This is a genomic window from Kitasatospora sp. NPDC127116 (assembly GCF_042677365.1).
GTDB classification, from domain to species: Bacteria; Actinomycetota; Actinomycetes; order Streptomycetales; family Streptomycetaceae; genus Kitasatospora; species Kitasatospora lactacystinica.
Genome location: NZ_JBHXTL010000087.1, coordinates 1 through 44,415, shown reverse-complemented (window position 1 = coordinate 44,415; position 44,415 = coordinate 1). Strand labels below are relative to the sequence as shown.

The 44,415-nt window shown below is 75.3% G+C and carries 42 protein-coding genes, 2 tRNA genes and 1 riboswitch; of the genes, 19 read left to right on the top strand and 25 right to left on the bottom strand.

Annotated elements, in window-relative coordinates; translation table 11 throughout:
- Nucleotides 1-83: 83 nt before the first annotated feature.
- From ACFVHV_RS29415 to ACFVHV_RS29390, 6 genes are all read left to right on the top strand, one after another.
- Nucleotides 84-884 carry a VOC family protein gene (locus ACFVHV_RS29415; protein WP_359897932.1) on the top strand — a complete coding sequence of 267 codons (801 nt, stop codon included), beginning with the start codon at nt 84-86 and terminating at the stop codon, nt 882-884.
- 104 nt (nt 885-988) lie between these two features.
- Nucleotides 989-1,738 (top strand): HAD family hydrolase, encoded by a 750-nt coding sequence (locus tag ACFVHV_RS29410; protein ID WP_380354894.1) that lies wholly within the window; start codon nt 989-991, stop codon nt 1,736-1,738.
- Between the two features lie 150 nt (nt 1,739-1,888).
- Nucleotides 1,889-4,294, top strand: a complete 2,406-nt coding sequence (locus ACFVHV_RS29405) for a glycosyl hydrolase family 65 protein (protein ID WP_359897930.1) — start codon at nt 1,889-1,891, stop codon at nt 4,292-4,294.
- A 118-nt stretch (nt 4,295-4,412) separates the two neighbouring features.
- Nucleotides 4,413-6,125 (top strand): pyruvate dehydrogenase, encoded by a 1,713-nt coding sequence (locus ACFVHV_RS29400; protein ID WP_380354903.1) that lies wholly within the window; start codon nt 4,413-4,415, stop codon nt 6,123-6,125.
- Between the two features lie 83 nt (nt 6,126-6,208).
- Complete coding sequence (locus ACFVHV_RS29395) at nt 6,209-6,844, top strand: XRE family transcriptional regulator (RefSeq protein ID WP_359897928.1); 636 nt, start codon at nt 6,209-6,211, stop codon at nt 6,842-6,844.
- Nucleotides 6,845-6,876: 32 nt separating this feature from the next.
- The gene (locus ACFVHV_RS29390; protein ID WP_359897927.1) at nt 6,877-7,065 is read left to right on the top strand and encodes a DUF6126 family protein; all 189 of its coding nucleotides are present in this window, start codon (nt 6,877-6,879) and stop codon (nt 7,063-7,065) included.
- A 136-nt stretch (nt 7,066-7,201) separates the two neighbouring features.
- On the opposite strand, the gene ACFVHV_RS29385 is transcribed toward ACFVHV_RS29390, so the two are convergent.
- Nucleotides 7,202-8,644 carry a PLP-dependent aminotransferase family protein gene (locus tag ACFVHV_RS29385; RefSeq protein WP_380354890.1) on the bottom strand — a complete coding sequence of 481 codons (1,443 nt, stop codon included), beginning with the start codon at nt 8,642-8,644 and terminating at the stop codon, nt 7,202-7,204.
- 236 nt (nt 8,645-8,880) lie between these two features.
- Between ACFVHV_RS29385 and ACFVHV_RS29380 the strand changes: the two genes are divergently transcribed.
- Entirely contained in the window at nt 8,881-9,756 is an 876-nt protein-coding gene (locus ACFVHV_RS29380) for a sigma-70 family RNA polymerase sigma factor (RefSeq protein WP_380354900.1), read from the top strand.
- A 45-nt stretch (nt 9,757-9,801) separates the two neighbouring features.
- On the opposite strand, the gene ACFVHV_RS29375 is transcribed toward ACFVHV_RS29380, so the two are convergent.
- Nucleotides 9,802-10,566, bottom strand: a complete 765-nt coding sequence (locus tag ACFVHV_RS29375; RefSeq protein ID WP_359897925.1) for a glucose 1-dehydrogenase — start codon at nt 10,564-10,566, stop codon at nt 9,802-9,804.
- A gap of 69 nt (nt 10,567-10,635) precedes the next feature.
- Between ACFVHV_RS29375 and ACFVHV_RS29370 the strand changes: the two genes are divergently transcribed.
- Nucleotides 10,636-11,346, top strand: a complete 711-nt coding sequence (locus tag ACFVHV_RS29370) for an alpha/beta hydrolase (RefSeq protein ID WP_359897923.1) — start codon at nt 10,636-10,638, stop codon at nt 11,344-11,346.
- Here ACFVHV_RS29370 and ACFVHV_RS29365 read toward each other — a convergent pair.
- The 3 genes from ACFVHV_RS29365 to ACFVHV_RS29355 form a co-directional block, all read right to left on the bottom strand.
- Nucleotides 11,331-12,254 (bottom strand): undecaprenyl-diphosphate phosphatase, encoded by a 924-nt coding sequence (locus tag ACFVHV_RS29365; RefSeq protein WP_380354887.1) that lies wholly within the window; start codon nt 12,252-12,254, stop codon nt 11,331-11,333. The two genes, ACFVHV_RS29370 and ACFVHV_RS29365, sit on opposite strands and share 16 nt — an antisense overlap.
- Nucleotides 12,255-12,352: 98 nt before the next feature.
- The gene (locus ACFVHV_RS29360) at nt 12,353-12,571 is read right to left on the bottom strand and encodes a hypothetical protein (protein ID WP_380354884.1); all 219 of its coding nucleotides are present in this window, start codon (nt 12,569-12,571) and stop codon (nt 12,353-12,355) included.
- A gap of 120 nt (nt 12,572-12,691) precedes the next feature.
- Entirely contained in the window at nt 12,692-13,474 is a 783-nt protein-coding gene (locus ACFVHV_RS29355; protein ID WP_380354882.1) for an NRDE family protein, read from the bottom strand.
- Nucleotides 13,475-13,662: 188 nt separating this feature from the next.
- On the opposite strand from ACFVHV_RS29355, the gene ACFVHV_RS29350 reads away from it, so the two are divergent.
- Together ACFVHV_RS29350 and ACFVHV_RS29345 are read left to right on the top strand one after the other, a co-directional pair.
- Nucleotides 13,663-14,163, top strand: coding sequence for a carboxymuconolactone decarboxylase family protein (locus tag ACFVHV_RS29350; RefSeq protein ID WP_380354880.1), 501 nt, complete (start codon nt 13,663-13,665; stop codon nt 14,161-14,163).
- Nucleotides 14,160-14,984 (top strand): isocitrate lyase/phosphoenolpyruvate mutase family protein, encoded by an 825-nt coding sequence (locus ACFVHV_RS29345; RefSeq protein WP_380354877.1) that lies wholly within the window; start codon nt 14,160-14,162, stop codon nt 14,982-14,984. Before ACFVHV_RS29350 ends, ACFVHV_RS29345 begins: the two co-directional genes overlap by 4 nt.
- A 176-nt stretch (nt 14,985-15,160) precedes the next feature.
- Here ACFVHV_RS29345 and ACFVHV_RS29340 read toward each other — a convergent pair whose 3' ends face one another.
- From ACFVHV_RS29340 to ACFVHV_RS29295, 10 genes are all read right to left on the bottom strand, one after another.
- The gene (locus ACFVHV_RS29340) at nt 15,161-15,421 is read right to left on the bottom strand and encodes a hypothetical protein (RefSeq protein WP_359897917.1); all 261 of its coding nucleotides are present in this window, start codon (nt 15,419-15,421) and stop codon (nt 15,161-15,163) included.
- Between the two features lie 43 nt (nt 15,422-15,464).
- Nucleotides 15,465-16,700 carry a cytochrome P450 gene (locus ACFVHV_RS29335; RefSeq protein WP_359897916.1) on the bottom strand — a complete coding sequence of 412 codons (1,236 nt, stop codon included), beginning with the start codon at nt 16,698-16,700 and terminating at the stop codon, nt 15,465-15,467.
- A 1,309-nt stretch (nt 16,701-18,009) separates the two neighbouring features.
- The gene (locus ACFVHV_RS29330) at nt 18,010-18,663 is read right to left on the bottom strand and encodes an ATP/GTP-binding protein (protein WP_380354874.1); all 654 of its coding nucleotides are present in this window, start codon (nt 18,661-18,663) and stop codon (nt 18,010-18,012) included.
- Nucleotides 18,641-18,988, bottom strand: a complete 348-nt coding sequence (locus ACFVHV_RS29325) for a DUF742 domain-containing protein (RefSeq protein WP_359897915.1) — start codon at nt 18,986-18,988, stop codon at nt 18,641-18,643. The genes ACFVHV_RS29330 and ACFVHV_RS29325 overlap by 23 nt, the downstream gene beginning before the upstream one ends.
- The gene (locus ACFVHV_RS29320) at nt 18,985-19,398 is read right to left on the bottom strand and encodes a roadblock/LC7 domain-containing protein (RefSeq protein WP_359897914.1); all 414 of its coding nucleotides are present in this window, start codon (nt 19,396-19,398) and stop codon (nt 18,985-18,987) included. Before ACFVHV_RS29320 ends, ACFVHV_RS29325 begins: the two co-directional genes overlap by 4 nt.
- Nucleotides 19,382-20,647 carry an ATP-binding protein gene (locus ACFVHV_RS29315; RefSeq protein ID WP_359898088.1) on the bottom strand — a complete coding sequence of 422 codons (1,266 nt, stop codon included), beginning with the start codon at nt 20,645-20,647 and terminating at the stop codon, nt 19,382-19,384. The genes ACFVHV_RS29320 and ACFVHV_RS29315 overlap by 17 nt, the downstream gene beginning before the upstream one ends.
- A gap of 232 nt (nt 20,648-20,879) precedes the next feature.
- Nucleotides 20,880-23,099 carry a SpoIIE family protein phosphatase gene (locus ACFVHV_RS29310; RefSeq protein WP_359897912.1) on the bottom strand — a complete coding sequence of 740 codons (2,220 nt, stop codon included), beginning with the start codon at nt 23,097-23,099 and terminating at the stop codon, nt 20,880-20,882.
- A 125-nt stretch (nt 23,100-23,224) separates the two neighbouring features.
- Nucleotides 23,225-23,791, bottom strand: coding sequence for a WHG domain-containing protein (locus tag ACFVHV_RS29305; protein ID WP_359897910.1), 567 nt, complete (start codon nt 23,789-23,791; stop codon nt 23,225-23,227).
- An 80-nt stretch (nt 23,792-23,871) separates the two neighbouring features.
- Complete coding sequence (locus ACFVHV_RS29300) at nt 23,872-24,699, bottom strand: alpha/beta fold hydrolase (RefSeq protein ID WP_380354869.1); 828 nt, start codon at nt 24,697-24,699, stop codon at nt 23,872-23,874.
- 141 nt (nt 24,700-24,840) lie between these two features.
- Nucleotides 24,841-25,131 (bottom strand): YiaA/YiaB family inner membrane protein, encoded by a 291-nt coding sequence (locus ACFVHV_RS29295; protein ID WP_359897908.1) that lies wholly within the window; start codon nt 25,129-25,131, stop codon nt 24,841-24,843.
- Between the two features lie 209 nt (nt 25,132-25,340).
- A riboswitch (cyclic di-AMP (ydaO/yuaA leader) is annotated at nt 25,341-25,499 on the top strand.
- Between the two features lie 12 nt (nt 25,500-25,511).
- Between ACFVHV_RS29295 and ACFVHV_RS29290 the strand changes: the two genes are divergently transcribed.
- Nucleotides 25,512-26,360 (top strand): M23 family metallopeptidase, encoded by an 849-nt coding sequence (locus tag ACFVHV_RS29290; protein WP_359897907.1) that lies wholly within the window; start codon nt 25,512-25,514, stop codon nt 26,358-26,360.
- Nucleotides 26,361-26,483: 123 nt separating this feature from the next.
- Here the strand turns inward: ACFVHV_RS29290 and ACFVHV_RS29285 are convergent, their stop codons facing one another.
- Nucleotides 26,484-27,359: a hypothetical protein gene (locus ACFVHV_RS29285; RefSeq protein ID WP_359913968.1), complete on the bottom strand. Its 876-nt coding sequence runs from the start codon at nt 27,357-27,359 to the stop codon at nt 26,484-26,486.
- Nucleotides 27,360-27,401: 42 nt separating this feature from the next.
- Between ACFVHV_RS29285 and ACFVHV_RS29280 the strand changes: the two genes are divergently transcribed.
- The 4 genes from ACFVHV_RS29280 (at nt 27,402) to ACFVHV_RS29265 (ending at nt 30,263) form a co-directional block, all read left to right on the top strand.
- Nucleotides 27,402-27,992, top strand: a complete 591-nt coding sequence (locus ACFVHV_RS29280) for a GNAT family N-acetyltransferase (RefSeq protein WP_380354866.1) — start codon at nt 27,402-27,404, stop codon at nt 27,990-27,992.
- A gap of 188 nt (nt 27,993-28,180) precedes the next feature.
- Nucleotides 28,181-28,921, top strand: coding sequence for a sensor domain-containing protein (locus tag ACFVHV_RS29275; protein WP_359913974.1), 741 nt, complete (start codon nt 28,181-28,183; stop codon nt 28,919-28,921).
- Nucleotides 28,922-29,015: 94 nt separating this feature from the next.
- Nucleotides 29,016-29,765 carry a hypothetical protein gene (locus ACFVHV_RS29270; RefSeq protein WP_380354863.1) on the top strand — a complete coding sequence of 250 codons (750 nt, stop codon included), beginning with the start codon at nt 29,016-29,018 and terminating at the stop codon, nt 29,763-29,765.
- A gap of 36 nt (nt 29,766-29,801) precedes the next feature.
- Nucleotides 29,802-30,263 carry a GNAT family N-acetyltransferase gene (locus ACFVHV_RS29265; RefSeq protein ID WP_380354860.1) on the top strand — a complete coding sequence of 154 codons (462 nt, stop codon included), beginning with the start codon at nt 29,802-29,804 and terminating at the stop codon, nt 30,261-30,263.
- On the opposite strand, the gene ACFVHV_RS29260 is transcribed toward ACFVHV_RS29265, so the two are convergent.
- From ACFVHV_RS29260 to ACFVHV_RS29225, 8 genes are all read right to left on the bottom strand, one after another.
- A complete protein-coding gene (locus ACFVHV_RS29260) occupies nt 30,253-31,431 on the bottom strand; it encodes a hypothetical protein (RefSeq protein WP_380354857.1) in 1,179 nt (392 codons plus the stop codon). The genes ACFVHV_RS29265 and ACFVHV_RS29260 overlap by 11 nt on opposite strands.
- Before the next feature lie 463 nt (nt 31,432-31,894).
- The gene (locus tag ACFVHV_RS29255) at nt 31,895-32,683 is read right to left on the bottom strand and encodes a hypothetical protein (protein ID WP_359913985.1); all 789 of its coding nucleotides are present in this window, start codon (nt 32,681-32,683) and stop codon (nt 31,895-31,897) included.
- A 192-nt stretch (nt 32,684-32,875) separates the two neighbouring features.
- Nucleotides 32,876-32,949 (bottom strand) — tRNA-Met (locus ACFVHV_RS29250).
- 50 nt (nt 32,950-32,999) lie between these two features.
- A complete protein-coding gene (locus ACFVHV_RS29245) occupies nt 33,000-34,331 on the bottom strand; it encodes a PrsW family intramembrane metalloprotease (protein WP_359913988.1) in 1,332 nt (443 codons plus the stop codon).
- A 115-nt stretch (nt 34,332-34,446) separates the two neighbouring features.
- Nucleotides 34,447-35,232, bottom strand: coding sequence for a tRNA (guanosine(46)-N7)-methyltransferase TrmB (gene trmB, locus ACFVHV_RS29240; RefSeq protein ID WP_380354897.1), 786 nt, complete (start codon nt 35,230-35,232; stop codon nt 34,447-34,449).
- A 304-nt stretch (nt 35,233-35,536) separates the two neighbouring features.
- Entirely contained in the window at nt 35,537-37,114 is a 1,578-nt protein-coding gene (locus ACFVHV_RS29235) for a TROVE domain-containing protein (protein ID WP_380354853.1), read from the bottom strand.
- Nucleotides 37,115-37,411: 297 nt separating this feature from the next.
- A tRNA-OTHER gene (locus ACFVHV_RS29230) sits at nt 37,412-37,536 on the bottom strand.
- Nucleotides 37,537-37,568: 32 nt separating this feature from the next.
- Nucleotides 37,569-38,996 carry an MFS transporter gene (locus ACFVHV_RS29225; RefSeq protein WP_359913997.1) on the bottom strand — a complete coding sequence of 476 codons (1,428 nt, stop codon included), beginning with the start codon at nt 38,994-38,996 and terminating at the stop codon, nt 37,569-37,571.
- Between the two features lie 820 nt (nt 38,997-39,816).
- On the opposite strand from ACFVHV_RS29225, the gene ACFVHV_RS29220 reads away from it, so the two are divergent.
- The 3 genes from ACFVHV_RS29220 to ACFVHV_RS29210 all read left to right on the top strand — a co-directional run bounded on the left by ACFVHV_RS29220 (nt 39,817) and on the right by ACFVHV_RS29210 (nt 43,464).
- Nucleotides 39,817-41,952, top strand: coding sequence for an asparagine synthase-related protein (locus ACFVHV_RS29220; RefSeq protein ID WP_380354850.1), 2,136 nt, complete (start codon nt 39,817-39,819; stop codon nt 41,950-41,952).
- A gap of 187 nt (nt 41,953-42,139) precedes the next feature.
- Nucleotides 42,140-42,661: a universal stress protein gene (locus ACFVHV_RS29215; RefSeq protein ID WP_380354847.1), complete on the top strand. Its 522-nt coding sequence runs from the start codon at nt 42,140-42,142 to the stop codon at nt 42,659-42,661.
- Nucleotides 42,662-42,759: 98 nt separating this feature from the next.
- Complete coding sequence (locus tag ACFVHV_RS29210) at nt 42,760-43,464, top strand: DsbA family oxidoreductase (RefSeq protein ID WP_359914006.1); 705 nt, start codon at nt 42,760-42,762, stop codon at nt 43,462-43,464.
- A 154-nt stretch (nt 43,465-43,618) separates the two neighbouring features.
- On the opposite strand, the gene ACFVHV_RS29205 is transcribed toward ACFVHV_RS29210, so the two are convergent.
- Nucleotides 43,619-44,182: an NPCBM/NEW2 domain-containing protein gene (locus ACFVHV_RS29205; protein WP_359914009.1), complete on the bottom strand. Its 564-nt coding sequence runs from the start codon at nt 44,180-44,182 to the stop codon at nt 43,619-43,621.
- A 10-nt stretch (nt 44,183-44,192) separates the two neighbouring features.
- On the opposite strand from ACFVHV_RS29205, the gene ACFVHV_RS29200 reads away from it, so the two are divergent.
- Nucleotides 44,193-44,415, top strand: a 223-nt coding sequence (locus ACFVHV_RS29200; protein WP_380354843.1) for a hypothetical protein, incomplete at its 3' end; no start/stop codon positions are given.

The window sequence follows — 44,415 nt, the reverse complement described above, 5'->3', positions numbered from 1 at the left end:
ACCCCAGCCCGGCCCGGCCCGGACGACGGCCCGACCGTCCCGACCACCACAGCCGGCCACCACCGCCTCCGGGAGGCCCAGCAATGCCCGTAGTCACCGATCCGTACACGCCCGGCACCCCGTGCTGGGTCGACCTGATGGCGAGCGACCAGCAGGCCGCGCTCGACTTCTACCGCGACCTGTTCGGCTGGCAGGGCGAGGTCGGCCCGGCCGAATTCGGCGGCTACGCCGTGTGCCTGCTCAACGGCCGGCCGGTCGCCGGGATCATGGCGCAGATGGCGCCCGAGGGGCAGCCGGTGCCGCCCGTCGCCTGGACCACCTACCTCGCCTCGGACGACGCCGACGCGGCCCGGACCTCCATCACGGAGGCCGGCGGCACCGTCCTGTACGACCCGATGGACGTCGGCACGATCGGGCGGATGCTGGTCGCCGCCGACCCGACCGGCGCGGTGTTCGGGGTCTGGCAGGCGATGGACTTCATCGGCGCCGGCGTGGTCAACGAGCCCGGCGCGCTGGTCTGGAACGAGCTCAACACCGCCGACACCGGGACGGCCGGCAGCTTCTACCAGCCGGCCCTCGGGCTGCGCCCGGCCACCATCCAGGGCATGGACGGCTACTTCTCGCTCAACGTCGGCGACCGCACGGTGGGCGGCATGCAGGCGATCCCCGGCTACCTGGCGCCCGGCACGCCCTCGCACTGGATGACCTACTTCTCGGTGGACAGCGCCGACTCCACGGTGGACGCCCTGGTCAAGGCCGGCGGCTCGGTGATCCAGCCGGCCTTCGACATGCAGTCCGGCCGGATGGCGGTGGTCCAGGACCCGCAGGGCGCGGTCTTCGCGGTCGTCGAGCCGCCCGAGGCGCAGATGCCCGACTCGCCGTAACCCCGTCCGGTCCCGTCCCGGCCGGGCCTCCGGAAGCCGCCCTTCCCGCGACGCGCCGCCGGGAAATGGGCGGCTTCCCCCCGTTCCCGGGTAAGACTGCACCCATGCTGGGGCTACCGGACGACATCCGTGCTTTCCTCTTCGACCTCGACGGGGTGCTCACCCAGACCGCGAAGGTGCACGCCGCGGCCTGGAAGGACACCTTCGACGCCTTCCTGCGCGCCGAAGCCGCCCGCACCGGCGGGCAGTTCGTCCCCTTCGACGCCGTCACCGACTACGACACCTACGTGGACGGGCGCCCGCGCCTGGACGGCACCCGCGCGTTCCTGCTCGGCCGGGGCATCGAACTGCCCGAGGGCACCCCGGAGGACCCGCCCAACTCCCGTACCGTGCAAGGGATCAGCCGGGCCAAGAACGACACCGTGCTGCGGCTGATCCGTGAGCGGGGCGTCCAGCCGTACCAGGGTTCGGTGGACTACGTGCACCGGCTGCGCGCGGCCGGGCTGCCCAGCGCCGTGGTCTCCTCCAGCGCCAACTGCCGCGACGTGCTGCGGGCGGCCGGGATCGAGGAGCTGTTCGAGGTGATCGTGGACGGCAACGTCGCCAAGGCCGAGGGCCTGCCCGGCAAGCCCGCCCCCGACACCTACCTGTACGCCGCCCGCGTCCTCGGCGTCGAACCCGCCCGCGCCGCGGTCTTCGAGGACGCGCTCGCCGGGGTCGCCTCCGGCCGGGCCGGCGGCTTCGGCGCGGTGGTCGGGGTGGACCGCACCGGCCAGGCCGCCGAACTGCGCCGGGACGGCGCGACCGTGGTGGTCCAGGACCTCTCCGAGCTCCTGGGGGAGGGGGGAGCGTGAGCGGGCGCAGCGAGCGAATCATCGAGAGGCGCGTGCGGGCGAATGCCCCTGCCGAGCGCGGCGAGGTGGGTGCATGAGCGAGCGCAGCGAGCGAATCATGGAAAGGTGCGTGTGGGCGAATGCCTCTGCCGAGCGCAGCGAGGTGGGTGCATGAGTCCCGGGGACAACTTCGCGATCGACCCCTGGCAGATCACCGAACAGGGCCTCGACCTGGCCTCGATGGCCCGCGCCGAGTCCGTCTTCGCGCTGTCCAACGGGCACATCGGCCTGCGCGCCAACCTGGACGAGGGCGAGCCGCACGGCCTGCCCGGCACCTACCTCAACGGTGTCTTCGAACTGCGCCCGCTGCCGTACGGCGAGGGCGGCTACGGCTACCCGGAGTCCAGCCAGAGCGTCATCAACGTGACCAACGGCAAGATCATCCGGCTGCTGGTGGACGACGAGCCCTTCGATCTGCGCTACGGCGAACTCGTCAGCCACAAGCGCTGGTTGGACTTCCGCGAGGGCCTGCTGCACCGCGAGGCCGAGTGGACCTCCCCGGCCGGGCGGACGATCAAGGTGCGCTCCTCCCGGCTGGTCTCGCTCACCCAGCGCGCGATCGCCGCCGTCGAGTACAGCGTCGAGGCGGTGGACGGCCCGGTGCGGATCGTGCTCCAGTCCGAGCTGGTCGCCAACGAGCAGCTGCCCGGCGGCCCCGAGGGCGACCCGCGGGCCGCCGCCGTGATGGAGGCGCCGCTGCAGCCCGAGGCGCACCACGCCAGCGCCACCAAGGCCGTCCTGGTGCACCGCACCCGCTACAGCGGCATCCGGGTCGCGGCCGGGATGGACCACATCATCGAGGGCCCGGAGAAGTCCGACACCGTCGCCGAGTCCGAGGCCGACCACTGCCGGATCAGCGCCACCACCGTGCTCAAGGCCGGCCAGCGGCTGCGGCTGACCAAGTTCATCGCCTACGGCTGGTCCGGCACCCGCTCGCTGCCCGCCGTCCGGGACCAGGTGGAGGCCGCGCTGACCGCCGCCCGCTACACCGGCTGGGACGGGCTGGTCGCCGAACAGGCCGCGTTCCTCAAGGAGTTCTGGGAGACCAGCGACATCGCGATCGAGGGCGACGTCGAGCTCCAGCAGGCCGTCCGGTTCGCCGTCTTCCACGTCCTGCAGGCGGGCGCCCGCAGCGAGGAGCGGGCCATCCCCGCCAAGGGCCTGACCGGGCCCGGCTACGACGGGCACAGCTTCTGGGACACCGAGACCTTCGTCCTGCCGGTGCTCACCTACTGCCTGCCCGCCGCCGTCAACCAGGCCCTGCGCTGGCGGCACACCACCCTGCCGCTGGCCCGCGAGCGGGCCGTCCAACTCGGCCTGTCCGGCGCGGTGTTCCCGTGGCGGACGATCCGCGGCGAGGAGTGCTCCGGGTACTGGCCGGCCGGTACCGCGGCCTTCCACATCGGCGCCGACATCGCCGCCGCCGTCGCCCGCTACGTCCGGGCCACCGGCGACGCCGAGTTCGAGCGCGAGTACGGGCTCGAACTGCTCGTCGAGACCGCCCGGATGTGGCGCTCGCTCGGCCACCACGACGTGTCCGGGAAGTTCCGCATCGAGGGCGTCACCGGCCCCGACGAGTACAGCGCCGTCGCGGACAACAACGTCTTCACCAACCTGATGGCGCAGAGCAACCTGCGGGCCGCCGCCGAGGCCGCCGTCCGCCACCCGCACGAGGCCTCGCTGCTCGGCGTGGACACCGAGGAGACCGCCGCCTGGCGCGACGCGGCCGCCGCGATGTACATCCCGTACGACGAGGACCTCGGCGTCCACCCGCAGGCCGACGGCTTCACCCACCACCAGGTCTGGGACTTCGAGCGGACCCCGCCGGAGAAGTACCCGCTGCTGCTGCACTTCCCGTACTTCGACCTGTACCGCAAGCAGGTGGTCAAGCAGGCCGACCTGGTGCTCGCCATGCAGGTCCGCGGCGACGCCTTCACCGACGAGCAGAAGGCCCGCAACTTCGCCTACTACGAGCGGCTGACCGTCCGGGACTCCTCGCTCTCCGCCTGCACCCAGGCGGTCATCGCCGCCGAGGTCGGCCAGCTCGACCTCGCCTACGACTACACGGCCGAGGCGGCGCTGATGGACCTGCACGACCTCGGCGGCAACACCCGGGACGGCCTGCACATGGCCTCGCTCGCCGGGGCCTGCATCGCCCTGGTGGCCGGCTTCGGCGGGCTGCGCGACCACAGCGAGACGCTCTCGTTCCGGCCGCGGCTGCCGTCCGGGCTGATGCGGCTGAGCTTCTCGCTGCTGGTGCGCGGGCACCTGCTCGGCGTCGAGATCACCCATGAGCGCACGACGTACACGCTGCGCCGCGGCAAGGTCCTCCACCTGCGGCACGACGGTGAGGCGGTGCGGGTCGAGTCCGGTTCCCCGGTCACCCTGGCGACCACCGTCCCGCCCGCGCAGGAGCGGGTCGCCCAGCCCCCGGGCCGCGAACCCGGCCGCCGCCAGCCCCAGGCCGGCCTCGCGGCCGGCAAGCTCGGTCAGCAGGACCACCTGGCGGCCGAGTAGCCCGTACCCCGCTCACTCCTTCGGCCCGCCCCGGCTGCGCCCGCCACCTCCCCGGCGGAGGGTGCAGGTGTCCCGTGGCGACCGAAGGAGCACAGCCGTGGTGAGCGTGGCCGAACAGATGGTGGAAGTGCTCCGGCAGGCCGGGGTGGAACGGGTCTACGGCGTCGTCGGCGACAGCCTCAACCCCGTGGTGGACGCGATCCGCCGGGCCGACGGCATCAGCTGGGTGCACGTGCGCAACGAGGAGGCCGGCGCCTTCGCGGCCGCCGCCGAGGCCGAACTCTCCGGCCGGCTCGCGGTCTGCGCCGGGTCCTGCGGCCCCGGCAACACCCACCTGATCCAGGGCCTGTACGACGCCCAGCGCAGCGGCCTGCCCGTGCTCGCGCTCGCCTCCCACATCCCGTCCGGGCAGATCGGCACCGGCTTCTTCCAGGAGACCCACCCCGAGCGGGTGTTCACCGACTGCAGCAACTGGTGCGAGATGCTCTCCACCCCGGCCCAGCTGCCCCGCCTGCTGCGGGTCGCCGTCCAGCACGCGCTCGGCTCGCACGGCGTCTCGGTGCTCGCCTTCCCCGGGGACGTCGCCGCGCTGACCGCCGCCGCACCCACCGGCACCAGCCACTTCCTCACCGAGGAGGCCGTCGCCGCGCCGCCCTGGTCCCAGGTGCAGGAGCTGGCCCGGCTGCTCAACGCGGCCCGCAAGGTGGTCCTGTTCTGCGGTGCCGGGGTGCGCGCGGCGCACGCCGAGGTGATGGCGGCCGCGCAGGCCCTGAACGCGCCGATCGGCCACTCCCTGCGCGGCAAGGAATGGATCCAGTTCGACAACCCGTACGACGTCGGCATGAGCGGACTGCTCGGCTACGGCGCCTGCCACGAGGCGCTGCACTCCGCCGACCTGGTGCTGCTGCTCGGCACCGACTTCCCGTACGACTCCTTCCTGCCGCAGGCGCACACCGTCCAGGTCGACCACGACGCCACCCGGCTCGGCCGCCGCACCCCGCTCGACCTGGCCGTCCACGGCGACGTGGCCGCCACCCTGCGGGCCGTGCTGCCGCTGCTGGACGCCACCCGGGACCGCGCCTTCCTGGACCGGATGCTGCGCAAGCACTGCCGGGCGCTGGAGGACGTGATCGGCGCGTACACCCGGGACATCGAGAAGCACCTGCCGATCCACCCCGAGTACGTCGCCTCGGTGCTGGACGAGGTGGCCGCCGAGGACGCGGTGTTCACCGTGGACACCGGCATGAACAACGTCTGGGCCGCCCGCTACCTCCGGCCCAACGGCCGCCGCCGGGTGATCGGCTCCTTCCTGCACGGCTCGATGGCCAACGCCCTCCCGCACGCGATCGGCGCCCAGCTCGCCTGCCCGGGGCGGCAGGTGGTCGCGATGGCGGGCGACGGCGGGATCGGCATGCTGCTCGGCGAGCTGCTCACGGTGGCCAAGCACAGGCTGCCGGTGAAGACGGTGGTCTTCAACAACGGCGCACTGGGCATGATCAAGCTGGAGATGCTGGTCTCCGGCTACCCGGAGTCCGAGATCGACAACGGGGACGTGGACTACGCCGGGATCGCCCGGGCGATGGGCATCCAGGCCAAGCGGGTCACCGAGCCGGCCCGGGTCCGGGAGGTGCTGGCGGAGGCGCTGGAGCGGCCGGGTCCGGCCCTGGTGGACGTGGTCACCGACCCCAACGCGCTGTCCGTCCCGCCGCACATCACCGCCGCCCAGCTGAAGGGCTTCGCCCTGGCGGCGGGCCGGACGGTGCTCTCGGGCGGCGTCGGGCGCATGATCGACCTGGCCCGGAGCAATCTGCGGAACATCCCGCGGCCGTGAACGCCGGGGGCGGGACCCTCCGGGGCGCTTGCCTCTGAGGCAAATTTCTTGCCCCTGCGGCACGTCGGGTGTCCACTGGACACATGACCAGCAGCTCCACCGGTGCCGCCACGACCGGCGAACAGCTCGACGACCAGGAGGTCGCCGGCCTCGCCGCCCGCCTCCGTGAGCACCGGCTCAGCAGTCGCCTCACGCTGGAGGTGGCCGCCGGGCGGGTCGGACTCTCCCCAGCCTATCTGTCCCGACTGGAGACCGGCCGACGGCAGCCCTCGCTGCCCGTCCTGCTCGGCCTCGCCCGCGCGTACGGGACCTCGGTCTCCGGCCTGCTCGGCGAGACCCTCGCCGAGCCGGACCCGATCGTCCGCGGCGGCGCCATCGAACCCGGCCGGGCCGGCGGCTGGGGCTACCGGCGGGCCGGCGCCCCCGGCCGCGCCATGCAGGCCCTGCGGGTGCACGTCCCGCCGGGCGTGCAGGACTCGGTGGTCCGGGTCCACCCGGGCGAGGAGTGGCTGTACGTCCTGAAGGGCGCGCTCCGGGTCACCCTCGGCGACCGCGTCCACCAGCTCGGGGTGGGCGATTCCGCCCACTACGACTCGCTCACGCCGCACTGCATCGCCGCGGAGTCGGACAGCGGCGTCGAACTGCTCTTCGTCCACACCCTGCTGCAGAGCCCCGGCGGCGAACTCTGCCTCGGCGGCGGCCCCGCCGCCGTTCACTGACCAGCCGTCAGAACACCCCGGAGGAGATCACCATGGCCGATCCCACCACCACCGCCACCCCGGCCGGTGCCGCCGACACCGCCGCGGGTCCGAAGACCATGGACGCCGGCAAGTGGGCCAACAAGCGCGTCTACCACCGCCTGGTGATCTACACGGCCGGCATCCACATCTTCGCCGGCTTCATCATCCTCCTGTTCGAACTGGGCAGCCGCAACAAGTAGTTCGAACCCCTGACCGTCCGCCCGTCCCCACCCCCGAGGGAGGCGGGCGGACCACCTCCCCGAACCGGCCCCGCCGGCCGACCCCGGCGGCGGGGCCCGGCTTCACCGGCCCGGCCCGGCCTACCGCCCGCCCCGCTCACGCCCCGCGCAGCAACTCGCACAGGGCCCGGACGGCTCCGGCGAAGGCGTGCTCCGGCGGGGTGGCGTAGCCGATGACCAGGGCGGGCGGGGCTTCGGCGGTGGCCGGGGCGACGCGGTGCCGGGTGAGACCGCCGAGGGAGAGGCCGGCCTGCTGGGCACGGGCGACGAGTTCGGCCTCCGGGGTGGAGCCGGGCGGCAGCTGGAGCACGGCGTGCAGGCCGGCCGCGATGCCGGTGACCCGGACGTGCGGGGCGTGTGCGGCGAGCGCCGAGACCAGGTGGTCGCGCCGGCGCCGGTAGTGCAGGCGGCAGCGCCGCACGTGGCGGTCGTAGGTGCCGGAGGTGATCAGTTCCGCCAGCGTCAGCTGGTCCAGCACCGGGGACATCGTGTCGGCCAGCGACTTGAGCCGGGCGACCGGCTCGACCAGCGCGTCCGGCAGGGCCAGCCAGGCCAGCCGCAGGCCCGGTGCGAGGCTCTTGGCGGCCGTTCCGGCGTACACCACCCGCTCCGGGTCCAGCGCCTGCATGGCGCCGAGCGGCTGCCGGTCGTAGCGGAACTCGCCGTCGTAGTCGTCCTCGACGACGTACCGGTCGTGCTCCCGCGCCCACCGCACCGCCGCCGCCCGCCGGTCGGCGGAGAGCGCCGCGCCGGTGGGGTACTGGTGGGCCGGGGTGAGCAGGACGGCGCCCGCCCGGCTGTCGAGCCGGTCCACCAGTGCGCCGTCCGCGTCCAGCGGCACCGGGGCGGTGGCGAGCCCGGCGGCCCGGGCGACCGCGTGCTGCGGCGGCAGCCCGTACTCCTCGACGGCCAGAGCGCGGGCGCCGCGTTCCCGCAGGGCGGCGCAGAGCAGGCCGAGGCCCTGGGTGACGCCGGTGCAGACGAGCAGGTGGTCGGGGTCGGTGCGGACGCCGCGGACCCGGGCCAGGTAGTGGGTGAGCGCCTGCCGCAGTTCGATCCGGCCGAGTGGGCTGCCGTAGTCGAGGGCCTCGTGCGGTGCGGTGGCGAGGGCGCGGCGGGCGGCGGCGAGCCAGGCGGTGCGGGGGAAGAGCGAGAGGTCGGGCCGTCCGGACATCAGGTCGTACCGGGCGGTCGGGCGCCCCGGCGACGGTCGGGGGGCCGGCCGCCGGCCCTGGGGCGGCTCCGGCGCGGCCCGTCGGGCGACGGTGGTTCCGGAGCCCTGCCGGGAGCTGAGCCAGCCTTCCGCGGTGAGCTGGCCGTACGCCTCGACCACGGTGTTGCGGGCGATCCCGAGGTCCTCGCCGAGCGCCCGGGAGGACGGCAGCCGGGTGCCGGGGGCGAGCCGCCCGTCCTGGACGGCCTCGCGCAGCGCGTCCTCCAGGGCGGCCCGCAGTCCGGCGCCGGCGGCCCGCCGCTCGGTGAGGTCCAGGTGCAGGTCGCCGCCGAAGGTGGTCCAGGAGGTGGTCCGGGAGGTGCTCACGAGCCCCATTCTCGCGCGGCGGGGCGGCGGGGTGCCGGGGGCCACCAGGTGGTGCCGGCGGGCTCCTCGATGGTGGTGGTGGTGCGGGTGGTGGTCATGGTGTCCTCCCGGTCGGTTAGCGTCCGTCACTGGACCGACGGATCCCGATGCGAGGATGTGACAGGGTGAGCGAGGAAAACCCCCCGGCCGAACCCGCCGAGCCGGCCGAACCCGCCGAACCGGCCGAGCCCGCCGAACTGGCCGAACTGGCCCGGCGTTTCGAGGCGGAGCGCCCCCAACTGCGGGCGGTGGCCTACCGGATGCTCGGGTCGATCGCCGAGGCCGAGGACGCCGTCCAGGAGGCCTGGCTGAAGCTGGGCCGCAGTGACGCGGGCGGGGTGCGCAACCTCGGGGCCTGGCTCACCACGGTCGTCGGCCGGGTCTGCCTGGACCAGTTGCGCTCCCGCGCCTCCCGCCGGGAGGACCCGATGCCCGAGCAGGAGGACCGGGTGCGGCTGCCGGACCCGGTGGTCGGCGGGCTGTCGGCGCTGGACCCGGTGCACGAGGTCCTGGTCGCGGACTCGGTCGGGATCGCGCTGATGGTGGTGCTGGAGACGCTCTCCCCGGCGGAGCGGGTGGCCTTCGTGCTGCACGACATGTTCGAGGTGCCCTTCGACGGGATCGCCGAGGTGCTGGGCCGCACCTCCGCCTCCACCCGGCAGCTGGCCAGCCGCGCCCGCCGCCGGGTCCAGGGCGCGACCCCTGCCGCGGACTCCGACAACGCCCGCAAGCGCACGGTGGTGGAGGCCTTCCTGAGCGCCGCCCGGGGCGGCGACTTCGACGCCCTGCTGACCGTGCTCGACCCGGACGTGGTGGCCCGGTCGGACGGCGGCACGCTGGTCCCGAGCGCGCTGCGCCGCGGTGCGGCGGACGTCGCCTCGCAGGCGATCACGTTCGCCCGCTTCGCCGCCGAGGGCCGGATCGTGCTGGTCAACGGCTCGCCCGGGGTGGTGTCCTTCGCCGAGGGCCGTCCGCTGTCGGTCATGTCGTTCACCGTCCACGGGGGCCGCATCACCGCGCTGGACATCCTCACCGATCCCGTCCGCCTGGCCGCCCTGGGCCTCACGGCGTGACCGGTCGGGCCGCCCGGCCGGCTGCCGGGTGGCCCGGGCCGGGGATCAGGCCAGTCCGCCCGCGGCCCGGAGGTTCTGCCCGGTGAGCCAGCGCCCTTCGGGCCCGGCCAGGAAGGCGACGACGTCGGCGATGTCCTCGGGCCGGCCGAGGCGGCGCAGCGGGGTGAGGCCGGCCACGCGGTCGAGGGCCTCGGGCGGGTTGGTGCCGCGCAGCAGGTCGGTGTCGGTGGCGCCGGGCGAGACGGTGTTGACGGTGATCCCGCGCGGACCCAGTTCGACGGCGGCCACGGCGGTGAGCTGCTCGACGGCGCCCTTGCTGGCGGCGTACGCGGCGATGCCGGGGACGGGCCGGACGGTGTTCACCGTCGAGATGTTGACGATCCGTCCGCCGTCGCGCATCCGGCGGGCGGCGTAGCGGACGGTGGTGAAGGCGGCGCGGGTGTTGACCGTGAACACGGTGTCGAGGTCCGCGTCGTCCAGCTCGGCCAGCGGGGTCGGGGTGAAGGAGCCGGCGGCGTTGTTCACCAGGACGTCCAGTCCGCCGAGCCGCTCCTCGGCCTCGGCCATCAGCCGCTCGGCGGCACCGGCCTCGCCGAGGTCGGCCCGCAGCGCCCAGGCGCGGCCGCCCTCGGCCTCCACGGCGCGGACCACTTCGGCGGCGGCCCGCTCGTCGTGGGCGTAGCCGAGGACGACCTGCGCGCCGTCGCGGGCCAGCCGCCGGACGACGGCCCGCCCGATGCCCCGCGAGCCGCCCGTGACGACCGCCGTCTTCCCCGTGAGCGGGGCCGGCCCGCCCTGTTCCTCAACCACGTTTCCTCCACGTCCTGTTCGCCGTCGTTTCCCGGGCCACTGTCGCACGCGCGCGCTACGGTGCCGCCCATGGCGAACTTTGTACTGGTGGCGGGCGCCTGGCTCGGGGCGTGGGCGTGGGACGAGGTGGCGGCGCAGCTGCGCGAGGCCGGTCACGGGGCGTTCCCGCTGACCCTCTCCGGGCTCGCGGAGAAGCACGGTGCGCCGGCCGGGCAGCAGGCGCACGTGGCGGACGTCGTCGCCGAGGTGGAGCGGCTGGACCTGCACGAGGTGGTGCTGGTCGGGCACAGCTACTCGGGCATTCCGGTGGGCCAGGCCGCCGAGCGGATCGGCGGACGGCTGGCCGGGCTGGTCCTGGTGGACGCCAACGTGCCGGTGGCGGGGGAGTCCTTCGCGGACCGGATGCCGGAGCCGGCCGCGCTGCGGGCGGACCTCGCGGCGCACGGGGGCTGGTGGCCGCCGCTGCCGCCGGCCGAGTTCGCCGAGCAGGGGCTGACGGTCGGGCAGATCGCCCGGATCGTCGCGGGGGCGACTGCGCACCCGGGCCTCTCGCTGACCGAACCCGCCGTCCTGCGGGGCCCGTTGAGCGCGCTCCCGACGGTGTACGTGAAGTGCCTGCTGGACTGGCCGGAGCCGCCGCCGGTGGTCGCCGGGCTGGTCGCGGACGGCCACTGGCGGCTGGTGGAGCTGGACACCGGGCACTGGCCGATGTTCTCCCGGCCGGCCGAGCTCGCGCAGGTCCTGGCCGGGGCGGTCCGGACGGCTCAGAGCGACAGGTAGACCGCGCTGCCGGCGCCGGCCAGGAAGCAGTAGATCGCGAACGGCGTCAGGCTGCGGGTCTCGAAGTACCTGGTGAGGAAGCGCACCGAGACGTACCCGGCCACGAAGGCGGCGAGGCTGCCCGCGAGGACCGGGCCGAGCACGCCGGAGTTCTCCGGCTTGAACAGCTCCGGCACCTTCAGCACCGAGGCGGCCAGGATGACCGGGGTGGCGAGCAGGAAGGAGAACCGGGCCGCGTCCTCGTGGTGCAGTCCGCGCAGGATGCCGGCGCTCATGGTGACGCCGGAGCGGCTGATGCCGGGGAACAGCGCGAGGATCTGCGCGGCGCCGATCCAGGCGCCCTGCCCGTAGCCGAGCCGGGTCAGCCGGTGGTCGGAGGCGATCGCCGGGTCCGTGCCCGGCTCGTCGTCGTCGGCGGCGGTGACGCGTCCGGCCCGGCGGCGGCCGGTGCCGCCGCGCTTGAGCCGCTCGGCGCCGAGCAGTACGAGGCCGTTGAGGGCGAGGAAGACCGCGGCCGGGACGGGCTTGCCGAGCGCGTTGCGCAGGGCCTTCTCCAGCACCAGGCCGGCCACGCCGACCGGGATGGTGGAGAGGACGAGCAGCCAGGCGAGCCGCTCGTTGCGGGTCTCCACCCGGCGGTGCCGGATCGAGCCGAACAGCCCGTCGACCACCCGGACCCAGTCCTTGCGGAAGTAGACCACCAGCGCGAGCGCGGTGGCCAGGTGCAGGGCGACCAGGGCGGCGAGGTACGAGGAGCCCTCGGCGGTCATGTCGAGGTCGTGCTGGATCCTTCCGCCGACCAGGGCGGGCAGCAGGATGCTGTGGCCGAGGCTGGAGACCGGGAAGAGTTCCGTCACGCCCTGGAGCAGGCCGACGCCTATCGCTTCCGGGTAGGTCAGGGTCGACATCGCGCACCTTCGCTCGGGGGTCGGTGGCCGCCCGGATCCGGGGCCGTCGCGAAGCTACTACGGGCATGTAGACGTTCGCCAACCCCGCCGTCGGAAGTTCACCGACCGTACGGCTGCGCGACACCGGGGCCGAAATGACCGATCAGCGCCGCCGCCACGGAGGCCAGGACGGTGGCGGACGGGACGGTCCGGTGCGCGGCGTCGCCGAACAGCACGAGGGCGGTCACCGCGGCCGGTGTGCCCGCCAGCGGCAGGGCGACGGTCAGCGCGGCGAGCAGCCGGGGGCGGGGGCGGGGCGAGGGGTCCGGGTGGGTCACGGCGGTCTCCTTCGGGCTCGACCCGCGCCACGATGCCGCCTCCCGCAGCGTCAGGTGCAAGTCCTTTTCCGCCGCCGCCGACGTGGGGCCGGCTGCCGTCGGCCCTCCGTCAGCCTGCCGTCAGGCCGCCGCCACCCGCCGCCACCCCGGCCCGCCCGCGGCCACCGGCGCGGGCGCGAAGTCGTAGCGCAGCAGGTCCGGTCCGAGTGCGAGCAGCGAGATCGAGGAGGAGCCCCAGATCCGTCCGTCGCCGAAGTCCCGCCGCTGGACCAGCGCGGCGTCCGCGTCCGGGGCGAGCCCGTCCCCGGCGACGATCGGCAGCCACCCGCCCCAGGCCGCCTCGGCCGGTCCGTCGGCGGTCGGCCCGGGCCGGGGCACGGCGGTGAAGCGGGACCGGAAGTGGGCGGCCCGCGCGGCCATCAGGGCGCGGATCCGCTCGGAGGCGGTCCGGCCGGCCGCCAGGCCCTCCAGCCCGTCGTTGAGCACCACGCTCAGGCCGGACGGCAGTTCGCTCTCCTCCAGCCGCCCGCCGCCCCAGCTGAACACCCGGGCGCCGTCGGCGCGGGCCAGGACGAGGTGGAACGGGTCGTACGGGGTGAGGTCGAGGTGGCCGATCCCGCTCTCCCGGAGGGCGGTGAGCGGCAGCCGGCCGCGGGTGCGCCGGGCGTCGGCGGGGGCGAGCGGGCCGAAGCCGTTCAGCAGGCAGGCGGCGGTGCGCCGGCCGGGGTCGACGGCCAGCCAGGTGCCGCCGGCCGCGAGGTCCAGTCCGCCGAGCAGTTCCGGACGGTCCGGCCAGTGGTGGTCGGGCGGCAGCCAGGCGCGGCCCAGGTACTCGTCCCGGACGGACAGCAGCAGCACCGGGACGGCCGCTCCGGGCTCGATGCTGACGAACGCCGTGCACACGACCGTGCCCCCTGACCTCGACCTTCGGCGACCTCCTGCCGACGATCCCCTGCCAGCGATCCTCGCACGGTCGTTCGTACGCCGGAAGCGCCCGGGAAGCGCCCGGGACGTGCCCCGGGAAGTGGCCCAAGGAACGGGTAGCCGAACGCACCAGGACGCCAGGCCACCGCGCTCCTAGGCTGGCGGCCATGACGACGAACGAGACGACGGCCGCGACGACCGGCACGGACGGGGCCCCGGTGCCCGCCCCCGAGCAGCGCCTGCTGATGCACAAGCTCGCCCCCGCCTACTACCAGGCGATGATCGCCGTGGACCGGGCCTCCCGGGAGGGCCTCGACCCGGTGATCGCCGAGCTGGTCAAGGTGCACGCCTCGATGATCAACGGCTGCGCCTTCTGCATCGACATGCACTCCACCGACGCCCGCAAGCACGGCGAGCAGGACCACCGCCTGGTCTCCCTCCCGGCCTGGCGCGAGACCCCGTGGTTCACCGCCCGCGAGCGCGCCGCCCTGGCCCTCACCGAGTCGGTCACCCTGCTGACCCGGGGCCACGTGCCGGACGCCGTGTACGCGGAGGCCGCCGAGCGGTTCGACGAGACCGAGCTGGCCCAGCTGATCGCGCTGATCGCCACCATCAACGCCTGGAACCGGATCGGCGTGTCCACCCGCATGAGCCCGGCCGCGAAGTGAGCGCCGCGGACCCCGCCGTCCGGCGGGAGAGGGCCCGGCTGCTGCGCGAGCTGCACCGCCCGGGCGAGCCGCTGGTGCTGGCGAACGCCTGGGACGTGCCGAGCGCCCGGCTGGTGGCCGCCGCCGGGGCGCGGGCGGTGGCGACGGCCAGCGCGAGCGTGTCCTGGTCGCTGGGTAGCGCGGACGGCGGCGGCGCCGACCCCGAGCAGGTGCTGGCCCGGACCGCCCAGGTGGTCCGCGCGGTCGACCTGCCGGTCACCGCGGATCTGGAGGGCGGCTACGCGGACACCGCCGCCGGCGTCGGCGGGATGGTCGCCGCGCTGATCGCCACCGGCGCCGTCGGGGTGAACCTGGAGGACGAGGGCCGTCCCCCGGAGGAGGCCGCCGAGCGGATCGCGGCCGCCCGGGCCGCGGCGGACGCGGCCGGCGTGCCGCTCTTCGTCAACGCCCGCACCGATGTCTTCCTGCACGGGATCGGCGCCCCGGAGGGCCGGTTGGACGACGCGGTGCACCGGCTGCGGGCGTACGTCGCGGCGGGCGCGGACGGGGTGTTCGTCCCCGGGGTGGCCGACCCGGAGACCATCGCGGCCCTGGTCGCGGCCGTCCCGGCGCCGCTGAACGTGCTGGCCGGTCCCGGCTCCCCGGCGGTCGCCGAACTCGCGAAGCTCGGCGTGGCCCGGATCAGCCTGGGTCCGGGCCTGGCCGAGGTGGCGTACGCGGCGGTCGGCCGGGCCGCCCGGGAGGTGTACGGGAGCGGCACGTTCGGCGCGTTCGCCGAAGGGCTGAGCTACCCGGAGCTCAACCGGCTGTCCGCGGGCTGAGCCCCGCGGCCCGGGTGCCGTGCGTCGGGTGCCGCGCGTCGGGTGCCGTGGGCGGCCGACCGTTCGGGGGTCGGCCGGCCGCCCACGGGCCGGTCGCCGGGCGGGTGCGCCACCGGGCCGTCCGGCCACCCGGCCACCGACCGCCCGGCCACCCGGTCACCCGATCGGCGGATCAATCAGTTGAGGACGTGCCCGCTGAGCCCCGGGTGGTCCAGCTGGTTGGTCCCGATCGCCTCGATCTCGTTGGCCGGCTTGCCGACCAGCGGGAGCGTGCCCACGGTCCTCAGGGCGAGGTCGGCGGGAGAGACTTCGAGCCCGTCGGTGAGCCCGCCGGTGACGTCCGGCGAGGAGGCGGTCTGGGTGGTGGCGGAGGCCGCCGGGGCGGCGAGGGCGAGGCCCGCCATGGTGAGGGCGGCCAGGGTGGCGAGTTTCTTCATGCCCTGGCGAACGACCCGGACCGCCCTCAGGTAACCGGCCGGCTCAGACCGTCACCCACAGGGTGCGCACGCTGTTGCTGACGAACGAGGCGATCGGCTCGTTCGTCCGCCCCTGCGCCGGGGCCAGCCCGGGGAAGCGGGTGAACAGGTGCCGCAGCGCCGTCTCGGCCTCCAGCCGGGCGAGCCCGGAGCCGAGGCAGAAGTGCGGGCCGTGGCCGAGCGACAGGTGCTTGGCGGGCTGCCGGGTGAGGTCGAAGCGGTCCGCGTCCGGGTGGTGCCCGGAGTCCCGCCCGGCCGCCGCGTACGAGGCCAGCAGCGCCTCGCCGCGCCGGATCACCACGTCGCCGACCGCGATGTCCTCGGACGCGTAGCGCAGCGGGAACTGCCCGACCGGGGAGTCGTAGCGCAGGGTCTCCTCGACCACCGCCGACCACGGCTGTTCCCCGTCCAGGACGAGCCGCAGCTGCTCCGGGTGCGCGAGCAGGGCGCGGACGGCGTTGGTGATCAGGTTGAGCGTGGTCTCGTGCCCGGCGACCAGCATCAGCAGCAGGGTGCCGACCAGCTCGGCCTCGCTGAGCCGCTGCCGGTCGAGCGGGTGGCCGGCCTCGCGGACGGCGATCAGGTCGCTGGTCAGGTCGTTGCCGGGCTCGGCCCGCTTGGCCGCCACCACCGAGGCCAGCAGCGCGTTCAGGCCCCGCTGCGCGGCCAGGGCCGCCGCCGGGGTGGCCGAGCTGGAGACCATGGTGTCGGAGAGCTCGTGCAGTTCGTCCTGCTGCTCCAGCGCGAGGCCGAGCAGTTCGCCGATCACCTGCATCGGCAGCGGGTAGGCGAAGTGCCGCCGCAGGTCGAACGGGCCCTCCAGCTTCGCGACCTCGTCGAGCAGCGCGATCGTCCGGGCCTCGACGGCGGGGGCCAGGTCGGCGATCCGGCGCGGGGTGAAGGCCTGCGAGACCAGCCCGCGCAGCCGCCGGTGGTCCTCGCCGTCGGCGGTGACCATGCCGGGTACGGCGATGAAGTTGAGCAGCGGCCAGCCCTCCGGCAGCCGCCCCTCCCGGAAGGTGTTCCAGAGCCGGGCGTCCTTGCCGACCCGGGGGTCGGCCAGCAGCGACTGGAGGGTGTCGTGGTGGGTTACCGCCCAGACCACCACCCCGCCAGGGAGTTCCACCAGGACCGCGGGGCCGGCCGCGCGGAGTCGGGCGTTCTCGGCGTGCTGGTCGCGGCCGAAGGGGTCGAGTCGGACGGGCTCGGCGCGGGTTCCGGCGTCGGTGGTGGTGTCCATGCGGGCCTCTCGGGAGCTGGCGGGCGGGGCGGGGTGAAGGCGCTGTAGAGCACCGGGAGGGCGGTCAGGGCCCGGGACCACGGGGACGGGCGCCAGGTCAGCTCTCCTGCCGGTACGGCCAGTTGGAGGTCGGGGAGGCGGTGCAGCAGGGTCTCGACGGCGGTCTCGACGATGATCCTGGCGGGGTGCTGGGCCGGGCAGACGTGCCGGCCCGCGCCCCACGCCAGGTGCGCCCGGTTGCCGCCGAGCGAGCCCTGGGCGGCGGCGGACACGCCCTGCGCGGCCGGGTCGGCGTTGGCCGCGGCCAGGCCGAGGACGAGCATGTCGCCGGCGCTGATGTACTGGCCGCCGAGCACGGTGTCGCCGGTGGCCCAGCGGCCGGGGAAGTTCTGCGTCGGCGGGTCGCGCCAGAGCACCTCCTCCAGCGCGTCGGAGACGGTCAGCCGCCCGCCGGTGAGGGTGGCCCGGAAGCGCCGGTCGGTGAGCAGCAGCCGCAGGGTGTTCCCGGTCCAGCAGATGGTGGTCTCGTTCCCGGCGACCATCATCACCACCAGGTGGTGCACCGCCTCCTCGTCGGTCAGCGCGGCCGGGTGGGCCAGCAGCCAGGAGGTGAGGTCGGCGCTGGGCGTGGCCCGGCGGCGCCGCACCAGGTCGACCAGGACCGCCTGGAACTCCTGGTTGGCGCGCACCGATTCGGCGCCGCTGTCGGCGATGTGGTTGATCAGCCGGATGAGGTGCGGGCCGGCGTCGGCGGGCAGGCCGAGCAGCTGGGTGAAGACCAGCAGCGGCAGCCGGCGCGCGTACTGGGCGACCAGGTCGGCGGTGCCGTCCGGGCCCCAGCCGTCGATCAGCCCGTTGGCGGCGGCCTCGGTGGTGCCGCGCAGCTGGCGGTGGTCAATCTGGGCGAGGGTGTCCGAGACGGCGCAGCGCAGCCGCTGGTGCTCGGCGCCGTCCAGGTTGAGCAGGGTGGGCCGCCAGGAGGTCATCGGCAGCAGCCGGGAGTCGGCCGCCAGCCGGCCCTCGGCGGGCACCCGCCAGCGGCGCGAGTCCTTGGAGAACAGCGCCTCGTTGCGGGTGAGTTCGAGCAGCTCGGCGTAGCCGAGGACGAGCCAGGCCTCGACCCCGGGCTCCAGCTCGATGGGGGCGACCGGCCCGTAGCGCTCGCGCAGCCGGGCGTACAGGCCGTGCGGGTCCTCGGCGACGGCCGGGCCGTACAGCGGGGTCAGCGGGACGCCCACCGGCAGCCCGCCGGGCAGGCCGGTGCCGTGGGCGACCGGGCACCCGGCGGCGCCGGGGGGTTCGGGGGTGGTCATCCCTGGAGCTCCAGGATCGAGCTGCGGTGCAGGTGGTCGACGAAGTCGATCAGCAGGTCGTAGGACTGCCGGCGGTCGCGTGCGTCGCAGTGCAGGATCGGCACCTCCGGCAGCAGGTCCAGCGCCGAGCGCAGCTCCTCCTCCGGGTAACCCGGCGTGTCCGGGAAGGTGTTGACCGCGACCGCGAACGGGATGCGCTGCTCCTCCAGCCGGCCGAGCACGTCGAAGCTCTCGTCGGGGCGGCGCAGGTCGACCATGGCGATGGCGCCGAGCGCGCCGCGCGACAGGTCGTCCCAGAGCGGCCAGAACCGCTGCTGCCCGGGCGTGCCGAACAGGTACAGCGCGAGCCGCGAGTTGAGCGTGATCCGGCCGAAGTCCAGCGCCACCGTGGTGGTGGTCTTGCCGGGGCGCCCGGTGAGGTCGTCGATGCCCGCGCTGGCGGCGGTCATGGTCTCCTCGGTGCGCAGCGGGGTGATCTCGCTCAGCGAGCCGACCAGGGTGGTCTTGCCCACCCCGAACGGACCGGTGACCAGGATCTTGACCGCGCCCTGCACCGAGGAGGGCAGGTACTGCGGTCCGTCGGCGGCACCGGCCGCGTCGGTTGCGTCCGGGGCGTCGGGGACGGCTTCAGCGGAGTTGGCGGAGGCCAACGAGCACCTCCTCCAGGAGGGTTGCGGGCAGGCGTTCGGCCTGCGGGACGGGCGGGAGCACCTGCACGGCGCCGAGGTCCCACAGGTCTCCGACCAGCACCTTGACGACGCCGAGCGGCAGCCCCAGGTGGGCCGCCACCTCGGCGATGGACAGCAGGCTGTGGCAGAGGTCGAGGATGCGCCGGTGCTCGCGGTTCAGCAGCGGGTGCTCGGGCAGGTCCGGCGGGTCGGGTAACGCGCTGACCAGGCTCTCCAGGGCCAGCTCGGCCCGGGTGGAGCGGCTGCGCCCACCGGTGATGACGTACGGCCGGACCGGGCCGCTCACCGGTGGCCCCCCGCCGCGTGGTCGACGCGCGGCGGGCTGGTGAGGTGGGTGCCGATCCGCTCGACCAGGACCTGCATCTGGTAGGCGACCAGGCCGGCGTCGACCGCCTCGCTCGTCACCACGGCCAGGTGCGCGCCGGCCCCGGCGGCGACGACGAAGAGGTAGCCGCCGCCGTACTCGATGATGATCTGGCGGGTGGCGCTGCCCGGCCCGCCGAAGCCCGTCGCGACGCCGCGGGCCAGCGACTGCAGTCCGGAGCAGGCGGCGGCGAGCCGTTCGGCGTCGTCGCGGGCGATGCCGGCGCTGCGGCCGATCTCCAGGCCGTCGTTGGAGACGACGACGGCGTGCTGGACCTGCGGGACGGCGATGATGTCGGCGAGCAGCCAGCCGAGATCAGGGGTGGTGGTCATGGAACTCTCCGGAGCGCTGGGGAAGTCGGGGGGAAGCGGGAAGGGAAGGGTCGGACTGGGCCTGGGCCCGGGCGGCGGTACGGCCGCTGGCCGTCCCGGCCTGGAACATCGCCATGAACGCCTGCGCGTCCCGGGCCGAGCGGTAGGGCGGCGCGGGCTGCGGTGGGGGAGCGGCGTGCTGGGCGGGGCGGCCCGTGCGGCCGCGCCGGTGGCTCCGGCGGGGCAGCGGGGGCGGGGTGTCGCCGGTGGCGGCGTGCCGGCCGGACGGCGGGGTCTCCAGCAGGGGGTGACCGACGGGGGAGGCCGGTCGGGGGCCGGGGTTGAACGCCCGGTCGTCCGGCCCGAGGCCGGGGACGGTGGGCGGCAGCGGCTCGGTGAGCAGCGCGTTGGGCAGCAGCAGCACCACGCGCACGCCGCCGTACGGCGAGGGCGCCGAGCTGAGCGTGACCCGGAAGCCGTACTGCTCGGCGAGCCGGCCGACCGCGGCCAGGCCCAGTTGCGGGACCTCGCCCAGCCGGGAGACCTCCAGGGTGCTGCCGCCGGCCAGCGCGGCCGCGGCCTTGACGACGGCCTGCTCCGGCATGCCGACGCCGCCGTCGTCGATCTCGATGACGGCGCCGTTGTGCACCGGCATCAGGGTGACGAACACCTGGGTGCTGGGCGGGGAGTAGCGGGTGGCGTTGTCCAGCAGTTCGGCGATCGCGTGGATCAGCGCCTCGGCGGCGGCGCCGACCACCGCGGTCTCGGTCCGGCTGCGCACCACCACGCGCTGGAACGGCAGGATGCGCGACTGGGCGCCGCGGACGACGTCCTCCAGGGGGACCGGTTCCGGCCAGTGCCGGCCGGCCCGCGCGCCGCACAGCACGGCCAGGGTCTGGGCCAGCCGGGCCTGTTGGGCGGCGGCGTGGTCGGCCTTGAGCAGGCCCTCCAGCAGGGCCGGGTCGTCGTGGGTGCGCTCCATCTCGTCCAGCAGCGCCTGCTGGTCGTGGGCCATCACCAGGATCCGGCGGGCGACGCTGAGGAAGGCCCGCTGGGTGGAGGCGGTGTGCTCCTGCTCCTGCTGGACCGCGGCGAGGTCCTCGCCGCGGCGGGAGAGTTCGGCGGCCAGTTGCTCCTGGAGGGCGGCGAGTTCGCCGTGCAGCCGGTCGGCGCGGCGGCGCTGGGTGACGGACACGGCGCGGTACCGCGCGGCGGCCACGAGGGCGAGGACGGCGAGTACGCCGGTTGCCGTTACGGACCACTGAGTCATCGTCACGCCGCGAATTCTAGGGTGATGATCCTACGAAGGTGTGAACGGATCTCGCCAAGTGACCGGATCTCGTCAATATCGAGTCAATTCGGCGCCAATCGGCACTCGTTCGACCCCGATCCCTGCGCCTGACGAGCCGGGGGAGCAGCCTGACCGGCACCGGTGGGAACGCCGGAATCGAGCCCGACGGCCGGATCGCGTTCCGCGATGTGTGGGGCCCGTGTGCACGGTGTTACGGAAGGGGCGTCGTCCGGTGCAGGAGCAGCAGCGCCACGTCGTCCGGCCGGGACCGCCGCTCGGTCACGTTCAGGGTGAGCAGATCGGCCAGCCGCTCCAGCGCCGGTGCCGGGCCGATCCGCCCCGGACCGGTCTGCCGCGCCCACAGTTCGAGCCCGCCGAGCATCCGCTGCACCGACTCGTCGTAGTCCTCCTCGCGGTCCTCGACCAGCCCGTCGGTGTACGCCAGCAGCGTCTCCCCGACCGCCAGCCGCTCCACCGCCAGCGGGTACGGCTGCTCCGGGTCCACCCCCAGCGGCGGCCCGCCCGGCAGCTCCAGCTCGACGGCCGCGGCGTCGGCGGTGATCCGCACCGGCGCCGGGTGCCCGGCCCGGGCGGCGGTCAGCGCGCCGTCGGCCGGATCCAGGGTCAGGTAGAGGCAGGTCGCGAACAGCTCGGTGTCCAGCTCGGCCAGCAGCCGGCTGGTGCGGGTCAGGGTGGCGGCCGGGTCGTGCCCGTCCGTCGCGTACGCCCGCAGCCCGCTGCGCAGTTGGCCCATCACCGCGGTGGCCTCGGCGTTGTGGCCCTGGACGTCGCCGATCACCAGCCCGATCCGGCCCTCCGGCAGCCGCAGCAGGTCGTACCAGTCGCCGCCGATCTGCATGCCCTCGGTGCTCGGCAGGTAGCGGGCGGCACTGGCGATCCCGGACAGCCGGGGCAGGGTGCGCGGGAGCATCGCCCGCTGCAGCTCGGAGGCCCGGTGGTGGTGGGTGTCGTACAGCCGGGCCCGCTCCAGGGACTGCGCCAGGATGCCGGCGAAGGCCGAGTACAGGGTCCGGTCCTCGCGGCTGAACACCCGCTCGGCGGCGAAGGTGATCAGGCAGGAGCCCACCTGCTGCCCGGAGGCGACCAGCGGCAGCACCGCCCAGGCGGCCGGGGCGAGCGGATCGCGCCGGGAACGGGCCGCCGAGGGCTCGCTGAACAGCGGGGCGGAACGGGCCAGCGACCGCTGCATCACGCCCTCGGACAGATCCGCCAGACGGGTGAGTTCGGTGCGGCGCGGGCCCCCGTACACGGTGTGCGAGACGGGCAGCAGCCGGCCCGCGTCCACCAGGTCCAGGACGATGCCGGCGGCGCCGAGCGCCGGACGGGCGACATCGGTGACGGCCGTGGTGACGTCCCGGACGGTCACCGCCCGGGACAGCGCCCGGGTGAGCGTCAGCAGCAGCGCCGTCCGGGCGGCGTCCGGGGAGTTCCGCTCCTCGGCCGGCGGCTGCTCCCGGTGCCCGGCCTCGGCCAGCAGCCCGGCGATCCGCACCGGCCGCCCGTGCACGTCCAGCATCACCTCGCCGGACTCCTCGACCCGGGCGGGCCGGCCGCCGGGCCGCAGCACCCGGTAGCCGATCCGGTAGCGGCCGCCGGTGGCCAGCGCCTCGGCGAGCGCGGCCTGCACGTCCGGCAGGTCCTCCGGGTGGACCAGCCGGTCCAGCTCGGGGGCGGCGCCGTCCGGGGCGGCCGGGCGGCCGGCCACCCGGAACGCCTCGGCGTCCCAGTAGCTCTCGCCGGTGACCAGGTCGCGCTCGAAGGCGCCGTGCCCGGCGGCCCGCACCGCCAGCGACAGCAGCGGGTGGGCCGGCCCGGCCGGGCGGCCGTCCGCCGCCCGCGGACCCTCGGGCAACCGGACGCCGTAGGGTGCGCGGGTGCCGTGCGGCAGATGGGCGTCGGCATGGTCCAGCAGGTGCGAGAGCCGGTGGGCGCAGGCCTCGGCGACGGTCTCCAGGACGTCCAGGTCGCGGCGCGGGACGGTGCCCCGGTGGGCCAGCGCGAGGGCGAGCACCCCGATCGGCCGCTCGTCCACGACCATCGGCAGGGCGATCACGGCGACCATCCCGGTGCCCAGTCCGGCGTTCGCGTTCGGGTAGTCGACGCTGGTGTGCTCGGGGCTGAGCAGGTACGGGCGCCGCAGCCGCAGGGCCATCGCGGCGGGCAGCTCCCCGGCCGGATCGACCACGCCGTAGCGCTCGTGCGCCCAGTCCGGCAGCCCGTGCGAGGCGGTCAGCCGGAGCATCCCGGCGGAGTCCAGCAGGTACAGCGCGGACCCCTCGCCGGTGATCCAGCTCGGGCCCTCGGCCAGTACGGTGCCGAGCAGCTCGGCGGCGCTGGTGCAGCCGAGCAGCAGGCGCACGCAGCGCATCGCACTGCGCGCGGTCGGACTGTCGGCGGGCTCCAGGGGCACTGACCCTTAATACCCCATTTCCCCAAGCGGTGAATGGTTCCTCAAGAGGTGAACGGGGACCGGGCCGTCGCACCGGCACCGGCACCGGCACCGGCACCGGAGAGGTGGCCGTCCGCGCCGGCCTCCTACGCGGGCCAGGCGCGGAGGCCGGTGGTGAGGGTGGCGATGAGGCGGTCGTGGGTGGTGGCGAGGTCCTCGGCCAGCCGGAAGCCGCCGGCGGTGGTGAGGGAGGCGAAGCCGTGGGCGAGGGAGCGGACGGTGCGGGCGGCGTGGATCGCCTCGGAACCTTCGAGGCCGTACTCCCGCAGGACGGCGATGATCACGCCGACGAGCCGGGCGCCCGCGCGGGCCAGGTCGTCGTCGGGCTGCGGGGCCTGGGGGAGGGCGTTGTAGCGGTGCGGGTGCGCGGTGGCGTACGCGTGGTAGGCACGCAGCACGGCGGCGACGGCGTCGTCCCCGCTGCGCCCGACGGCCGCCTCGGCCAGCCGGTCGGCCAGGTCCCCGGTGACCCGTACGGCGATCAGCAGCCGCAGTTCGGCGAGGCCGCCGCTGACGTGCTTGTACAGCGAGGGGGTGGCGACCCCGGCCCGGGCGGCGACGGAGGCCAGCGTGAGGGCCTCGGCGCCCTGCTCGTCGATGAGGGCGAGGGCGTGGTCGACGACCTGGTCGGGGGTCAGTCCTACGCGGGGCATGGGTTCGGGCTCTCCGTACGGATGACGTCGGGTGGATCGGGCGGGGTCGGGCAGGAACGGGCGGCGGGGCCGGGCGGGGCTCAGCCGAGCTCGGCGAGGAACGGCAGCAGGGCGTCGGCGGTGGCCGCCGGGTTGTCGGCCATCGGGTAGTGCCCGGACCCCTCGATCATCACCTTGCGCGCGCCGAGCGCGGCGGCCTGCCGGTCGGCGACGAGCTCCGGCTTCGGGAAGTCGGGGTCCTTGCTGCCCATGACCACCAGCGCCGGGCACCGCACCGCGGCCGTCCAGCCGACCGGCGCCGAGTCGCCGTGGACGTACCCGCGGGTGGCGGTCTTGCGCCCCGGGGTGCGCAGCGCGGCGACCAGTCCGTCCACGTACGCGTCGAAGTCGGCGGGCTTGGCGCCCGGGAAGGCCATCCGGCGCAGGTAGAAGCCCCAGGAGGCCGGCCAGTGGACGAGGGCGGCGCCCATCAGGCCCATGACGCCGCGCAGCAGGGCGCCCGGCGGCGGGTTCTCGACGAAGGCGTTGAGCAGGACGATCCCGGCGACCCGCTCGGGCGCGTCCCCGGCGGCCCTGACGACGGTCGCCCCGGTGTAGGAGTTCCCGGCGAGGACGGCGCGCTCGATGCCGAGGTGGTCGAGCAGGGCGAGGACGTCGCCGGCGATCGCGGCCGGGCCGTAGTCGTCCCACTCGACGGAGGACTCGCCGAAGCCCCGCAGGTCCACGGTGACGACGCGGTGGCCGGCGGCGACGAGCAGCGGGCGCAGGTGCCGGTAGGCGGCCCGGCTGTCGAGCATGCCCGGGAGCAGGACGACGGGGGTGCCGTCGCCCTGCCGGGTGTCGTCGAAGGCGATCCGGCCGCCGGGAACGGTCAGGTACTGGGTGCTCGGGGTGATGGTGCCGTTCATGGGGTCCTCCTCGGGCCGCCGGTGCGGGACATCGGCGTGCGGGCCGATAGCCATAAAGCTAAGGCTAATAGCCTTAGCCGTCAAGCGAACGGCCGGGTGAGGGGTGGAGCGGGAGGAGCGGGTGGAGAGAGGAAGGGGCGATCAGACTCCCTCCACCTTGAACGGGTCGTGCTCGCTGAGCAGCTTCTCCAGCCTGGCCTGGTCCACCCGGGTGACCATCTCGTTGGACTCCTGCCGGTCCCGGATCACCTTCGCCAGGGTGAACGCCGAGGTGACGGTGTAGAGGAGGCCGATCCCGAGGAAGGCCCTGGTCCATCCGCCGACCGGCAGGTAGGCGATCCCGACGGCGAGGGCGACGCCCGACAGGGCGAAGGAGAGGACGGCCTGGATGTGGTACGCGGCCGTGGTGCGGGTCTGCATCGATGTGCTCATGGCGCCAGGATGTGGCCGCCCGGCCGGGGCGCACATGAGTAGGAGTACTCAGATGGGGCCGTGCGCGAGGGGGGTGTTCGCCGGTGTCGTTCGTTGACGTCCGATCACTTTGCCCTAGGCTGCTCCGAACGGATGGCTTGGAATCAGAGCCTCCTAGGATTAACGTTTGATAACGCAGCGCGGTTGTCAACGCCGTACCCAGACGGCACCGTGCGCCGTCGCCTAATCCCGCCGACCCGCCTCCGGGCAGGTCAGGGAGCCGGGGAACCATGTTCCTTGGGGTGAATCGGCGGGGCTCCGGCCCAGCCGTAGGAGACCTTCCTGCTCCGAACCCGTCAGCTAACCCGGTAGGCGCGAAGGAAGGAAAGGAGCGCGCCTCCGTGGCGTCGACGCACACCCCGGCACACCCGGCCGGCTTCGCAGCCGGTACCCAGCTCCTCGACCACCCCGGCACGGACGGCCCCGAGGCCTTCGGCCCGGAGGACTTCCCCGCGGAGGTCGAGACCAACCGCCACCGGATGCCGCGTCAGACCCGCGGAGCCTCCCCACTGCTCGGCGTCACCGCCGTCGCCGCCACCCTGGGCGCCACCGGCTTCGCCTCGGCGACCCCGGCCGCCGCCCCCGCCGTCGAGGCCCCGGACGAGACCCCGGTCGCCCTCTCCGCCGACCCCGGCCTCGCGCTCGCCGCCCGCATCCAGCACCAGGCCGACAGCCAGCGCACCGCCGCCGAGGAGACCGCCCGGCTCCAGGCCGCGCAGGAGGCGGAGGCCAAGGCCGTCGCCAAGGAGGCCGAGGCCAAGCGCGCCGCCGAGGAGGCCGAGCGGGTCAAGGCCGCCGCCCTCACCCTCCCGGTGAAGGACTACCGGCTCTCCGCCCACTACGGCCAGAGCGCCCGCTACTGGGCCAACCTGCACACCGGCCTGGACTTCGCCGCCGACACCGGCACCCCGGTCTACGCGCTCGGCCAGGGCACCATCACCTCGGCCGGCTGGGCCGGCTCGTACGGCTACCGGATCGTCGAGACCCTGCCCGACGGCACCGAGATCTGGTACTGCCACCTCTCCTCGATCACCAAGGGCTCCGGCAAGGTCGCCCCCGGCCAGCAGATCGGCAAGGTCGGCGCGACCGGCAACGTCACCGGGCCGCACCTGCACATGGAGGTCCGCCCCGGCGGCGGCGCCCCGGTCGACCCGGAGCCCTGGCTCCAGCAGCGCGGCCTCAACCCCTGACCCGCGCGAGAAACCCGACGCACCCGCGAGAGGTCCGCGCACCCGCGCGAGAGAACCCGACGCGCACGCGAGAAGGCCCCGGCCCGGAGCAGCCGCTCCGGGCCGGGGCCTTCGTGCGAGGTCTCACTCCTCGGCGGGCAGCTGCGCCAGGTACGCCTCGATCTCCTCCTGGCCCGGCTCCGGCGCCAGCTCCGGGAACTCCGTCACCAGCAGCCGGGGCAGTCCCGGCACCGTCCACCCGCCGAACAGGTCGAGCGCCGCGTCGACCGCCGCCTCCTCGAACTGCCCGAAGTCCCCGGCCAGTTCGTCCGGCATCGGCCGCCCCTGCGCGGTCAGCTCGGCCAGGTTGCGGTAGCTGCGCCGCATCAGGCCCTGCTCCAGCAGCCGCCGGGCGCCGTCGGTGGCCATGCCGACCGACAGCACCCGGCCCGGGCCCCAGCCCTGTTCGTCCGGCTCGTCCAGCCAGCCGGCCGGCACCAGCGCCTCGTACGCGGCCAGCCGGTCCTCCTCCGCGAGCTCCGCGAAGCCGGCCAGCCAGTCCCGCACCGCCGCCCCGTCCGTGACGTCCACCCCGTACGCGTGCAGCAGCACCGCGTACAGCCGGGGCCAGGTCACCAGGTCGGCGCGGCGCAGCAGCCCGGCCGCGACCTCGCCCTGCCACTCGGCCTCCTCGTGCAGCCGCTCCTGGCGCTTGGCGTTCAGCCGCCGGGCCGCCCGCTGGTGGTCGATCAGCAGCCGGACGGCGTCGCCGTAGGCGAGCGGGTCCTCCTCGGGTGCGGGTTGGACGTACAGGTGGAGCCGCTCGTACAGCAGGTGCTCCACCGCGTCGGAGGTCAGTTCCGGCCAGCCGTCGTGCATCCTGCCGTCGCCCAGCTCCAGCAGCGCCAGCACCGCGCGCAGCGGCGCCTCGGCCACCGGCGCGCGGTCCTGCCCGGCCGCCCAGGCGAGCAGGTCGGCGGCCTTGGTGCGGGGGGCGAGCCGCAGGTCTTCGTCGTTCATAGTCCGAACGGTAGCCGCCGGGCGGGGATAGGGTCGGCAGCCATGGTCCCCGTACGACTCACCGGCCCGCGACTGGCCGTCCGCGAGTACCACCTCACCGAGGGCGACGTGGACGCGCTGCACGCGCTGTTCGGCGACCCGGAGGTCACCCGCCACCTGCCCTTCGGGCCGAGCGGCCGGGAGGACTGCGCCGACCAGATCGAGCTCTACCTGGAGGAGGCGATGGCCGAGGAGCGGGACACCTACCGGCTCGCCGTCACCAGGCTCGCCGACGCCGAGGAGCCGGCGGACGCGACGCCGATCGGGCAGGCCTCGCTCACCCTGGACGGGCACCGCGCCGCTCAGCTCGGGTGCGTGCTGGCCCGCGGGGCCTGGGGCCGCGGCTACGCGGGCGAGACCGTCGGCCTGCTCTGCGACTTCGCCTTCGGCGCCCTGGACCTGCACCGGCTGGCCGCCCGGGTCGCCGTGGACAACGCCGCCTCCGTGAAGGTGCTCACCGGGCTGGGCTTCCGGCTGGAGGGCCGGCTGCGGCACGACGCGTTCAAGGACGGCGTCTGGTCCGACTCGTACCTCTACGCGCTGCTCGCCGACGAGTGGCCGGGGGCGGGCACGCGGGGGCGGACGACCGGCTGACCGCCCGGGCCACGGACCACCGCTCGCTCCCACCGGCTCGCCCCCTCCAGCGGCCGCCCGGTGGAGGGGGGTTAACCCCACCCCGGATCCGCCAGGCCTCCGGATCCCGGCCGGCCGGCGCGTCCACCAGACTGGAGCCTGTCAGCGGGACGAACGACCGACAGTACGAGGGGCCGGGGGCCGGGAGCATGAGCAGCAGCCGCAGCATGGAGGACCGGGAGTGGGACGTCCTGGGCGGTCACGGTGACGACCCGCGCCCGGCCCGGGTCCGCCGGACCGAGCGGCGGCCGGCCGTGTGGCGGGCGCCGTTCTCCGCGTACTACTACCGCGAGGTCGGCTACGCGCTCAGCGGCCTGCCGGTGGCGATCGTCGGCTTCGTCGTCTCGATCACCCTGTTCTGCCTCGGCGTCGGTACCTTCGTCACCGTCATCGGTCTGCCCGTGCTGGGCGCCCTGACCAGCGTCGCCCGCGGTTTCGGCCGGCTGGAGCGGGCTCGGGTGCGCGGCATGCTGGCCCTGGACGTCCCCGGCCCGGCGCCGGTGCGCCGGGTCCGCCAGGGCAGCTGGGGCGCGGTCACCGCGCGGCTCGCGGACGGGGCCGGCTGGAAGGCCGTGCTGTACCAGGTGGTGATGTTCCCCTGGGCGGTGCTCAGCTTCGTGGTGACGCTGGTGTTCCTGGTGCTCGGCTGGGCGCTGGCGCTCTACCCCGTGTACCACTGGGTCTTCCCGACGTACACCTCCTGGAAGGGGTACCGGTTGTTCGACTTCCACGACAGCCACGGCATCCGGCACGTGTACGACGTCCAGTCGCCCTGGCAGATCGCCGGGCTCTCGCTCCTCGGCGTGCTGCTGATCCTCCTCACCACGCAGCTGGTCCGCGGCCTGACCAACGTCAACCGGGTCGCCGCCCAGGGCCTGCTCGGCCGCTGACCGGCCGGCCCCGGCCGAGGAACCCGCCCGCGCCCCGCCCGCACCCCGGACGCCTCCGGATGCGGGCGGGGCCGTCGCGTGTTCGGATGGCCGGGTGGCCGCCGTCGGCATTCCCGCCGTTCCCCCGGGCGTCCTGGTCACCTCCCGGCCGCTGGACGAGTACTGCGCCCTGTTCGGCCTCACCCGGGCCCGGCTCGCCGCCCTGCCCGGCCCGGTGCTGGACTGCCCCGGCGGCGCGGCCGGCCTGGCCGCCGAGGCGCGCGGGCTGGGCTGCCGGGTGATCGCCGTCGATCCGGCGTACGCGCTGCCGCTGCCGGCGGTCGCGACCGCCGCGGTGGCCGCCCGGGCGGCGATGGCCGCCGCGATGGCCGACCGCCCGCAGCTCTACCCCTCGCCCCGCCCGTACCGCGCCGAGCGCTATCTGCGCAGCTGGGACCGCGCCCGCCTGCTGTTCGCCGCCGACTCGGCCGCCCACCCGCAGCAGTACGTGGCCGCCGCGCTGCCCCGGCTGCCCTTCGCGGACGGCGCCTTCGCCCTCACCCTGAGCGGCTACCTGCTCTTCGCCTACCCCGAACTCTTCGGCCCCGAAAGCCAGTTGGCGGCGTTGACCGAGCTGGTCCGGGTCACTTCCCCGGACGGCGAGGTCCGGGTTCAGCCGCTGCACGACGGGTACGGCCGGCGCTGCGGCCACCTCGGCCCGCTGCGGTACGCGCTCGGCGAGCGCCGGATCGGCAGCGAGGTCCGCCGCTACCCCGGGCCGCTGGGCGGCCGACCCCGGCGGGTCCTGGTGCTGCGGGCCGCCGACCACCGCCGCCGCCGGGCGCTCCGGCCACCCGTCATGTAATAGTCGCTGTCAGGGCTCACTCCTATACTCACCCGCATGACCGACACGACGATCCGGCGCGCCGACGAGACCGACGCCGACCGGCTCACCGAACTGATCCACGCCTCCTCCGCCTACCACGGCGAGTACGCGCCGATGATCGAGGGCTACCGGGTGACGCCCGAGTACCTCGCCCGCCACGAGGTGTTCCTCGCCGCCGACCCGGCCACCGGCCGGCTGCTCGGCTTCTACGGGCTGATCCGCGAACCGGCCGAACTGGACCTGATGTTCGTCGCCGACGAGGCCCAGGGGCTCGGCACCGGCCGCGCGCTGATCGCGCACATGCTGGAACTCGCCCGCGGAACCGGGATCGCCGCCGTGCGGGTCGTCTCCAACCCGCCCGCCGAGCGCTTCTACCTGCGGGTGGGCGCCGAACGCGTCGGCACCTGCCCCGCGCGCGGGAGGATCACCTGGGACCGTCCCGAACTGCGCTTCCCCGTCCCGGAGTTCACCGGCTAGAGGTCCCCTCGGCCGACGGTCCGCCCGGTCCGCCCGGTCCGTCCGGTCCGCCCGGCTGGGCCGGCACCACCGGGGCGGCCTGCGGCCCGGCCGGCGCCGGCCGCTCCGGCACGAGGGCCGGCGCCGGGAGCCGGGAGAGGATCTTCTCCGCCAGCCAACTGCGGTCCGACCCGTACGGAATGCCCCGCGGGTCGACCAGCTGCGTCGCCACCGCGTCCCGCAGCCGCTGCTCCCCGGCGGCGGGCAGCCGGGAGAGCAGCCCCCGGGCGGCCAGCAGCGCGTGGTACTGCTCGAAGCCCGAGCGCGGGCGCTCGATCGCGTCCAGCACGCTCGGCAGGTCCGCCAGCGCCGGATCGCCCTGCATCAGCGCGAGCGCCTGGATCCGCCGCCCCTCGGAGCCGTCCGCGAAGAGGGCCCGCACCTGGTCGGCGGTCAGCGCCGAACGCCGCGCGGTCGAGCGGACCTCCGCCACCACGCCCTCCGGCCCGGCCGGCGCGCCGGAGGAGGGCGGCAGCTGCCCGGCCAGCGCGGCGGGGCGCTCCGCGCTGCCGCCCAGCAGCCCGAGCTGCTGCATCGCGCGGACCCGCAGGTCGTCCGCGCCCACCTTGTCGCCGTGCCGGTCGCGGTCCTGCCCGGCGAGGAAGAGGTCCAGCGCCTGGTCGGTCTCGGTCAGCGCCTGCGGCAGTGCCAGCCGGGTCACCAGCCAGCCGGCCAGGAACCCGAAGACCAGGAAGTACAGCACCAGCGCCGCCGCGAACGGCGCCACGTCCCGGCCGCCGCCGAGCGCGGGCGCCAGCGCCGCGCCGAGGTCGTGCAGCCGTTCGCCGAGCGAGCCGAGCTGGGTCAGCCCGACGCCCAGCAGCACCTTGGTCAGCCAGTCCGAGACCTGCTCCAGATTGGTGTTCGGCGCGTAGGAGCCCTGCGGCTCGCCGGCAGCGGCCCCGCCGCGCACCCGGGGCACCCCGAACAGGAAGCCCAGTCCGCCGCCGAGCACCACCGAGGCCCCGGTCACCACCAGCCCGCCGCCGAGCACCTGCCAGGCGTGCTCCCGGCCGAGCGCGAACAGCAGCAGTCCGAGCAGTCCCGTCCCGGCCAGCACCCCGGTGGCGCCCCACTGCGCCGTCCGCAGCGTCGCCCCGCCGCCGCCCGGCCGTCGTGCCTTCGCCATCGCCCACCCCCTGTGTCCGCGTCGCTCCGCTCCGGAACGCGCGCCGACTCTAGCGCCGCGGCCCCCGCGCGGAAACGTCCGCCCGGTGCCCCGGACACGGCGCGGGGAGCCTCCGGAATCGTGCCGGAAGCTCCCCGGGAACGCAGACGGCCCGCGGACTGCTCCTCCGCGCCGGCCCGTGCACTGGCCGGGCGCCGAGGCACCGGGGATGTACCGGTGAGACCGCGGGCCGGGTGACTGCTGTGGATTTCGCCTGCCGGAGGCCAGGGGCCTCATCCTGCGCAGGCAGGGGCGGCTCTAGCGAGCAGCCACCTCACGCATCCTGATGGAACTCAACTCAGGATCACCTCCTTTCAGTGTGCTGCCACGATAGGCAGCCCGCCGGACGGAGGGCAACGGATTATTTCGCGGAGCCCCGCCCGGCCCCGGTGCCGGCCGTGCGGAGCGCGCCCGGATCCGCTGCTCAGGCGGTCTTGAGCTGGTCCTGGAGCTTGGTGAAGTCGACCGTGTTGTCGGCCGACGGGGCCTGGATGGTCAGCGGCTTGTCGAAGTCGCTGAAGTCGATCTTGCCGTTGCCGTCCTTGGCGCCCGAGTGCTCGACCCGCACCGGGTAGGGCTTGCCCTCGGTGGCGATCTGCATGGTCGTGACCTCGCCCTTGGAGTCGGCGACCTTCAGGCTGAAGGTCTTCACGCCGTTGACGTCGCCCGCGGAGCCCTTCTCCACCTTGTCGTTGCCGCTCTTGTCCGCGGTGATCTTCTTGCTGAACTCGGCGAGGTTGCAGACGCTGATCAGGGAGCCCATCGACGGGTCGCTCTCGAAGCCCGTCAGGTAGCGGCCCTTGAACAGCTCGGCGGCCTTGGCGCCGTTCGGGCCGCCCACGTTGGTCCAGAAGTCCTTGTCCGGCTTGACGTACGAGGTCTTGCCGTCGCTGATGATCTCGAACTTGCCCATGCCGGGCATCGCCATGGTGCCGGTGCACTGGCTCTTGTTGTCCAGCGCCAGGTTCAGCTCCATGCTGCCCTCGCCGGTGTCGACGGTGCCGACCATCTTGAGGGAGCTCGCGGAGGCCAGGGCGTCCTTGGCCTGCTTCGCGATGTCCTGGGCGCTGAGCTTGTCGGTGTCGAGCTTCTGCGCGGCACCCGCCTTGGCGTCGCCGCCGGTCCCGTCGCTCTTGGTGCTGCCGCACGCCGCGGTGCCGGCCGCCAGGACGAGGCAGATCGCGGCGGTGCTGACCAGTCGCTTCGACAGCATGTGGTTCTTCCTGTCCGGGTGGCCCGAACAGCCCCCCAATGAGATGAATTTTTCCTCAGTATGGTTCAGGACCCTGACAGGAGATCGTGGGACCGGCCGCTGTTACAGCTTCGTGGCAGGACCGTCCTTCGTTCGTGCCCGGGAACGCGAAAGGCCCGGAGGAAGAATCCTCCGGGCCTTTCGGCTACTGAGTAGCGGGGACAGGATTTGAACCTGCGACCTCTGGGTTATGAGCCCAGCGAGCTACCGAGCTGCTCCACCCCGCGTCGGTGAACACAACAATACGGGGAAGTCGCCGATATGGGAAATCGGTTCCTCAGGGCGCCCTGGCGACCCGCCGCCGACCGGGTGCCGGGTGCCGGGCCGCACGGCACCTCGCCCAGGCCGCGAAGGCGACCAGCGCGGCGAAGCAGGGCACCATCAGCGCCCCGTACACCACCAGGAAGCCGTCCGTGCCGAGGTCGGCGGCGGCGTTCCAGGTGCCGTGCAGCGCCATCGCCAGCAGCAGCCCGGCCGGTACCGCCAGCCGGGCCAGCCAGCGCCGCGCGGTGGTGAGGGCGACGGCCAGGCCGATCCCGGTGAGCGCGGTGAACAGCGGGTGGGCGAAGGGCGAGAGCAGGGCGCGCAGCACGAAGGTCTGCACGGTGCTGTCGAAGTCGCGCAGGCTGGGCGGGTCGCCGAGGCCGATGCTGTCCAGCCGCTGCCGCTGGTCGCTGCTGAAGGCCCGGCCCAGGTAGAGGGCGTTCTCGGTGAACGCGAAGCCGCAGGCGGTCATCCCGCCGAGCACCACCCCGGCGGCCAGGGTGCGCGGCCGGGAACGGTGGTGCGGCGCCCCGGAGGGCGGGGCCGGGCGCAGGTACGGCAACGGCCGCAGGTACGGGCGCAGGCGCGGCCGGCCGCGGGCGTGCGGCCCGACCGGGTGGCGCGGGTGCGGGCGGGGGCTCCGGGGCGCGGGCGACCGGCGCAGCAGCGGCGCGCAGGGGCGTCCGGTGCGGCGGCCGCGGCAGCGCAGCCGCTGGCCGAGCGGGAGCAGGAGCACCAGCAGGGCGGTGGCCTTGGCGGTCTCCTCGATCACCGGGGTGGCGATCCCGGCGCCGAGCAGTTCCCCGAACGGGCCCCGGTGCCGGGTCAGGTAGCTCGCCGTCCAGTTGTTGGCCAGGATGGCGACGGTGGTGGCCGCGCAGGCGCCCCAGCCGAGGCAGAACACGGTGTGCCGCAGCGGAACCCGGGCGGTGAGGTTGAGCCAGGCCAGGCCGCCGAGCACGAACGGCAGCGGCACCACCGCCAGGCCCAGGCCGACCAGCAGTCCGACGGTGCCGGTCTGCCGCTGGACCAGGTGCAGGATCAGCACCCCGCAGCCGATCAGGGTCAGGACGGCGGTCGCGGTCACCGAGGAGAGCGCCACCGAGCGGCTGCGGCCCGGCGGGGCCCCGGGGGCGGTGGTGCCGTCGCGGAGGACGTGGTCGGCGGCCGGGAGCGGCACGGCGGCGGTACCCGGCCGGGGCAGCAGGCGGTGCGCCCGGTGCCTCCGGGGCCCCGGAATGGTCCGGGTGTCGCCGGTGCTCGGGACCGTCTCCGGTGCGTCGGCGGCTGCTCGAACCGTCGTGCGACCGCCCGTCCGGAACCCGCCGCCGGACGGGCTGCCCATGCGGCACAGGGTAGGCCACGGCGGCGGCCCGCCGGGAGGAGTCGGGACGAACCGTCCCTCCCGGGCCCGCCCGTCCGGCCGCCGCGCGGCCGCCCGTTCGAACGGTGCCGGAGGGTCAGCGGCGGCGGAACAGCAGGTCGTGGACGACGTGCCCCTTGGCGATCCCGGCCCGTTCGAACTTGGTGACCGGACGCCAGTCCGGCCTCGGGGCGTAGCCCGGAATGCTGCCGTCCGGGTGGTCCGCGGGCTCCAGCCAGCCGGTCCCGTCGCCCTCGGGGTGCAGGTTCTCCAGCTCCGGCGAGGCGGACAGCACGGCCAGCATCTGCTCCGCGTACGGCTCCCAGTCGGTGGCGCAGTGCACCAGCGCGCCGGGGGCGAGCCGGGGCAGCACCAGGTCGAGGAACGAGGGCTGGACCAGCCGGCGCTTGTGGTGCTTCGGCTTGGGCCACGGGTCGGCGAAGTAGACCCGCAGACCGGCCAGCGAGGCGTCCGGGAGCATGTCGCGCAGCAGGATCACCGCGTCGCCTGCGGCGGTCCGGACGTTGTGGGAGCCGTCCCGCTCCAGCAGGCCGAGCAGGTTGCCGTGGCCGGGGGTGTGCACGTCGGCGGCGAGGATGCCCATGGCCGGGTCGGCGGCGGCCATCGCGGCGGTGGTCTCGCCCATGCCGAAGCCGATCTCCAGGGTCACCGGCAGGCCGTCGAACAGCTCCCGCGGGTCCAGCGGGGTGCCGTCGATGGGGATGCCGTACGTCTCCCAGCTCCGGTCCAGGGCGCTCGCCTGGGCGTTGGTCATCCGGCCCCGGCGCGGCTGGAAGCTGCGGATGCGACGCTCGCGGTGCTGGGCCTCGGTGGCCTTGTGCGGGTACATCGGCGCGGGGTAGGCGGCCGGCGCGGCGGACATCCGGGCGGACGGCGAGGGCTGGGGGATCGGGGCGGTGGCAGTCACAATCACCCGAGTCTACGGGGCTGTCGGGGCTCTCCGGCCGGGCCTGTGACCGGGCTCATCCACCGGCCCGGCCGGCGCCCGGCCCACCCGTCGGCGGCCGGGGAACGGGGAAGGAGCCGCACCCCCGTGACGGCTCCTTCCCCTTCCTCCCGGCATCGGCCCCCCGGCCGACGCCGGCTCCTGCCGCGGCCCTCCCCTCACTGCCGCGGCCGGGCCCGGCCGGCGCGGGCTCCCCGGCCCGGACCGTCCGGCTGATCCGCTACTCCTCCCAGGGCCAGCCGGCGTTCGCCCCGGACTCCAGGAGCGGGATCAGCCGGAAGGCCGCGTCGCCCAGGCCACCGAAGGTGTGCCGGTGGGCGCCGCCGCCGGGGCCGTGGCCCTGGGCGTAGCCGGCCAGGTTCCAGGTGTAGACGGGCACGTGGGCCGGGACGGCGGCGAGGGGGTTGCCGCCCCAGTGGCCGGGGCCGGTCTGCTCGTCGGTGACGATCACCACCCGGTCGTGGCCGCGGTAGTGGGTGCGGACGGCGTCGGCGGTATTGGTGCCGCCGAGATCGGAGAAACGTTCCAGCACACGCAGTACCGCCTCGCCCCGGCCGACGTCGACCACCCGGCTGGTGGTGCCGAACTCGACCAGGTCCGCCTCGGCGGCCCGGACCTTCAGCGCGGTGCCGAAGATCGCCGCCGAGTCCGCCCGGTTGAGCTCGGTCGGCCCGCTGGAGCGGTCGAACATCGAACCGGAGCGGTCCACCAGGATCAGCGTCCGGCCCGGCAGTTCGGGCACGTTGGCCAGCGAGTGGCCGAGCGCCGTCTCCAGTGCGTGCCCCCAGCGCAGCGAGGGCACGTTGCGGTGCGCGGCCAGGTAGCGGAACGGGAACTGGCGCGAGCGCCGCACCTCGCCCTTGTCGGAGATCCGCCGGGCCACCTCGGCCGCGACGGCGTCCGAGACCCCGGCCCGGTCGAAGTTGCGCAGGTTCCGGACCAGCGCCATCGGGCCCATCGACGGGATGACCGCCGCCCAGGCGTCCGCGTCCAGCGGCCCCTGCAGCCAGCCCGCCAGCGCCTCCCAGGTCAGCCCGGCGGCGGCCAGCCGCGCGGCGCCGCCCTCGGCGGTCACCGCCGCCCGGCGCTCCTCGACGGGCAGCGCCAGCAGCTCGCGGTTGGCGGTCAGCATCCGGTCGGCGGCCGGCGGGACGGCCTCGTCCGGGCGGTGCCTGCGGTCCAGCGCGTACGCGAACAGGGCGCCCTGCCACTCCTTCGCCGGGTCCGGCGAGGGGTGGGTCAGCTCGATCACGTCGCCGAAGCGGTAGCCCTTGCCCGCCGTGTCGTACTTGAGCAGCGAGCGGGCGTCGTACAGGTGCCGGACGGCGTCCGCGACCCCGCGCTTGAGCGGCTTGGGCAGCGCCCGGCCGTAGCGCGAGGTCCAGTAGGCGAGCAGCTCGCCCGGCTCGTCGGCGCGCCGCAGCACCGCCGCGACGGCCTGCCGGGAGTGGCCGTGGGCCCCCGCGTCCAGCCGGGCGCGGGTGAACTCGGCGGCGCCGACCAGGGCGGCGGTGCGCATGTGGGCGCCGTAGCGCAGCCAGCGCAGCAGCCCGACGGTCCACTCCGGGTCGGCGACGGCGAGTTCGCGCACCAGCGCGGTGTAGCGGTCGTCGCGGTCGCCGCCGCGCTCGTGGAAGGTGTCCTGGCCGACCATGTTGGCGATCGCCAGCAGGAAGAGCTCGGACTTGCGGTCCCGGACGAAGCCGGGGCCGCCGTTGTGGTTGACGGTGCGCTCGCCGGTGGCGGCCACCGGCGAACTCGGACCGGCCTTGGACCTGCGGAAGTTGAACCTGGACATGCGGAAGCCCCCCTCGGCGTGCTGGTGTCAGTGGGGAGGGAGGCATGCTGCGGCAGCGGTGCCCGGGGCCGTCATGGCTGACGCGGACCCGGGCACCACGAAGAGCTGCCTCCCGAGATCAAAGGTGGCGGCGGTGTTTCGCGGGCTCGAACCGCAGCGCCCTGGGGGCGCCTCACCAAGAAGTAACCGCTGCCGTCGCACCGGGAGGTGCGGACGAACTATTCACGTGTGGGTGTCCAGAGATCGAAGGCGGCTGAGGTGACATAGCTGCTCTACCGACTGAGCTACACCGGCGAGTACCGGCGGCGGGACTCGAACCCGCGACACGCCCATTAAGAGTGGAAGTAACCTCTGCCTGCGCACCTGGACAGGAGAAACCCTAGCCAGGCCCCTCCCGTCACCGCACTCCATTTACCGCCGGCCCGCCGTCCCGCCGTCCCGCCGTCCCGTCCGCTCACGCCGGAGCGACGATCACCGCCCGGGCCCGCTCGGTCAGCTCCCGCACCCGGCGTTCCCCCTGGAAGGGCTCCAGCCGCCGCAGCATCTCCACCACGTACTCCCGGCTGCGCTGCGAGGAGATCCGGCCGGCCACCTCGACGGCGCGCTCGCCGGCGGCGACCGCGGCGTCCAGGTCGCCCGCCTCCGCCTCGGCCATCGCCGAGACCACCAGCCGCAGGCCGTGCGAGCGGACGAAGCCCTCGGTGGGCGTGGCCAGCGCCTCGCGGGTGAACTGCCGGACCTTGGAGGGCACTCCGAGGTCGCGGAAGCACTCGGCGGCGTCGGCGGCGAGCCGGTCGTAGGCGTAGAAGTCCATCCACGCCGGATCGGGATCCCCGGCGCGCGCCCGTTCGAGCGCGCTCTCCGCCGCGCCGAGCGCTGTCGCACACGCCGCCGCGTTGCGGGCCTTGGCCTGGGCCCGGGCCTCCACCAGGTGGAAGAAGCTCATGGTGCGGGCGGTGGCCAGGCCCCGGTTGCGCTCCAGCGCGGCCTGGGCGAGGTCGACGGCCTCCTCGGCGAAGCCCCGGTAGCCCGCCTGGAGGCTCATCGAGGCCAGCACGTAGCCGCCGAGCGGGACGTCGGCGGCGGCCCGGGCGAGCCGCAGCGCCTGGATGTAGTAGCGCTGGGCGGCCTCGTGCTGCCCGGTGTCGAAGGCCATCCAGCCGGCCAGCCTGGTCAGTTCGGCGGTCGCGCCGAACAGCGCCCGGCCGACCGCGTCGCTGTACGAGGCGAGCAGCAGCGGCGCCGCCTCCACCCGCAGGCACTCCGGCACCATCGACGAACGCCAGTCGCCGCCGCCGTACTTGGAGTCCCAGCGACGGGCCTCCTGGGCGGCCTCGCGGAGCTTGGCGGCGTCCGAGTGGCCGACCCGGTAGGAGGAGGTGTCGGTGGGGGAGCGCGGCACCTCGCGGGCCACCGAGCCGTCGGCGGGGGTGATCAGCCAGCGGGAGACGGGGGTCGCGTAGGCGGCGACCGAGAAGGTGCCGGCCAGGCTGTCGCTCCAGCGGCCGCCGCCGGGGCCCCGGCGCAGGTCGAGGTCGACCCGCCACAGGTCGGTCGCCGAGCGGACCGCGTCGGCGACCTCGCGGGGGAAGGCCAGGCCGAGTTCGGGCGCCGGGTCGGTGTCGCCCAGGCCGATCTCCTCCAGCGGGACGGGCCGGCCGAGCTTGCCGCCGATCGCGGTGGCGATCAGGTGCGGGACGGGCCCCTGCGGCACCATGCCCTTGCTGACCCAGCGGGCCACCGAGGTCTTGTCGTACCGCAGGGTCAGCCCGCGTTGGGCGCCGAGGTCGTTGACCCGGCGGGCCAGTCCGGCGTTGCTGATCTGGGCGAGGGTCAGGAGCGTGCCGAGCCGTTCGTTCGGTCCACGTGGGCTGACGGTCATGGTGGCGGCTGCACCTCCTGCGGCCTTGTGCGCGGGGCCCGGGCGGCACCGGGCCGTAGCTGCTGTACCTAGCGTAGTCGGACGCGTTCCGACGGTTAAGAGGTCGCATTCCGGATGGCGGGATCGCGCACTCGGCCACGCCGCACCGGAGTTGGTCCGGACCGCTCGGATCCGGCCGACCGCGCCGCGCGCCGGAGCGTCGTGCTCCGGTCCCGTGTACACGTGCGCCCGGCCGTGCCCCCTGGCCCGACCGGCTGGTCGGCGATTCGCTGGTGGTCGTGGGTCGGCCTGCCGTCGAGGACCCGGCGGGCCGGGGGACGCCGCCGCCTCAATCCCCGCGGGTGGTGGTGAAGTCCGGGAGGGCATGCGGATGCCCTCCCGGGCCGGGCGACGCCTTTCGGCCATCTCGCGATGCCCATGCCAAAGGCGTTTCGCCGGCGGTCCGGGCCGGGGAGGGGGAGGCCCGGCCCGCCCGCTCCCCGGAGTGCGGGACGGATCGAACTCCCTTCCGGAGGACGGAACTTGCCCACGCGCAGTGATCGCGCACCGGGCGGAGCTCCGGCCGGGAGCGGGCCCGCGCGCGCATCGGTGCCCGCCCGCACGGCCCCGACGGCCCGTCGAACGGCCGGTCCGAACGGAGGCGGAACCCCGGAACACCGGCCACGGCGACGCCCCGCGGTGGCACGATGTCTCCTGACGGCGCGTCCGAGCTGCGGGGACCCGCCGGGACGCGCCCGGGCCGCCACGGCAACACCACCCGGCCGCCCGGCGGGCGGCGAACGCGCCGCACGGATGCAGGTCCTCGTCCGGTGGAGGCGCGATGCGGTGGCTGACGGGCTGGTGCACGGGTGCGCCGAGCGCGGGCACCCCGGCGCACGAACTGCGCGGCGGGGTCGAGCCGATCGCCGCCCGCCCGCTGTGGTCCGGGCCCGACCCGCTCTGGGCCGTGGGCGACTGGCGCCCCGCGGAGATCCGCCTGGTCACCCACCGCCCCGGCGCCCCCGCCGTGGTCAGCACCGGCCCCACCGAGCCCGACCGGATCGAGGACACCCCCGCCACCACCCGGCTCGCCGTCCTCGGCCACTGTGGAGCCACCGACGCCGAGCTCGCCGCCGGCCTCGCCGCCGCCCGCGGCGGCGCCGTCCGCCACCTCACCGCCTGGCCGGGCAGCTACACCGTCGTGCTGCGCTCCGGCCCCCGCTCCACCCTGCTGCTCACCGACCTCGCCGGCGCCCGGCCCGTCTTCCACACCCCGTGGGCCGGCGGCACCGCGTACGCCACCGCCGCCCTGCCGCTCGCCGACCTGGTCGGCGCCCCGCTGGACACCGGCCACCTCGCCGCCCGGCTCGCCTGCCCGGAGTCCCCCGAGGCGCTCGGCGCCGGCACCCCGTACCTGGGCGTCCAGCGGGTGCCGCCCGGCCACGTGCTCGGCATCCGCGGCGGCCGCCCGTACCTGTCCGGCTACGACGACCCGGCCGGCGCCGAGCAGCCGCGCGACGAGGCGCCCGCCGTCCGCGAGCTCACCCGCGCCCTGCTGGAGTCCGTCCGCTCCCGGGTCCGCACCACCACGCCGGTCCCCGACCCGGTCGGACGGGCCCGGCTCGGCGTCGACCTCTCGTACGGGACGGCCTCCGCGACCGTCGCCCTGCTCGCCGCCGCCGTCCCGCTGCCGCCGGTGCCCGCGGCCACCGCGGCGGCCCGGGCGGCCACCGCCGGGGCCAGGAGCGGCGCGGTCAAGGGCTCCTGGGCCCGCGCCGCCGCCCGGGAGGCCGCCGCCCCCGAGCGGTTGGCCGCCGTCACGCTCGGCGAGACCGGGCCCCCGGCCGGCCTCGCGCTCGCCCCCGACACCCCGCGACTGCGGCACACCGTGCTCGACCCCGGCCCGGACACCCTCCCGTACGCCGGGCCGGGCGCCGACCCCCGGGCGGGCCGGCTCACCGACGAGCCCGGGCCCGAACTCGTCGCCGCCGCCCGGGCCGAGGCCCGCTTCGACGCCGGCGGCACCGACCACCTCACCGGCTACGGCGCCCGCCAGGTCCTGGACGGACACCCGGCCCGGCTCGCCGACCTCGTCCGGGCCGGGCGGCCGCGCGAACTCCTGCCCCCGGTCGTCGCCCTGGCCGGCGTCGACCGGGCGGCCGCGGGCGTCCTCACCGGCACGCTGCGCACCCCGCTCACCGTGCTCCGGGCCGCGCACCGGCTCTCCCGGGTCCGCTACGCCGAGGCGCTGGACGAGGCGGCCGCCAAGCTGACCGCCCGCCACGTCCCGGACGGCGGCGGCACGGCGGGGGCCCGTTCGGCCGTCGACCTCGCCTGGTGCGTGCCCGGCCCGGCCGCCCGCTGGCTCTCCGACGAGGCGCTCTCCTCGGTGGCGCTGCGGCTCCGCCTGGCAGCGCGCAAACCGGCGCCCGAGGAGCACCCCGGCGCGTACCGGGCCCGACACGCCCTCTACCGGCAGGCGCGCGGGTTCCGCACGCTCGTGCACGCCGCCGAACAGCCCGGCCAGCGGCTGCACGCGCCCTTCCTCGACAACCAGGTGGTGCGCGCCGCCCGGCTGCTGCCCGACGACGTCCGCCTCCAGCCCGGCGCCCGGCACGCCCTCCTGCACGCCGTCCTCACCGGCGCCGGCCGCACCGACCTGCCCCCCGACTGGGGCCGCGGCCCCCGCCCCGACCGCACCGCCCCCGCCCGCGCGGGCCTGCGCCTCGCCGCCGACGGCCTCGCCGAACTCTTCGACGCCCCGCTGCTCGCCGAAGCCGGCCTCATCGACCTCCCCGCCGTCCGCGCCCGCCTCGCCCACTCGGCCGACCCCGCCACCCCCCTCTCCCCCGCGGACCTCGCCGGCCTCGCCGACCTCGTCTCCACCGAACTCTGGCTCCGCCGGGTCCGCGCCCGCCGCCACGGCGCCTGCTGGACCGGCCTGCCCAGCCCCCGCCGGCCCGCCCTCACCTCCTGAGCCTGTCGGGCCCTGTGAGCCTGTCCGGCCTCCTGAGCCTGTGGAGCCCGCTCCGACGACTCCCGCCGGCCCGCCCCGCGACCGTGAGCCCGCCCCCGCACCCCGCCCTGCGGCGCGGTTGCCGGAGCCGGGTCGGGGCGGCGGTGATGATGGCGGGGGTGTGGATCCGGGGCGAGGAGGGTGCGCGGTGGCCGGTGGGAGCGCGGGGCGGGAGGTGCCCGTCGTGCTGTCGGTGCTCGGCCGGCCGTCGACGGGGCGGCCGCCGGGAGTGCTGGCGGCGTGCGACGGCTCGGACGGGTCGCTGTGGGCACTCGACCGGGCGATGACGGAGGCCGAGCTGTTCGGGCTGCCGCTGTACGTGCTCGCCGTGGTCAACCCGGCGCCGGCCGGCTACCCGCCGGGGATGGCGGAGCTGGTGCAGGAGAGCGTGGAGACGCTGGTCGAGAGCATGGCGGACGGGCTGCGCCGCTCGGTGGCCGCCGTGCAGCGCCAGCGCCCCGCGCCGTACGCGGGGGAGCTGTCGCTGCACGTGGTGCTGGGCAGCGTGATCGAGGTGCTGCTGGAGGCGGCGACCCGGCAGCACACGCTGGTGATCGGCACCCGGGGCAACGGCGGCTTCGCCCGGCTGCTGATGGGCTCGGTGAGTTCGGCGGTGGTGCACCACGCGGCCTGCCCGGTGCTGGTGGTCCCGGCGCCGCCTGCGGTGTGATCCGCTCCACGGACCGGGCCGCCGGGAATGCACCGAGATGGTTCATCGTTCACCCATCTTGTACACATTCGCCAAGACGCCCCCTGGAGCCCCCCGCAATGAAGGTCGAGATCTGGAGCGACATCGCCTGCCCCTGGTGCTACATCGGCAAGCGCCGTTTCGAGCAGGCCCTGGCGGACTTCCCGGGCAAGGAGCAGGTCGAGGTCGTCTACCGCCCGTACCAGCTGGTCCCGGACGCTCCCGCGACCGCGAGCCCGCACCGCGCCTGGCTGGCCGAGCGCTACGGCCCGCAGTCGGTGGCGATGGACGCGCGGGTGGCCGAGCTGGGCCTCGCCGAGGGCATCACGTACGACTTCGACGCCGCGCTGCACGCCAACACCCTCCTGGGCCACCGGCTGCTGCACCTCGCCGAGGTCGAGTACGGCCCGGCCGTCCAGGGGCGGCTGAAGGAGGCGCTGCTGAAGGCGCACTTCACCGACGGCGTCGACGTCGGTGACCGCGCCGCGCTGACCGACGTCGCCGTGGCGGCCGGCCTGGACCGGGACCGGGTGACCGCCTACCTGGCGGGCGACGAGGGCGTCGCCGAGGTCGACGCCCAGCTGGCCGAGGGCCGCGAGCTGGGCATCAACGCCGTGCCGACCTTCGTCTTCGAGGGTAAGTGGGCCGTCCAGGGCGGCCAGGACGCCGAGACCTTCCGCAAGGTGCTGGACCAGGTCGCCGCCGAGATCGGCGAGCGCCGTCCCGCCCCGGTGCAGGTCGCCCCGGCCGGGGAGGCCTGCGCGGACGGCTCCTGCGCCATCTGACGCCCGGCCGTCCGGCGCCGACCGGGCGCACGGCACCGCGGACCCGAGGCCCGCTCCAGGACTCCTGGAGCGGGCCTCCGTCACGACCGACCGGAGGCCTGACCGGAAGACCACCCGGAGGACCACCCGGAGGCCCGACCGGGGCGCGCGCCCGTCACGAGCACCGGAAGCGGGCCTGGGCCCAGTCCGCGACGTTCAGCGCCGACCAGATCCCGCTCACCGGCGTGACCACCAGCTTGACCGACTTCTGCCCGGTCAGCGGCACGTGCACCGGCACCGCGTCGTCGCCGACGGCCAGCGCGCGGGAGCTCCACAGGGTGCTGCCGTCGCCGCCCTGGACGGAGAAGACGACCCTGCCCGGGGAGAGCGTGGCGTCGTCCACCCCGGCCACCGCGTCGAAGGACGCGCAGCTGCGGTTGAGGTCGATCACGGTGGCCGCCGGGGCGTGCACGGTGATCGCGTGCGGGTGGTAGTCGCCGCCGATCCAGCCGCCGTCACGCTGCCAGAAGTTGTCGCTGCCCTTCTGCCGGATGCTCGGCTCGGGCGGCGGCACCCGGTTGTTGCCGGGCTTGAGCACCGGCAGCGAGTTGCCCCAGAAGTCACTGAGGACGGGCGGCACCGGCGTGGTGACGGTCGGGGTCGGCACCGGCGGCAGGGTGGGCGTCGGCACCACCGGGACGTCGGGCGTGGGCAGCGGCGGCAGGGTCGGCACGGGCACGACCGGGGGAGTGAAGGTCGGCTTCGGCGCCTTCGAGCTGCTGGGCGCGGGCGTGACCGGCTCCGCCCCGGTGGTGGCGGGCTGCGGAGTCCGGGAGGTGGCGGCCGGCTGGGCCGCGGGGCTCGCCGCGGGCGCCTCCGGGGCCGGATCGGCGGCGCCGGGCGCCGGAGCCGGGGCCGGGGCCGCGGTGGGCGCGGCCGGGGGCGGCGCCGGAGCGACGGCGACCGGGGCGC

Coding starts and splice junctions, on each gene's coding strand:
- ACFVHV_RS29370 (WP_359897923.1), top strand. CDS start 10,636: ATGGCGAACTTTGTACTGGTGGCGGGCGCCTGGCTCGGGGCGTGGGCG.
- ACFVHV_RS29265 (WP_380354860.1), top strand. CDS start 29,802: ATGACCGACACGACGATCCGGCGCGCCGACGAGACCGACGCCGACCGG.
- ACFVHV_RS29295 (WP_359897908.1), bottom strand. CDS start 25,131: ATGAGCACATCGATGCAGACCCGCACCACGGCCGCGTACCACATCCAG.
- trmB (WP_380354897.1), bottom strand. CDS start 35,232: ATGTCCGCCGCGCCGGCCGCCTACCCCGCGCCGATGTACCCGCACAAG.
- ACFVHV_RS29285 (WP_359913968.1), bottom strand. CDS start 27,359: ATGAACGACGAAGACCTGCGGCTCGCCCCCCGCACCAAGGCCGCCGAC.
- ACFVHV_RS29335 (WP_359897916.1), bottom strand. CDS start 16,700: ATGGACACCACCACCGACGCCGGAACCCGCGCCGAGCCCGTCCGACTC.
- ACFVHV_RS29400 (WP_380354903.1), top strand. CDS start 4,413: ATGGTGGAAGTGCTCCGGCAGGCCGGGGTGGAACGGGTCTACGGCGTC.
- ACFVHV_RS29210 (WP_359914006.1), top strand. CDS start 42,760: ATGAAGGTCGAGATCTGGAGCGACATCGCCTGCCCCTGGTGCTACATC.
- ACFVHV_RS29245 (WP_359913988.1), bottom strand. CDS start 34,331: ATGGGCAGCCCGTCCGGCGGCGGGTTCCGGACGGGCGGTCGCACGACG.
- ACFVHV_RS29225 (WP_359913997.1), bottom strand. CDS start 38,996: ATGACCGTCAGCCCACGTGGACCGAACGAACGGCTCGGCACGCTCCTG.
- ACFVHV_RS29305 (WP_359897910.1), bottom strand. CDS start 23,791: ATGCCCCGCGTAGGACTGACCCCCGACCAGGTCGTCGACCACGCCCTC.
- ACFVHV_RS29415 (WP_359897932.1), top strand. CDS start 84: ATGCCCGTAGTCACCGATCCGTACACGCCCGGCACCCCGTGCTGGGTC.
- ACFVHV_RS29280 (WP_380354866.1), top strand. CDS start 27,402: ATGGTCCCCGTACGACTCACCGGCCCGCGACTGGCCGTCCGCGAGTAC.
- ACFVHV_RS29300 (WP_380354869.1), bottom strand. CDS start 24,699: ATGAACGGCACCATCACCCCGAGCACCCAGTACCTGACCGTTCCCGGC.
- ACFVHV_RS29350 (WP_380354880.1), top strand. CDS start 13,663: ATGACGACGAACGAGACGACGGCCGCGACGACCGGCACGGACGGGGCC.
- ACFVHV_RS29340 (WP_359897917.1), bottom strand. CDS start 15,421: ATGAAGAAACTCGCCACCCTGGCCGCCCTCACCATGGCGGGCCTCGCC.
- ACFVHV_RS29395 (WP_359897928.1), top strand. CDS start 6,209: ATGACCAGCAGCTCCACCGGTGCCGCCACGACCGGCGAACAGCTCGAC.
- ACFVHV_RS29410 (WP_380354894.1), top strand. CDS start 989: ATGCTGGGGCTACCGGACGACATCCGTGCTTTCCTCTTCGACCTCGAC.
- ACFVHV_RS29255 (WP_359913985.1), bottom strand. CDS start 32,683: ATGCTGTCGAAGCGACTGGTCAGCACCGCCGCGATCTGCCTCGTCCTG.
- ACFVHV_RS29315 (WP_359898088.1), bottom strand. CDS start 20,647: ATGACTCAGTGGTCCGTAACGGCAACCGGCGTACTCGCCGTCCTCGCC.
- ACFVHV_RS29320 (WP_359897914.1), bottom strand. CDS start 19,398: ATGACCACCACCCCTGATCTCGGCTGGCTGCTCGCCGACATCATCGCC.
- ACFVHV_RS29275 (WP_359913974.1), top strand. CDS start 28,181: ATGAGCAGCAGCCGCAGCATGGAGGACCGGGAGTGGGACGTCCTGGGC.
- ACFVHV_RS29365 (WP_380354887.1), bottom strand. CDS start 12,254: ATGTCGACCCTGACCTACCCGGAAGCGATAGGCGTCGGCCTGCTCCAG.
- ACFVHV_RS29220 (WP_380354850.1), top strand. CDS start 39,817: ATGCGGTGGCTGACGGGCTGGTGCACGGGTGCGCCGAGCGCGGGCACC.
- ACFVHV_RS29260 (WP_380354857.1), bottom strand. CDS start 31,431: ATGGCGAAGGCACGACGGCCGGGCGGCGGCGGGGCGACGCTGCGGACG.
- ACFVHV_RS29390 (WP_359897927.1), top strand. CDS start 6,877: ATGGCCGATCCCACCACCACCGCCACCCCGGCCGGTGCCGCCGACACC.
- ACFVHV_RS29405 (WP_359897930.1), top strand. CDS start 1,889: ATGAGTCCCGGGGACAACTTCGCGATCGACCCCTGGCAGATCACCGAA.
- ACFVHV_RS29235 (WP_380354853.1), bottom strand. CDS start 37,114: ATGTCCAGGTTCAACTTCCGCAGGTCCAAGGCCGGTCCGAGTTCGCCG.